The organism is Martelella lutilitoris (genome assembly GCF_005924265.1).
Taxonomy (GTDB): domain Bacteria; phylum Pseudomonadota; class Alphaproteobacteria; order Rhizobiales; family Rhizobiaceae; genus Martelella; species Martelella lutilitoris.
The window spans coordinates 339,812-395,252 of the sequence record NZ_VCLB01000006.1; the positions used below are offsets into that span (position 1 = coordinate 339,812).

The 55,441-nt window shown below is 60.9% G+C and carries 48 protein-coding genes, 1 tRNA gene and 5 pseudogenes (1 of these 54 only partly in view); 25 read left to right on the forward strand and 29 right to left on the reverse strand.

All coding sequences use genetic code 11. The features are described from left to right. The 4 genes from FF124_RS12705 to FF124_RS12720 all read left to right on the forward strand — a co-directional run. Window positions 1-511, forward strand: the end of a protein-coding gene (locus tag FF124_RS12705; protein ID WP_138748862.1) for a bifunctional metallophosphatase/5'-nucleotidase. Its footprint begins 1,103 nt before the window's first position; the window shows 511 of its 1,614 coding nt (coding positions 1,104-1,614); the start codon falls outside the window, past its left edge; the stop codon is at window positions 509-511. A gap of 176 nt (window positions 512-687) precedes the next feature. Then, a complete protein-coding gene (hemH, locus tag FF124_RS12710) occupies window positions 688-1,725 on the forward strand; it encodes a ferrochelatase (protein ID WP_187326919.1) in 1,038 nt (345 codons plus the stop codon). A gap of 98 nt (window positions 1,726-1,823) precedes the next feature. Next, entirely contained in the window at window positions 1,824-2,819 is a 996-nt protein-coding gene (locus tag FF124_RS12715; RefSeq protein ID WP_138748863.1) for an SPFH domain-containing protein, read from the forward strand. 15 nt (window positions 2,820-2,834) lie between these two features. Continuing rightward, a complete protein-coding gene (locus FF124_RS12720; RefSeq protein WP_425462533.1) occupies window positions 2,835-3,299 on the forward strand; it encodes an NfeD family protein in 465 nt (154 codons plus the stop codon). 6 nt (window positions 3,300-3,305) lie between these two features. On the opposite strand, the gene FF124_RS12725 is transcribed toward FF124_RS12720, so the two are convergent. The 8 genes from FF124_RS12725 to gltB all read right to left on the reverse strand — a co-directional run bounded on the left by FF124_RS12725 (window position 3,306) and on the right by gltB (window position 13,602). Beyond that, the gene (locus tag FF124_RS12725; protein ID WP_138748865.1) at window positions 3,306-4,301 is read right to left on the reverse strand and encodes a KpsF/GutQ family sugar-phosphate isomerase; all 996 of its coding nucleotides are present in this window, start codon (window positions 4,299-4,301) and stop codon (window positions 3,306-3,308) included. 74 nt (window positions 4,302-4,375) lie between these two features. Continuing rightward, the gene (locus tag FF124_RS12730) at window positions 4,376-5,203 is read right to left on the reverse strand and encodes an alpha/beta hydrolase family protein (protein WP_138748866.1); all 828 of its coding nucleotides are present in this window, start codon (window positions 5,201-5,203) and stop codon (window positions 4,376-4,378) included. An 83-nt stretch (window positions 5,204-5,286) separates the two neighbouring features. Next, a complete protein-coding gene (gene galU, locus FF124_RS12735; RefSeq protein WP_138748867.1) occupies window positions 5,287-6,174 on the reverse strand; it encodes a UTP--glucose-1-phosphate uridylyltransferase GalU in 888 nt (295 codons plus the stop codon). Between the two features lie 160 nt (window positions 6,175-6,334). After that, window positions 6,335-7,789 carry a glutamate synthase subunit beta gene (locus tag FF124_RS12740; RefSeq protein ID WP_138748868.1) on the reverse strand — a complete coding sequence of 485 codons (1,455 nt, stop codon included), beginning with the start codon at window positions 7,787-7,789 and terminating at the stop codon, window positions 6,335-6,337. 13 nt (window positions 7,790-7,802) lie between these two features. Next, window positions 7,803-8,126 (reverse strand): heavy metal-binding domain-containing protein, encoded by a 324-nt coding sequence (locus tag FF124_RS12745; RefSeq protein WP_138748869.1) that lies wholly within the window; start codon window positions 8,124-8,126, stop codon window positions 7,803-7,805. 69 nt (window positions 8,127-8,195) lie between these two features. Further along, window positions 8,196-8,597 carry a type II toxin-antitoxin system VapC family toxin gene (locus tag FF124_RS12750; protein ID WP_138748870.1) on the reverse strand — a complete coding sequence of 134 codons (402 nt, stop codon included), beginning with the start codon at window positions 8,595-8,597 and terminating at the stop codon, window positions 8,196-8,198. 3 nt (window positions 8,598-8,600) lie between these two features. After that, window positions 8,601-8,825 (reverse strand): antitoxin, encoded by a 225-nt coding sequence (locus FF124_RS12755; protein WP_246072403.1) that lies wholly within the window; start codon window positions 8,823-8,825, stop codon window positions 8,601-8,603. 100 nt (window positions 8,826-8,925) lie between these two features. Then, window positions 8,926-13,602 carry a glutamate synthase large subunit gene (gltB, locus tag FF124_RS12760; RefSeq protein ID WP_246072416.1) on the reverse strand — a complete coding sequence of 1,559 codons (4,677 nt, stop codon included), beginning with the start codon at window positions 13,600-13,602 and terminating at the stop codon, window positions 8,926-8,928. Window positions 13,603-14,246: 644 nt separating this feature from the next. On the opposite strand from gltB, the gene FF124_RS12765 reads away from it, so the two are divergent. From FF124_RS12765 to FF124_RS12785, 5 genes are all read left to right on the forward strand, one after another. After that, complete coding sequence (locus FF124_RS12765; protein WP_138748873.1) at window positions 14,247-15,317, forward strand: threonine aldolase family protein; 1,071 nt, start codon at window positions 14,247-14,249, stop codon at window positions 15,315-15,317. Window positions 15,318-15,463: 146 nt separating this feature from the next. Then, complete coding sequence (locus tag FF124_RS12770) at window positions 15,464-15,763, forward strand: BufA1 family periplasmic bufferin-type metallophore (protein WP_138748874.1); 300 nt, start codon at window positions 15,464-15,466, stop codon at window positions 15,761-15,763. Between the two features lie 73 nt (window positions 15,764-15,836). After that, a complete protein-coding gene (bufB, locus tag FF124_RS12775) occupies window positions 15,837-16,730 on the forward strand; it encodes an MNIO family bufferin maturase (protein WP_138748875.1) in 894 nt (297 codons plus the stop codon). Next, window positions 16,723-17,508, forward strand: coding sequence for an HvfC/BufC N-terminal domain-containing protein (locus tag FF124_RS12780; protein ID WP_138748876.1), 786 nt, complete (start codon window positions 16,723-16,725; stop codon window positions 17,506-17,508). Before bufB ends, FF124_RS12780 begins: the two co-directional genes overlap by 8 nt. 5 nt (window positions 17,509-17,513) lie before the next feature. Further along, window positions 17,514-18,089 carry a DoxX family protein gene (locus tag FF124_RS12785; RefSeq protein WP_138748877.1) on the forward strand — a complete coding sequence of 192 codons (576 nt, stop codon included), beginning with the start codon at window positions 17,514-17,516 and terminating at the stop codon, window positions 18,087-18,089. Between the two features lie 55 nt (window positions 18,090-18,144). On the opposite strand, the gene FF124_RS12790 is transcribed toward FF124_RS12785, so the two are convergent. Next, window positions 18,145-18,627, reverse strand: a complete 483-nt coding sequence (locus FF124_RS12790; RefSeq protein WP_138748919.1) for an Hsp20 family protein — start codon at window positions 18,625-18,627, stop codon at window positions 18,145-18,147. A 497-nt stretch (window positions 18,628-19,124) separates the two neighbouring features. Between FF124_RS12790 and FF124_RS12795 the strand changes: the two genes are divergently transcribed. Then, window positions 19,125-20,030, forward strand: coding sequence for an alpha/beta fold hydrolase (locus FF124_RS12795; RefSeq protein ID WP_187326920.1), 906 nt, complete (start codon window positions 19,125-19,127; stop codon window positions 20,028-20,030). A 47-nt stretch (window positions 20,031-20,077) separates the two neighbouring features. On the opposite strand, the gene hisN is transcribed toward FF124_RS12795, so the two are convergent. After that, complete coding sequence (hisN, locus tag FF124_RS12800; RefSeq protein WP_138748879.1) at window positions 20,078-20,854, reverse strand: histidinol-phosphatase; 777 nt, start codon at window positions 20,852-20,854, stop codon at window positions 20,078-20,080. 366 nt (window positions 20,855-21,220) lie between these two features. Beyond that, complete coding sequence (locus FF124_RS12805; RefSeq protein ID WP_138748880.1) at window positions 21,221-22,135, reverse strand: N-formylglutamate amidohydrolase; 915 nt, start codon at window positions 22,133-22,135, stop codon at window positions 21,221-21,223. A 149-nt stretch (window positions 22,136-22,284) separates the two neighbouring features. On the opposite strand from FF124_RS12805, the gene cpdR reads away from it, so the two are divergent. From cpdR to FF124_RS12820, 3 genes are all read left to right on the forward strand, one after another. After that, a complete protein-coding gene (gene cpdR / locus FF124_RS12810; RefSeq protein ID WP_138748881.1) occupies window positions 22,285-22,647 on the forward strand; it encodes a cell cycle two-component system response regulator CpdR in 363 nt (120 codons plus the stop codon). Between the two features lie 94 nt (window positions 22,648-22,741). After that, window positions 22,742-22,816, forward strand: a tRNA-Val gene (locus FF124_RS12815). Window positions 22,817-23,263: 447 nt separating this feature from the next. Further along, window positions 23,264-24,571 carry a GGDEF domain-containing protein gene (locus FF124_RS12820; RefSeq protein WP_187326921.1) on the forward strand — a complete coding sequence of 436 codons (1,308 nt, stop codon included), beginning with the start codon at window positions 23,264-23,266 and terminating at the stop codon, window positions 24,569-24,571. Between the two features lie 286 nt (window positions 24,572-24,857). On the opposite strand, the pseudogene FF124_RS12825 reads toward FF124_RS12820, so the two are convergent. From FF124_RS12825 to FF124_RS12830, 3 genes and pseudogenes are all read right to left on the reverse strand, one after another. Then, window positions 24,858-24,990 (reverse strand): annotated as a pseudogene (locus tag FF124_RS12825) (IS66 family transposase zinc-finger binding domain-containing protein); the annotation flags it as partial. Continuing rightward, a pseudogene (locus FF124_RS20575) lies at window positions 24,954-25,290 on the reverse strand (IS3 family transposase); the annotation flags it as partial. The pseudogenes FF124_RS20575 and FF124_RS12825, both read right to left, overlap by 37 nt. Before the next feature lie 211 nt (window positions 25,291-25,501). After that, window positions 25,502-25,873, reverse strand: coding sequence for an IS5 family transposase (locus FF124_RS12830; RefSeq protein WP_138748920.1), 372 nt, complete (start codon window positions 25,871-25,873; stop codon window positions 25,502-25,504). A 77-nt stretch (window positions 25,874-25,950) separates the two neighbouring features. On the opposite strand from FF124_RS12830, the gene FF124_RS20675 reads away from it, so the two are divergent. Further along, window positions 25,951-26,208, forward strand: coding sequence for a hypothetical protein (locus FF124_RS20675; RefSeq protein WP_210237462.1), 258 nt, complete (start codon window positions 25,951-25,953; stop codon window positions 26,206-26,208). Between the two features lie 235 nt (window positions 26,209-26,443). Here FF124_RS20675 and FF124_RS12840 read toward each other — a convergent pair whose 3' ends face one another. From FF124_RS12840 to FF124_RS12860, 5 genes are all read right to left on the reverse strand, one after another. Next, on the reverse strand, window positions 26,444-27,175 hold the full coding sequence (locus FF124_RS12840) for a sulfite exporter TauE/SafE family protein (RefSeq protein WP_138748883.1): 732 nt from the start codon (window positions 27,173-27,175) through the stop codon (window positions 26,444-26,446). A gap of 3 nt (window positions 27,176-27,178) precedes the next feature. Continuing rightward, window positions 27,179-29,308, reverse strand: coding sequence for an acetate--CoA ligase family protein (locus FF124_RS12845; RefSeq protein ID WP_138748884.1), 2,130 nt, complete (start codon window positions 29,306-29,308; stop codon window positions 27,179-27,181). Window positions 29,309-29,318: 10 nt separating this feature from the next. Continuing rightward, window positions 29,319-30,536, reverse strand: coding sequence for an acyl-CoA dehydrogenase (locus FF124_RS12850; protein WP_246072407.1), 1,218 nt, complete (start codon window positions 30,534-30,536; stop codon window positions 29,319-29,321). A 51-nt stretch (window positions 30,537-30,587) separates the two neighbouring features. Continuing rightward, complete coding sequence (locus FF124_RS12855; protein WP_138748885.1) at window positions 30,588-31,382, reverse strand: enoyl-CoA hydratase/isomerase family protein; 795 nt, start codon at window positions 31,380-31,382, stop codon at window positions 30,588-30,590. Between the two features lie 207 nt (window positions 31,383-31,589). Then, on the reverse strand, window positions 31,590-32,495 hold the full coding sequence (locus tag FF124_RS12860; protein WP_138748886.1) for a LysR family transcriptional regulator: 906 nt from the start codon (window positions 32,493-32,495) through the stop codon (window positions 31,590-31,592). 146 nt (window positions 32,496-32,641) lie between these two features. Between FF124_RS12860 and FF124_RS12865 the strand changes: the two genes are divergently transcribed. From FF124_RS12865 to FF124_RS12880, 4 genes are all read left to right on the forward strand, one after another. Beyond that, window positions 32,642-33,850 (forward strand): thiolase family protein, encoded by a 1,209-nt coding sequence (locus tag FF124_RS12865; RefSeq protein ID WP_138748887.1) that lies wholly within the window; start codon window positions 32,642-32,644, stop codon window positions 33,848-33,850. 3 nt (window positions 33,851-33,853) lie between these two features. Then, on the forward strand, window positions 33,854-34,270 hold the full coding sequence (locus tag FF124_RS12870; RefSeq protein ID WP_138748888.1) for a Zn-ribbon domain-containing OB-fold protein: 417 nt from the start codon (window positions 33,854-33,856) through the stop codon (window positions 34,268-34,270). 77 nt (window positions 34,271-34,347) lie between these two features. Continuing rightward, window positions 34,348-35,370: a TAXI family TRAP transporter solute-binding subunit gene (locus FF124_RS12875; RefSeq protein ID WP_138748889.1), complete on the forward strand. Its 1,023-nt coding sequence runs from the start codon at window positions 34,348-34,350 to the stop codon at window positions 35,368-35,370. Window positions 35,371-35,570: 200 nt separating this feature from the next. After that, on the forward strand, window positions 35,571-37,472 hold the full coding sequence (locus tag FF124_RS12880; RefSeq protein WP_138748890.1) for a TRAP transporter permease: 1,902 nt from the start codon (window positions 35,571-35,573) through the stop codon (window positions 37,470-37,472). 254 nt (window positions 37,473-37,726) lie between these two features. On the opposite strand, the pseudogene FF124_RS12885 reads toward FF124_RS12880, so the two are convergent. The 3 genes and pseudogenes from FF124_RS12885 to FF124_RS12895 form a co-directional block, all read right to left on the reverse strand. Further along, window positions 37,727-37,939, reverse strand: a pseudogene (locus FF124_RS12885) (IS3 family transposase); the annotation flags it as partial. Between the two features lie 374 nt (window positions 37,940-38,313). After that, window positions 38,314-38,772, reverse strand: a complete 459-nt coding sequence (locus FF124_RS12890) for a pyridoxamine 5'-phosphate oxidase family protein (RefSeq protein WP_138748891.1) — start codon at window positions 38,770-38,772, stop codon at window positions 38,314-38,316. A gap of 207 nt (window positions 38,773-38,979) precedes the next feature. After that, window positions 38,980-40,059, reverse strand: coding sequence for an oxygenase MpaB family protein (locus FF124_RS12895; RefSeq protein WP_138748892.1), 1,080 nt, complete (start codon window positions 40,057-40,059; stop codon window positions 38,980-38,982). A gap of 159 nt (window positions 40,060-40,218) precedes the next feature. On the opposite strand from FF124_RS12895, the gene FF124_RS12900 reads away from it, so the two are divergent. After that, window positions 40,219-40,911, forward strand: coding sequence for a TetR/AcrR family transcriptional regulator C-terminal domain-containing protein (locus FF124_RS12900; protein ID WP_210237463.1), 693 nt, complete (start codon window positions 40,219-40,221; stop codon window positions 40,909-40,911). Window positions 40,912-41,007: 96 nt separating this feature from the next. Here FF124_RS12900 and FF124_RS12905 read toward each other — a convergent pair whose 3' ends face one another. Next, a complete protein-coding gene (locus FF124_RS12905; RefSeq protein WP_138748893.1) occupies window positions 41,008-41,574 on the reverse strand; it encodes a TetR/AcrR family transcriptional regulator in 567 nt (188 codons plus the stop codon). Window positions 41,575-41,759: 185 nt separating this feature from the next. Here FF124_RS12905 and FF124_RS12910 point away from each other — a divergent pair, with 185 nt between their 5' ends. The 3 genes from FF124_RS12910 to FF124_RS12920 all read left to right on the forward strand — a co-directional run bounded on the left by FF124_RS12910 (window position 41,760) and on the right by FF124_RS12920 (window position 45,989). Beyond that, window positions 41,760-43,979, forward strand: a complete 2,220-nt coding sequence (locus tag FF124_RS12910) for a beta-glucosidase family protein (RefSeq protein WP_138748894.1) — start codon at window positions 41,760-41,762, stop codon at window positions 43,977-43,979. Window positions 43,980-44,068: 89 nt separating this feature from the next. After that, the gene (locus tag FF124_RS12915) at window positions 44,069-45,343 is read left to right on the forward strand and encodes an MFS transporter (RefSeq protein WP_138748895.1); all 1,275 of its coding nucleotides are present in this window, start codon (window positions 44,069-44,071) and stop codon (window positions 45,341-45,343) included. 280 nt (window positions 45,344-45,623) lie between these two features. Next, the gene (locus FF124_RS12920) at window positions 45,624-45,989 is read left to right on the forward strand and encodes a hypothetical protein (protein WP_138748896.1); all 366 of its coding nucleotides are present in this window, start codon (window positions 45,624-45,626) and stop codon (window positions 45,987-45,989) included. Window positions 45,990-46,035: 46 nt separating this feature from the next. Here FF124_RS12920 and FF124_RS12925 read toward each other — a convergent pair whose 3' ends face one another. From FF124_RS12925 to FF124_RS12940, 4 genes are all read right to left on the reverse strand, one after another. Then, complete coding sequence (locus FF124_RS12925) at window positions 46,036-47,115, reverse strand: ABC transporter ATP-binding protein (protein ID WP_138748897.1); 1,080 nt, start codon at window positions 47,113-47,115, stop codon at window positions 46,036-46,038. Window positions 47,116-47,120: 5 nt separating this feature from the next. After that, on the reverse strand, window positions 47,121-48,008 hold the full coding sequence (locus FF124_RS12930) for a carbohydrate ABC transporter permease (protein WP_210237464.1): 888 nt from the start codon (window positions 48,006-48,008) through the stop codon (window positions 47,121-47,123). Continuing rightward, a complete protein-coding gene (locus FF124_RS12935) occupies window positions 48,005-48,838 on the reverse strand; it encodes a carbohydrate ABC transporter permease (protein WP_138748924.1) in 834 nt (277 codons plus the stop codon). Before FF124_RS12935 ends, FF124_RS12930 begins: the two co-directional genes overlap by 4 nt. Before the next feature lie 137 nt (window positions 48,839-48,975). Next, complete coding sequence (locus FF124_RS12940; RefSeq protein WP_138748898.1) at window positions 48,976-50,214, reverse strand: ABC transporter substrate-binding protein; 1,239 nt, start codon at window positions 50,212-50,214, stop codon at window positions 48,976-48,978. 232 nt (window positions 50,215-50,446) lie between these two features. Here FF124_RS12940 and FF124_RS12945 point away from each other — a divergent pair, with 232 nt between their 5' ends. From FF124_RS12945 to FF124_RS20790, 3 genes and pseudogenes are all read left to right on the forward strand, one after another. Then, window positions 50,447-51,490, forward strand: a complete 1,044-nt coding sequence (locus tag FF124_RS12945) for a LacI family DNA-binding transcriptional regulator (protein WP_138748899.1) — start codon at window positions 50,447-50,449, stop codon at window positions 51,488-51,490. Beyond that, a complete protein-coding gene (locus tag FF124_RS12950; RefSeq protein WP_138748900.1) occupies window positions 51,487-53,853 on the forward strand; it encodes a GH36-type glycosyl hydrolase domain-containing protein in 2,367 nt (788 codons plus the stop codon). Before FF124_RS12945 ends, FF124_RS12950 begins: the two co-directional genes overlap by 4 nt. Window positions 53,854-53,970: 117 nt before the next feature. Next, window positions 53,971-54,132 (forward strand): annotated as a pseudogene (locus tag FF124_RS20790) (IS3 family transposase); the annotation flags it as partial. A gap of 110 nt (window positions 54,133-54,242) precedes the next feature. On the opposite strand, the gene FF124_RS12960 reads toward FF124_RS20790, so the two are convergent. Together FF124_RS12960 and FF124_RS12965 are read right to left on the reverse strand one after the other, a co-directional pair. Continuing rightward, window positions 54,243-54,773 (reverse strand): AAA family ATPase, encoded by a 531-nt coding sequence (locus FF124_RS12960; RefSeq protein WP_138748901.1) that lies wholly within the window; start codon window positions 54,771-54,773, stop codon window positions 54,243-54,245. 185 nt (window positions 54,774-54,958) lie between these two features. Then, window positions 54,959-55,270 (reverse strand): annotated as a pseudogene (locus FF124_RS12965) (transposase domain-containing protein); the annotation flags it as partial. Between the last annotated feature and the right edge of the window lie 171 nt (window positions 55,271-55,441).

The following is a 55,441-nucleotide window of genomic DNA, read 5'->3' on the forward strand; positions in this document are numbered from 1 at the left end:
GCGGGTTGCCGACCAGGGCATTACCATCGCCATCCAGAACGGCGGCGGCGTGCGCGCCTCGATCGATGAAGGCGTCGTCACCATGGGCGAAGTGCTGACCGTGCTTCCCTTCCAGAACACGATCGCCACCTTCCAGCTCAAGGGCTCCGACATTGTTGCCGCGCTGGAGAACGGCCTCTCCAAAATCGAGGAGGGCGCCGGGCGCTACCCGCAGGTCTCCGGGCTCAAATACACCTATGACGCCAGCAAGGAGCCGGGGAGCCGCGTGGTATCCGTTGAGGTCGAAACCGGCGAGGATGAGTTCGCCCCCATCGATCCCGACACGGTCTACGGCGTCGTCACCAACAACTATATGCGCGGCGGCGGCGACGGCTATGCGGTCTTCGCCGAAAAGGGCATGAACGCCTATGACTTCGGCCCGAACCTGGAAGAGGCCGTTGCCGAATATCTCGGCGAGAACAGCCCTTATACGCCCTATGTGGATGGCCGCATCACCAATGTCGCCAAATAAGGCTTCAATCTGAAAGCGCCCAGGCGGCCCGGCATTGTCGGGCCGTTTGCTTTTTCGCGAAGCGATGCAGCAATCTCGTGGTCTGGCGGGGCATGGGCTTCGTATCTATATAGGGCGAAAGGTCCGGCGCCATCTCGAAGAAATCGGACCCCATGAAACGGAACCGGGAAAGATCAATGTCTGAAATGCATGCCGCCTGGCCGGACAACCACCCAAGCGTCGCCTTCGGCAAGGTCGGCGTCCTGCTGGTCAATCTCGGAACGCCGGACGGCACCGACAAGAAGTCGATGCGCCGCTATCTGGAAGAGTTCCTGACCGACAAGCGGGTGATCGAATGGCCGAAGGCGCTCTGGTATCCGATCCTTTACGGCATCGTTCTCAATCGTCGCCCGGCGAAGGTGGGCGAGGCCTATGAGCTGATCTGGAACAAGGAACAGAATGAGAGCTTTCTGCGCACCTACACAAGGAGCCAGGCGGAAAAGCTCGCGGGACAGTACGCAGGCACCGAGAACCTGGTGATCGACTGGGCGATGCGCTACGGCCAGCCCTCGATCCCCGCCCGCATCGAGGCGCTGAAGGCGGCGGGCTGCGAACGCATTCTCCTCTTTCCGCTCTACCCGCAATATGCCGCCTCGACCACGGCCACGGTCAACGACAAGGCGTTCCAGACATTGCTCGACATGCGCTGGCAGCCGGCATTGCGCACCGTGCCCCCCTATCACGACGATCCGGTCTATATCGACGCGCTGGCGCAGTCGGTGACCGACCATCTGGAAACGCTCGACTGGGAACCGGAGATTATCATCGCCTCCTTCCACGGCATTCCGCAATCCTATTTCAAGAAGGGCGACCCCTATCACTGCCAGTGCCAGAAGACGGCGCGGCTCCTGCGCGAAAGGCTCGGCCTCTCGAAGGACAGGCTGATGATCACCTTCCAGTCCCGCTTCGGGCCGGAGGAATGGCTGCAACCCTATACGGACAAGACGGTCGAAGGCCTGCCGAAAAAGGGCGTGAAGCGGATCGCCGTGATCAATCCCGGCTTCGTCTCCGACTGTCTGGAAACGCTGGAAGAGATCGGCGAGCAGGCGCGCGAAAGCTTTCTCGAGCATGGCGGCGAGAAATTCACGCATATTCCCTGTCTCAACGATACGCCCCTCGGCATGCGGGTGATCGAACATGTGGTGAAGCGCGAGCTTCGCGGCTGGCTGGAATAGACCGGGCGCAGAGATGAAAAAGACACGCAAAGCGTGTTTCCCTATGATAAGAACAACAAGGCACCACCACCTTCGGCCGGTGCACGGGAGGAAATGACATGGCTGCACTGACCGGATTTTCCGTCACGATCATCATTCTGGCGATCCTGATCCTTCTGACGCTCTTTGCCGGCATCAAGACCGTGCCGCAGGGCTATGGCTACACGGTGGAGCGCTTCGGCCGCTATACCCGCACGCTGACACCCGGTCTCAACCTGATCATCCCCTTCATCGATCGCATCGGCAAGCGCATCAACATCATGGAGCAGGTGCTCGATGTGCCCGAACAGGAGGTGATCACCCGCGACAATGCCAGCGTCGAGGCAGACGCGGTCGCCTTCTACCAGATCCTCAATCCGGCAAGCGCGGCCTACCAGGTCGCCAATCTGGAAATGGCGATCCTCAACCTGACCATGACCAATATCCGCTCGGTCATGGGATCGATGGACCTCGACGAACTGCTCTCCAACCGCGATTCGATCAATGAGCGGCTTTTGCGCGTCGTCGACCTCGCCGTCGAACCCTGGGGCGTGAAGGTCACCCGTATCGAAATCAAGGACATTCGCCCGCCGACCGACCTCGTGGAGGCCATGGGCCGGCAGATGAAGGCCGAGCGCGAGAAACGCGCCCAGATCCTTGAAGCCGAGGGCAGCAAGACGGCGCAGATCCTGCGCTCGGAAGGCTCAAAACAGTCCGCCATTCTGGAAGCCGAGGGCGAGCGGGAAGCCGCCTTCCGCGAGGCGGAAGCGCGCGAGCGACTGGCGGAAGCCGAGGCGAATGCGACCCGCTCAGTGTCTCTGGCAATCGCCGAAGGCGATATTGCCGCGATCAACTACTTCGTCGCGCAGAAATACACCGAAGCCATGGCCTCGATCGGCACGGCGAAGAACGCCAAGATCGTGCTGATGCCGATGGAGGCATCATCGCTGATCGGTTCTCTCGGCGGTATCGGCGCGATTGCCAAGGAGGTCTTCGGCGCGGATGGCGACGGATCGAACGAGCCGACGGCGCGGCGCTCGACGCCTTCGGTGCGATCCGGCAACTCGGAAAGCTGACCGACGATGGAGCCGATGCTTGACTTCTTCACCGCTGCAGGCCCCTGGGGCTGGTTCATCGCCGGCCTTCTGTTGCTGGTCGCGGAGCTGATCCTGCCCGGCGTTTTTCTGATGTGGGTCGGCATCGCAGCCATCATCCTCGGCGCGCTCTCTCTCGCCTTCTGGCCCTTCGGGTTCTGGGGCTGGCAATTGCAGGTGCTGCTGTTTGCCGTCCTTTCCGTCATCGCCATTCTCGTGGGGCGAAAAATTCTGAAGAACCGGGAGACGACCTCGGACGAGCCGCTGCTCAACCAGCGCGCGGCAAGCCTTGTCGGCCGCACGGCCATCGTCATCGACGCCATTACCGACGGACGCGGACGCATCAAGCTCGATGATACGCTCTGGGTCGTGGAAGGGCCGGACCTGCCGGAAGGCGCCCATGTGCGCATCGTCTCCGGCGACGGTCGCAGGCTGACGGTCGCGCCGGTCGAAGCCCCGTGAGGCGCGTTAAGCCGCGCCGATCCTGAGAAAATCGTGGAAATGAACGATGCCGACCGGATGGTTGTCTTCGTCGACCACCATCAGCGCCGAGATATTGTGCTTGTGGATCAGCGCCAGCGCGCCCGAGACCATCATCGTTTGCCGAACCGTTTTCGGCCCGGCCGTCATCACGTCATCGACGGCGAGCGCGCTCATGTCGCGGGAAAGATTGCGCGCCAGGTCGCCATCAGTGACGATGCCGGCCAGACGCCCGTCATCATCGATGACGCCGACGCAGCCGAAACGGCGCTTGGAAAGCTCCATGATCGCTTCCGGCAGCGGCGTGCCTGTGCGCACCAGCGGGATTTCCTCGCCCACATGCATGATGTCGGCCACATGCGAAAGCAGCGCCCCGAGCTTGCCGCCCGGGTGATAGACCTTGAAATCAACGGCGGAGAAGCCACGCACCTCGAGAAGGGCAATCGCCAGCGCATCGCCGATTGCCAACTGCATGGTCGTCGAGGTCGTCGGCGCAAGTCCCAGCGGACAGGCCTCTTCCGCCTTCGGCAGAGAGAGTACGACATCAGCGGCAAGCGCCAGAGAGGATTGCTTCCCGGCCGTGATGGCGATCAGCGGGATGGCGAAGCGACGGGTATAGGCGACAAGCGCCGTCAGTTCGCTGCTTTCCCCGCTCCAGGACAGCGCGACGACCGCGTCCTTCTGGGCGATCATCCCCATGTCGCCGTGATTGGCCTCGGCCGGGTGCACGAAGAAGGCCGGCGTTCCGGTTGAGGCGAAGGTGGCGGCGATCTTGGTGCCGACATGGCCGCTCTTGCCGACGCCCGAGACGATCACATGGCCTTGCGTTTGCCTGAGCAAGGCGACGGCCTTTTCAAAGGGCTCGCCCAGCCCGTTTTCAAGCGCCTCGGCAAGCGCGTCGAGCCCCTTCTTCTCGAACGCCAGCGTTCTCAAGGCGGAAAGGGTCGCATCACCTGCGTCGGTCTTGTCAGTCGTCTCGTCCATGCACCGCTGTTAGCGCCTTTGGGTTTCGCAATCAATAGAACAATCGCCTTGGAGCTGGCAGCACGCAGCGCCCGTCATCCGGCCTCCGGCAGGCCGGCCTTTCGCCGCATCCAGTCGTGCGCCAGACCGGGCCAGGCGCCTTGCGTGCCGTCGAGCGACCGCAGGGCGAAGCCATGCGGCGCATCGGCAAAGACATGCAGGTCAACGTCGAGCTCCAGAGCGGAGGCCGTTTCTGCAAAATTGAGAGCATGCCGCAGCGGCACGGAGCGGTCATGCGCCGCATAGGCGAGAAACACCGGAATCTTTGGCAGGCCACGGGGGTGCTCGGCAAGCCCGATCGGCCAGTCGTCATAGAAATCCTGCTTTTCGACCGGCGGATAATCCGGCTTGCCGTGCGGGAACTTGTGGGCGCGGTGGTTGGCGTTGATCGGCGCATAGCAGATCAAGGCGCCAGCCGCTTTCAACCGGTGCGGCTGGCAGGCCATGACGCCAGCCAGATGCCCGCCGGAGGACAGGCCGAAATGGAAGAGCGGCAAGTTGCTTTGCGCACCGGCAAGGTAATCGAGCGCCAGCAATCCGTCTTCAAGCGCAATGTCCTTCCGATAGCGCCCGCCCTTGCCGTCATCAGCGCCCGGCAGCCGGTGAATGAGGAGATTGACCTCGATCCCGAGCCCGTTCAGCCAGGCGGCCACCTCCGGCCCCTCCTTGTCATAGACGATCTTAGTATATCCGCCCCCGGCATAGAGCAGCACGCGCGCGCGGGCTGCCTTCGCGCGCCAGACGTGAAGCTCCGGGCGGTGAACCGTGGTGAATTGCCGGTCAGGCCGCTCGCCCTCGAGCCGGTTTTCAGGGCCTTCGCCAAGCGCAATGATGACCGGTTCGGTTAAGTTTGGTGATGACATGTTCATACTTTCGGCACCAAAAAGGGCGACGCTCAAGCGCGCCGCCCGGTATAACTCGCAAGGCGTCGCAGCGCCCTTTCCGGCTATTTCAGCGCGGCGATCAGCGCCTTGAGCTCGTCCTCGACCTTCGGGCGGATGTCGTCGCGCTTCAGCGCCAGCGCCACATTGGCGATGATGAAGCCTTCCTTGGAGCCGCAGTCGAAGGTCTGGCCGTCAAACTTGTAGCCGTAGAAATCCTGCTGCTGCGCCAGTTTCAGCATGCCGTCGGTCAGTTGGATCTCGTTGCCGGCGCCGCGCTCAAGGGTTTCCAGAATCGGAAAGATCTCCGGCTGCAGGATGTAACGGCCGTTGATGAAGTAGTTGGAGGGCGCCGTCCCCTTCTCCGGCTTCTCGATCATCTCGGTGATCTTGAAGCCATTGCCAACAGCCTCGCCGACGCCAACGATACCGTATTTGTGCGCAAGCTCGGGATCGCATTCCTCGACGGAGACGACATTGCCGCCGGCGACATCATAGACTTCCATCATGCCCTTCAGGCAGGGCTTTTCGGCTTCCATCACCATGTCGGGCAGGATCAGCGCAAATGGTTCTGGCCCGACAATCTCGCGGGCGCACCACACGGCATGGCCAAGCCCGTGCGGTTCCTGCTGACGTGTGAAGGTCGCCGTGCCGGCAGCCGGCAGCATGTCTGCAAGCAGGCTCAGTTCGGCGTTCTTGTTTCGGGCCTTCAGCGTGCTTTCGAGCTCGTACTGGATATCGAAATAATCTTCGATGACGTGCTTGTTGCGGCCGGTGATGAAGACGAAATGATCGATCCCCGCCTCGATCGCCTCATCGACGACATACTGGACAATCGGCTTGTCGACGACCGGAAGCATCTCTTTCGGCACAACCTTTGTGGCGGGCAGGAACCGCGTTCCCAGACCTGCAACCGGCAGAACCGCCTTGCGAACCTTCTTATGCTGAACCAAGACCCTCTCCTCTGATGACTAAAATAAACAAAGTTTCACTCAAGTATGGAATAGGTCTAACAAGATGCAATAGAGAGGGCAATCCGACAACCGCCCCCATGCCGCATTTTCCGGCGGGGGCCGCGACGTCGCGCCGCAGCCCGCCATTTGTTCAGCGTTTTCAGCGCGGCAGCAGGGTCTCGCCCATCAGGGCAAGGTCGATCGAACGGGCCGCCTGGCGACCTTCGCGGATCGCCCAGACCACGAGCGACTGGCCGCGCCGGACGTCGCCTGCGGTCCAGAACCTGTCCACCGACGTCTTGTAGTCATCGTCATTGGCGACGACATTCACCGAACCGCGACGGTCGGTGTTGAGCGTGAGCCGGCCTTCAAGCTCGGCAAGCACGCCGGTCTTCAATGGACCGCGGAAGCCGATCGCGATAAAGGCGAGGTCAGCCTTGATGACAAACTCCGTGCCGGCGATCGGCTGACGCTTCTCGTCCACATGGCAGCATTTCACGCCGGTGAGGATCCCGTCCTCTCCAACGAATTCCAGCGTCGCCACCTGGAATTCGCGCACCGCGCCCTCGGCCTGGGAGGAGGAGGTGCGCATCTTGGTGGCCCAGAACGGCCAGACGGCAAGCTTGTCTTCCTTTTCCGGCGGCTGCGGGCGGATATCGAGCTGGGTCACCTTGACAGCGCCCTGACGGAAGGCCGTGCCCACGCAGTCAGACGCGGTGTCGCCGCCGCCGACAACGACGACATGCTTGCCGCCGGCGAGGATAGGCTCGGACGGCCATCCGGTGCTGTCGATGTTCTCGCGTCCGACGCGCTTGTTCTGCTGCACCAGGAAGGGCATGGCATCGTAAACGCCGTGCAGATCGCCGCCGCCAATGCCGGAAGCGCGCGGCGTTTCGGAGCCGCCGCAGTAAAGCACGGCGTCATATTCGGCGAGCAGATCGTCGACCTTCACATCGACACCGACATTGACGCCGCAGCGGAATTCGACCCCCTCCCCGCGCATCTGTTCAACACGGCGATCGATGAAGTTCTTCTCCATCTTGAAGTCGGGAATACCGTAACGCAGCAGGCCGCCGGGCTTCGTCTCGCGCTCGAACACCACAACATCATGGCCAGCCCGGCCGAGCTGCTGGGCAGCCGACATGCCGGCGGGTCCAGAACCGATCACGGCAACCTTCTTGCCGGTCTTGGTCGTTGCCGGACGCGGCACGATGTAGCCCAGTTCATAGGCCTTGTCGGCGATCGCCTGTTCGATCGTCTTGATCGAGACCGGGATGTCCTCGAGGTTCAGCGTGCAGGCCTCCTCGCAAGGCGCCGGGCACACGCGACCGGTGAACTCCGGAAAATTGTTGGTCGAATGCAGGTTGGCAATCGCCTCTTTCCAGTTGCCGCTATAGACCAGATCGTTCCAGTCCGGGATCTGGTTGTGGATCGGACAGCCTGTCGGACCATGGCAATAGGGAATGCCGCAATCCATGCAGCGTGCCGCCTGTTTCTGCACTTCCGGGTCCGACATCGGGATGGTGAATTCGCGGAAATGGCGAATGCGGTCGGAGGCCGGCTGATACTTCGCAACCTGCCGGTCGATTTCCATGAAACCTGTAACTTTACCCATGACTTTCCCTGAATTACTCGATGACGACAGCGGTGCCGGAGACCGATACCATCAGCATGGTTCCGCTGCCGGAAGTGATGTTTTCATAGTCGAGGTCAATCCCGACAATCGCATTGGCGCCGAGGCCTTGGGCCATCTTCTCGGCCTCGGCAAAAGCCGTCTCGCGGGCCTCCGCGAGCGATTCCTCGTAGGCCGACGACCGCCCGCCGACGATATCGCGAAAGCTCGCACGGATATCCCGGAAGATATTGGCCCCGATGATCGCCTCTCCCGTCACCACGCCCTTGTATTCGACAATCTTGCGGCCCTCGACCGCCGGCGTTGTCGTCATCAGCATGTCCGATCCCTCACTCTTATGACCCGCGTCCTTGACCGCCGGAGCCTGTTGAAGTGGTTCATTTGCCCTTCAGGCCGTTTCCCAGTTCTCGACCTTCAGGCCGGGAACCCGCGCAAATTCTCTCTCGTTCGCCGTCACCACCACCGCGTCGAGCGCCAGCGCGTGGGCGGCAATCAGCATGTCCATCTGACCGATCGCCGTGCCGGCCCTTTCCAGCGCCAGCCGCAGTTCGGCATATTTCCACTCTGCCGGGCTTTCCCATGGCCGGACATCCAGACTGCCAACCAGCGTCTCGACATCCCTTTTGAGCCGCTTAGAGCCCCTTCTCATATATCCGAACCGAAGCTCGGCCACCACGACGATACTGGTACACAGCGCGTCGGCATCTTCCTCGAACAATCTCCGGCCAACGGGTCCGTCCGGGAATTTCAGCGCATGCGATATCGCGTTTGTATCCAGCAGATACCTCATTTTCTAAAGATCAACGTCCCGCGGCGGCAGGTCTTCGATCTCCGGCAACCATTCCTCTTCAGGAAGTGGCGGCTGCGCGCGAAGCCACGCGATAACCTCCCGCGGCGTCATCTTCTTTTCCACCGGTTCGATCGTGATCAGCCCGTTGTGCTCCTGTCTGATGATGACCTCGTCGCCCTCCAGTTCGAAATCGCTCGGGATCCGGACGGCGCGGCTGCGGCCATTCATGAAAATGCGGGATCTCTTTTCCTTGATAGTTCGGTCCGACATCCCAACCTCCATGCGTGTGATATGACAGTGTCATATCACACGCATTTCGTGGCAACAATCACTCCGCCGCGACACCCATGCGCATGCGCTCCATCTCTTCCAGCGCACGACGGTATTCGACCGGCATGACCTTGCGGAACATCGGCCGGTAATGGGCCCAGTCATCCAGGATCGCTTTGGCGCGGGTGGAACCCGTGCAGAGCAGATGGTTGGTGATGAGACGCACCAGACGCTCCTCGTCATGGCGGGTCATGTCGCCGGAAACGTCGACGCGGCCCTTGTGCATGAGATCGCCGCCATGGTGATGCAGCTTCTCCAGCATGTCGTCTTCTTCCGGCACCGGCTCCAGCATGACCATGGCCATGTTGCAGCGATCGGCAAAGCCGCCATCCTCGTCGAGAACATAGGCCACGCCGCCCGACATGCCGGCCGCGAAGTTGCGGCCCGTCGGGCCGAGCACGACGACAAGACCGCCGGTCATGTATTCGCAGCCATGGTCGCCAACGCCCTCGACAACGGCAATCGCGCCGGAGTTTCTAACGGCGAAGCGTTCCCCGGCAACGCCGCGGAAGTAACACTCGCCGGATGTTGCGCCGTAAAGCACCGTATTGCCGACGATGATCGATTCCTCCGGCACGATCGGCGAGTTCTCCGGCGGACGGATGATGATCTTGCCGCCCGAAAGCCCCTTGCCGACATAGTCGTTGCCGTCACCGATCAGGTCAAAGGTCACGCCGCTTGCCAGGAACGCGCCGAAGGACTGTCCGGCCGTGCCGGTGAGCGTCACGGAGATCGTGTCCTCCTTCAGACCCTTTTCGTTCCAGCGCTTGGCGACCTCGCCCGAGAGCATGGCGCCGGCGGAGCGGTCGACATTCTTGATCTCGACGTCGAAGGCGACCTTTTCCTTGTTCTCGAGCGCCGGCATGGCCTTTTCGATCAGCTTGCGGTCAAGAATATCGTCGATCGGATGCTTCTGACGTTCGGTCCAGAAGGTTGCTTCCTTGGGTGCTGCCACCTTGTGGAAGATCTTCGAGAAATCGAGCCCCTTCGACTTCCAGTGTGCGATCGCCTCGTCCTTGTCGAGCAGTTCGACCGAACCGATGACGTCGTTGAGGCTTGTGAAGCCGAGGGCCGCCAGCATCTCGCGCAGTTCCTCGGCAACGAAGAAGAAGTAGTTGACCACATGTTCCGGCAGCCCCTTGAAGCGCTTCCTCAGGACCGGGTCCTGGGTGGCGACGCCGACCGGGCAGGTATTCAGGTGGCACTTGCGCATCATGATGCAGCCGGCCGCGATCAGCGGCGCGGTGGAAAAGCCGAACTCATCGGCGCCGAGCATGGCGCCGATCAGCACGTCGCGGCCCGTCTTCAACCCGCCGTCGACCTGCAGCGCGATGCGCGAACGGAGCCCGTTCAGCACCAGCGTCTGCTGGGTTTCGGCAAGGCCGATCTCCCACGGGCTGCCGGCATGCTTCAGCGAGGTCAGCGGCGAAGCACCGGTGCCGCCGTCGAAACCGGAAATGGTGATGTGGTCGGCGCGCGCCTTGGCGACGCCGGCGGCAACCGTGCCAACGCCCACTTCGGAGACCAGCTTGACCGAGACATCGGCCGTCGGGTTGACGTTCTTCAGGTCGTAGATCAGCTGCGCCAGATCCTCGATCGAATAGATGTCATGGTGCGGCGGCGGCGAGATCAGGCCCACGCCCGGCGTCGAATGACGGGTCTTGGCGATCGTCGCATCGACCTTGTGGCCGGGAAGCTGGCCGCCTTCGCCGGGCTTGGCGCCCTGGGCCACCTTGATCTGCAGCAGATCCGCATTGACCAGATATTCGGTCGTCACACCGAAACGGCCCGACGCAATCTGCTTGATCGCGGAGCGCTCCTTCGGATAGGAGCCGTCGGGCAGCTTCAGATAGCGGTCGCTCTCTTCACCGCCCTCGCCCGTGTTCGACTTGCCGCCGATCTGGTTCATGGCGATCGCAAGCGTGGTGTGCGCCTCGCGCGAGATCGAGCCGAAGGACATGGCGCCGGTGGAGAACCGCTTGACGATTTCGGTCGCCGGTTCGACCTCTTCGAGCGGCACCGGCTTGCGGCCGATCTCCTCGGCATTCTTGATCCGGAACAGCCCGCGAATGGTGTTCATCCGAAGCGTCGTCGCGTTTTCCATCTTGGCGAAGGCGTCGTAGCGGTCTCGCGCATTGCCGCGCACGGCGTGCTGAAGCTCGGCGACGGCATCCGGCGTCCAGGCATGGGCCTCGCCGCGCATGCGGTAGGCATATTCGCCGCCGATGTCGAGCGTGGAGGCCAGCACCGGATCCTTGCCGAAAGCGGCGCGGTGGCGTGCGACGGTCTCTTCGGCGACTTCCGTGAGGCCAACACCCTCTATCATCGAGGCCGTACCGAAGAAGAAGCGTTCGACGAATTCCGACGACAGGCCGATGGCGTCGAAGATCTGCGCGCCGCAATAGGACTGGTAGGTCGAAATGCCCATCTTGGACATAACCTTCAGCATGCCCTTTCCGATCGCCTTGATATAGCGATAGATCACCTCGCCGGCGTCGACCTCCTCGGGGAACATTCCCTTGGCATGCATGTCGGCAAGCGTGTCGAAGGCGAGATAGGGGTTGATGGCTTCCGCGCCATAGCCGGCGAGACAGCAGAAGTGATGCACTTCGCGCGGCTCGCCCGATTCGACCACGAGGCCGACCGAGGTCCTGAGCCCCTTGCGGATCAGGTGATGGTGAACGGCAGCCGTTGCCAGAAGCGCGGGGATCGCGATCCGATCCGGGCCGATCTGGCGGTCGGAGAGCACGATGATGTTGTAGCCGCCCTTGACGGCGGCTTCAGCGCGCTCGCACAGCCGGTCGATCATCTCCGGCATGCCGGCTTCGCCCTGCTCTGCGCCATAGGTGATGTCAAGCGTCTTGGTGTCGAACCGGTCTTCGGTATGGCCGATAGAACGGATCTTTTCCAGGTCGCCATTGGTCAGGATCGGCTGGCGCACTTCCAGGCGCTTCTCGCGCGAGGCGCCCTCATGGTCGAGAATGTTCGGACGCGGGCCGATGAAGGAGACGAGGCTCATCACCAGTTCCTCGCGGATCGGGTCGATCGGCGGGTTGGTGACCTGGGCGAAGTTCTGCTTGAAATAGGTATAGAGCAGCTTCGACTTGTCCGACATCGCCGAAATCGGCGTATCGGTGCCCATCGAGCCGATGGCTTCCTGGCCGGTCGTTGCCATGGGCGACATCAGGATCTTCGTGTCTTCCTGCGTGTAGCCGAAGGCCTGCTGGCGGTCGAGCAGCGACACGTCGCGTCTGAGCGCGCGCGGTTCAACCGGCTTCAGTTCTTCGAGGATGAGCTGGGTGCGGTCGAGCCAGTCCTGATAGGGATGCATGCCGGCCAGTTCGGACTTGATCTCGTCGTCGGAGATGATCCGGCCCTTTTCCATGTCGATCAGAAGCATGCGACCGGGCTGCAGACGCCACTTGGCCACGATGTTTTCTTCTTCGACCGGCAGGACGCCGGCTTCAGACGCCATGATGATCCGGTCATCCTTGGTGATCAGGTAGCGCGCCGGACGCAGTCCGTTACGGTCAAGCGTGGCGCCGATCTGGCGGCCGTCGGTAAAGGCAACGGCGGCCGGGCCGTCCCACGGCTCCATCAGGGCTGCGTGATATTCGTAGAACGCTCTCGTCTGCGGGCCCATCGACATGTTGCCGGCCCAGGCTTCCGGGATCAGCATCATCACGGCATGGGCCATGGAATAGCCGCCCTGCACCAGGAATTCGAGCGCATTGTCGAAACAGGCCGTATCGGACTGGCCCTCATAGGAGATCGGCCAGAGCTTGGAGATATCATCACCGAAGAGCGGCGAGGACACGGAGGCCTGACGGGCGGCCATCCAGTTCACATTGCCCCTGAGCGTGTTGATCTCGCCGTTATGGGCGACCATGCGATAGGGATGCGACAGCTTCCAGGACGGGAAGGTGTTGGTCGAAAAGCGCTGGTGCACGAGGGCAACGGCGGATTCGAAGCGCGGGTCGGAGAGGTCCTTGTAATAGGCGCCGACCTGATAGGCGAGGAACATGCCCTTGTAGACGATGGTCGAGGACGACATCGAGACGATGTAGAAATCTTCCGCAGCACCTTCCGATTCGGAAAAGATCGTGTTCGAGATCACCTTGCGCAGGATGAACAGACGGCGTTCGAAATCCTGCTGCGTATCGGCGCGCGCGCCGGCGCCGATGAAGACCTGCAGGTGATAGGGCTCGGTCGCGGCGATATCCTCCGCCTTCGACAGCGAGGAATTGTCGACCGGCACTTCGCGGAAGCCGAGGAAACGCTGGCCCTCGTCGGCGATCACCTTCTGGATGATGTCCTTGTAGTGTGCGATGCGTTCCGGATCGCGCGGCATGAAGAAATAGCCGACGGCATATTCGCCGACCTTCGGCAGCACGATGCCTTCCTTGGCCATTTCCTCACGGAAGAAGCGATCCGGGATCTGCATCAGCATGCCGGCGCCGTCGCCCATCAGCGGGTCGGCGCCGACGGCGCCGCGATGGGTGAGGTTTTCGAGAATGAACAAGCCGTCCTTGACGATCTGATGCGACTTCTCGCCCTTCATATGGGCGATGAAGCCGACGCCGCAGGCGTCGTGCTCATTCCTCGGATCATAGAGCCCCTGACGTTTGTTGCGACGACCGTCGGCAGCTTTATTGGCGGCAGGCGTCACGGTCATTTGCGTGAGCGGGGCACCACTGAGCGCGGATGGCGTCATCTTCGTCATACAAGATCTCCTTAAAACCTGCCGGACTGCAGGCGAAACCGGATCATGGGTGCAGGCAAATGCGTGAAGGCGCTGATGCACCCTGCTGCCTGCGAACCTCTCTCTCATTTAAAACCGGGACGACCAAATCAACGGGCGCTCCAGCCGATGGCTCTTGTCGTGAGCGAGCCGGAGCGCGGCCTTCCGCTTGTCCGGTCATTATAGACCAAAAAGCGCGAACACGTCAGCCCCTTGCGATCGGCACACGACACAGCCGGACATAAAAATAGGACAGCATAACTGTCCTATCTGCAGTTCATGCCAGAAACCAGGCAAAGTCGCAAGCAAATAATGAAATCGCGCGCCCGAAGGCGAGAGAAAATTACGCCAAGAGGATCAGAAACGCAAGAAAGTTACTATTTTGCGCGTCCTTTCGAAAGACCTGAAAGAAAACGGCAATTTATAGGCAGATTCCACGTCACTGAAACCGAGAGGCGCAAGTTCCTGCGAAAACAGCACATGAAACCGGGCAACCGGGAATGCCCCTTTACAGGCGGCGGCCTTTTCCCTGATATCCCGCTAACCGCATTTCCAGAACGCTTTTGAGGTCTTTATCCATGTTTTTTGCTTCCGACAACTGGTCCGGCGCCCATCCCGCAATCGGCGAAGCGCTGATACGCGAGCAGTCGGGCTATGCCAATGCCTATGGCACAAGCCCGTTGGACCGGAAGATCGAGGCGCGTTTCAACGAGATCTTCGAACGCGAGGTCGCGGTCTTCTTCGTCGGCACCGGCACGGCGGCCAATTCGCTGGCGCTTTCCTCCGTCGGGCGACCGGGCGGCGTGGTCTTCTGCCACAAGGACGCCCATATCGCCAATGACGAGGGTGGCGCGCCGGAATATTTCACCGGCGGCGGCAGGCTTGCCACCGTTTCGGGCCCGGAAGGCAAGATGACGCCGTCGGAGCTGAGGCGCATCGCCGCGCGCTATCCGGCAGACTTCATCCATCATGGCCAGCCAATGGCGCTGTCACTGACGCAGTCGACGGAGGTCGGCACCGTCTACGGCCTTGACGAGATTGATGCGCTCACCGCCGTCGCAAAGGACGGCGGCCTTCCGGTTCACATGGACGGCGCGCGCTTTGCCAATGCGTTGGTGGCGCTCGACACGACGCCCGCGGAAATGACCTGGAAGCGCGGCGTTGACATCCTCTCCTTCGGCGGCACCAAGAACGGCTGCTGGTGCGCGGAGGCGATCGTGTTCATGAACCCGGACCAGGCGCGCGAAATGCCCTTCATCCGCAAGCGCGCCGCCCATCTCTTCTCCAAGACCCGCTTCATCTCGGCCCAGCTCGACGCCTATCTGACAAACGATCTCTGGCTCGACCTTGCCCGCCACTCAAACGCCATGGCCGAGCGGATGCGCATTGCCTTTCGCAAATCGGCAAAGGCGCGGCTTGCCTGGGAGACTCTATCGAACGAGGTTTTCATCATCCTGCCGAAGGCTTCGGCTGAAGCCGCGCGCAGGGCCGGCGCGCAGTTCTACGACTGGCTGACGCCGGCAGACCAGCCCGGGCTCGTCGCCGAGGGCGAGGTTCTGGCGCGCTGCGTGACGAGCTTCGCCACGACTGAGGCCGAGGTCGATCGTTTCGTCTCTTTTCTTGAGGCCGAGCCGCTCACAAAAGGGTAACGGCGCCTCACAGGCCGGTGACGCGGCGTGATGGCCGGGTGACGCTCCATTGATTTCCAAGTGAAGGCCGATTTTGCAAAACTCCTGCGTGCAAGAACAAGACTTGCACAACAATCGAACCCGTCTCGATCAATGAGGAGAATAGCATGTCGAAGACCAACAAGATCAGCGCTGCAACTCTGGCCGGCGCGCTCGCCGTGGCTGTCGGCAGCCTTGCGGCCACCGCCCCCGCCCAGGCCGCCAATGTCAAGTGCTACGGCGTTGCCATGGCCGGCCAGAACGATTGCGCCGCCGGACCGGGCACGACCTGCGCAGGCACGTCCAAGGTCGACTACCAGGGCAATGCCTGGAAATATGTGGCCGAAGGCTCCTGCACGGACATGAAGCTGCCGGGCGACCGCATGGGTTCGCTCAAGCCGCTCGATCGCGATCTGCCCGCAATGTGATTGCGCGTCAACGCCGCCGGTGCCCTCGGCGCGCCGGCGGTCTCGCGTCATCCTGTGAGTGGGAGGACTACACATGTCCAATGAAAAGACTGCCTTGCTTGCCCCGCGACAGATCCCGCAGCGTGCCGGCGCCGGCTTCAAGACCGCCCATGCCGACGCCATCCTGAACGATGACTACGAAATCGGCTTTCTCGAAGTCCATGCAGAAAATTATATGGGCGCCGGCGGCCATCCGCACCGCATCCTGACGCGCATGCGCCGGGACTTCCCCCTGTCCGTCCACGGCGTCGGCCTGTCGATCGGCTCGCCGCGCGGGATTGACCCGGGCCATCTGGAACGGCTGGCAGGCGTTGTCGAGCGCTATGAGCCGGGCCTCGTTTCCGAACACCTGGCCTGGTCGACCCATGACGACGCCTATTACAACGACCTTCTGCCGCTGCCTTATACCGAAGAGACGCTCGCCCATATCGCCAACCACATCGACCGGGTGCAGAACAGGCTCAAACGGCCGATCCTGCTGGAAAACCCGTCCACCTATGTGGCCTTTTCCGAAAGCACGATCCCCGAGACGATCTTCCTCGACGAGATTGCGCGCAAGAGCGGCTGCGGCCTGCTGCTCGACGTCAACAATGTCCATGTGTCAGCGACCAATAACGGCTTTGACGCCCTGTCATACCTGAAGAGCTTTCCGCTGGAGCGGGTCGGCGAAATCCATCTCGCCGGCCACGCAGAGGATGTTGACGATACGGGCGCACCGCTTCTGATCGACGCCCATGACCGGCCCGTCGACGACGCGGTATGGGCGCTTTATGCCTTCGTCATCCAGAAGACCGGCCCGCTGCCGACGCTGATCGAATGGGACAATGACGTGCCCGAATGGCCGATCCTGAAGCGCGAGGCGCAACTGGCCGAGGAGATCATGAACCGGGAAGGCGAGCGCTTCCTGCTCGGCAGCCGCCATGGCTGACCCTCGCTCCGCTGCCGCAACGCTCGAAGGCTTCGCCGCGGCCCTTCTCGGACCGCAGGCCGAAACCGCGCCGGCGGGCGTTGCCAATCCGTTCGGCGGATCGGCCGTCAAGCGCTTCGGCGTCTACCGCAACAATGTCGCTGTCGGGCTCAAAGGCGCGCTCGCGGATATATTCCCGGTAACGCGCGACCTCGTGGGGGAACGGTTCTTCTCGGCCATGGCTGGCGCATACATCGCGCACGAACCGCCGCGAACGCCTGTGATTGCCGAATACGGCCAAGGTTTTGCCGATTTCATCGCCACGTTCGAGCCTGCCGAACATCTGTTCTTCCTGCCCGATATTGCCCGTCTGGAGCGGGCCTGGCTCGACGCCTATCACGCGAGCGATGCGGAACCATTGTCACCCGAGATGCTCCAGACGCTTTCCCCGGACGACCTGATGGCAGCGACCCTCGTCGCGCACCCGGCCACCCGGCTGCAGCGCTTCGACAGCGCGGCGGTGAGCATTTGCCTGCGGGTTCGCAACGGAACCGGGCTCAAGGATTTCGATCCCTCACCGGCCGAGACCGCTCTGGTGACGCGGCCGCGTTACGACGTTTCCGTGCTTTCGCTGGACGACGGACAGTCTGTCTTCTTCAACAAACTGATCGACGGCAGGCCGATCGGCGAGGCGGCCGAGGCCGCGACGACGCTCGACGCCGCCTTTGAACTCGGCGCCGCCTTCTCGATCCTGATGACCTCGGGCGCCTTCATGCGCCTTTCGGCTGCAAGGGAGTAGTCACCATGCATTTCATCTGCACGATCGCGCGCCTACACGAGCGCATATTCAGCCGCCTCCAGGACTTTCTGGCGCCATGGTTTCCGGGACTCTTCGCCCGGCTGGTCTTTGCCTCAACCCTGTGGCTCTACTTCCTCAACTCGGCGCTCACCAAGGTTGAGCCGGGTCTTGCCGGCTTCTTCATGGTTCGCGACTCGGCCTACTACCAGATCGCCCTTCCGGCCGTTGAGGCCGCCGGCGGCAATGTTTCCGCAGTGCCCTTCCTGCCCTGGGGACTGATCGTCCATCTGGGAACCTATGCCGAATTCGCCCTGCCGCTGCTGATTATCCTCGGCCTTGCCACGCGGCTGAGCGCACTCGGCATGCTGGGCTTCATTGCGGTCCAGACATTGGTCGACATCACGGTGCACCAGGTCGGCGGCGAGACCATCGGCGCGCTGTTCGACCGCTTCCCCGACAGCGTGATCCTCGACCAGCGTCTTCTCTGGGCGGTTCCGCTGGTCATGCTGGTGATCTACGGACCCGGCAAGATTTCGCTGGACTACCTGGCCGCGCGAATCACAAGACGCTGGCACGAATGAAAAACGGCGCCCCGAGAGGCGCCGTCCTACAATTTTTACTAGTGGGGGTCTGCCGTCAGGCGGCATCCATCTCCACATTCTTCTGCGCCGAAATCGTTTTCGGCTCTCCGGATCGCGTTTCGATTGCAATTCGACGCGGTTTCATGGCCTCGGGAATGTTGCGAAGCAGCTCAACATAAAGTAGACCATTCTTCAGTGTTGCACCCTGGACTTCCATGTGGTCGGCGAGCTGGAAGCGACGTTCGAATGCACGTTTGGCGATACCGCGATAGAGGTATTCGCTGTTGCCTTCGTCATCTTCCTCGGCCTTCTCGCCTTTCACGGTCAACACGTTGGCATGGGCCTCGATGGAAAGCTCGCTTTCGCTGAAGCCGGCGACGGCCATGGAGATGCGATAGGCATTCTCGCCGGTGCGCTCGATATTATAGGGCGGATAGGCGGGCGCCTGTTCGGGCTGGCCCATCGTGTCGAGGAGATTGAAAAGTCGGTCAAAACCGACGGTAGAACGGTAGAGGGGCGAAAAATCGACGTTACGCATAATGTCCTCCTTTGAGCGACGTATGGTTGCGATGACACTTCCCGGCAATCCCGAAACCGGCGATTGCGGAAAACGGTTGCGGACCCAGTGATTGGCGTCCACGCCAGAGGATTTGGGAAAAGTCGACGACGATTTCAAGAGGGCCTGCGTCGGCAAAATGATCATCGCGCAATCGCGTTGGCGAGGTGCGCTGCAGCACTTTTGCACCACCCTCATCGCCACTATATTGAGAATGAACGCAATATGAATGCACTATTGAACTCACGTTCAGGCACAATGCGCCATTCAGCTTTTGCCGGGAACTACGGCGCACCCGTCCCGGCACCGTTGTCACTCTTGACCCAGTGATAGCGGTATCTTGGCCGGAGCCGAGATGCTTTTACCCCTGTTCAAGCGTCCGGTTCCGGTCCTTTTTCCCGTTCAAATCACCAACCGGCATTGCCTTCGCTCACCTGGCGCGTCATCACAGGCCGATGATGAGCGATGGGCGACAGGCAATGGACGCGAACCAGACAATCGGCATGATGCGCGCCTTCGACGGGGTCATGCTGCGTTACGGGCTGTTCCCTTGCGAAGACGCGTGCGCCACGGTGCTCATCGTCGCGGGCCGGGCAGAATTCATCGAGAAATATGCCGAGACCGTGGCCGATCTTCGCAGGGCCGGTTACGCGGCAGCCATCCTCGACCTGCGCGCCCAGGGGGGCTCCGAACGCCGCCTTGAGGACGGGAACATGGGCCATATCGAGCGGTTTTCGGACTATCCGCGCGACATTCTCGATTTCTTCCTGCAAAAGGTCGAGGGCAAAATGCCGGGACCCTGTTTCCTGCTTGGCCATTCGCTTGGCGGGCTGATCGCGCTTTCGGTTGCCGAACAGGCTCCCGGCCGATTTGCCGGCCTTGTGCTCTCGGCGCCCTTTGTCGGCATCCGCCACGACCGTTACCCGGCCTTTGTGGTCGGCGCCATGGCCTGGCTCTTCAGCCGAACGGGCCGGGCCAGGCAGCGCACTGCGCGGCCGCGCGGCCAACCGGCGCGGTTCGAGGACCAGCCCCATACATCAGACCGCGCCCGCTACGAACGCAATATCGCGGCGGCTGAAACCGATCCGCCCTACCTGCTGGGGCCGGTGACATTCGGCTGGCTTTCGGCCTGCCTCGGCGCGATCCGTCGGCTCACCCGTCCAAAGGCGCTTGCCGTGATCGACTGTCCGTCGCTTGTGCTCTCTGCCGGCCGCGACGCGCTGATCCCGGCCAATTCCCAGGCGCGGCTTGCCGCAAGGCTTGGCGCGCGCCACCTCGTCCTGCCCTCATCCGGGCACGAGATCCTTCAGGAGGTCGATTCCGTGCGCCGCCCTGCCCTTGAGGCGATCCTCGGCTTCTTCGATGAATGCCTGGCTTCGCGCTGAGAAAGCCTTAGCGCGTCCGGTCGGACGCACAAAGGACGCACGATGCGCTAAGCGGCGCTCAGTTCGGCAAGGGCCGCCTGATGCAACGCCGGCGTCGCCGCGGCGATGATTTCGCCACCCAGTTCCGGCCGTTCGCCCGTCCATGTGGTGATCACGCCGCCGGCACTTTCGATGATCGCGATCAGCGCACCGACATCATAGGGCTTCAGGTCGCTCTCGACGACAAGATCGGCAAAGCCCGAAGCCAGTAGACAATAGGCATAGCAATCGATGCCGTAGCGGGCGAGACGGACCTTCCGCTCCAGCCGATCGTAACGCGAAAGCGCGGCCGCGCCCATGATCCTCGGCGAGGTGGTGAACAGCACCGCATCGTCCAGAGTGCGGCAATCGCGGGTTTTCAGCCTTCGCGGCCCGCCGGGTCCGGAAAAGACGCCTCCCTGCGGATCGGCAAAGAACCGCTCGCCGGTAAAAGGCTGGTCCATCAGCCCCATCACCGCCCGGCCGTTCCGGTAAAGTCCGATCAGCGTGCCCCAGACCGGCACGCCGGAAATGAAGGCCCGCGTGCCGTCAATCGGATCGATCACCCAGACATACTCGCGATCAAGCCCGCTTGCGCCATGCTCCTCGCCCAGGATGCCATGATCCGGATAGGTCTCCTCGATCAGTCGCCGGATGGCACTCTCGGCGGCCCGGTCGCCCTCCGTAACCGGGTCGAAGCCGCCGCTCAGCTTGTTGTCGACATCAAGGCCGGAGCGAAAGCGCGGCAATGTCTCGGCAGCGGCGGCATCGGCAAGCCTTGTGAAGAAGGCATGATCGGGAAGCATGGCATATCCTGTGGCAAGACAAGAGGGTGTACTGCCGGTTTCTAGAGTTTTTCCGAGACGAAGGGAATCACGCCTGGCGATAAAATGCGCCGGACCGCCAAACATTCGCTCTCGCCGGGAAGATCCGCCCGCCCTTGCGGCAATGGCAAATAAAAAACAGGCAATACGCGTAAAAATTAGACAATAGTCTCCATTGCGCAATTTTCAGGCAAATCAACTTGACAGTCATCGCATTGTCATCTATTGTCTCAAGTACAGTCTTTCGACTGTGAATACCCTCCTTGGGTGTTTCCTCCCTAGACTTAACCGCGCCCCGAGCGCGGTTTTTTTTGACTGCCGCCCCCGGATCCAAATGCACGGACTGCTTCACTCTGCGGCAAGACCGGCACTGTCTTCTCCATCGGCGAGAAAAGCCGCAAATTCCTGGATGAACAGCGTCAAGGCCTGTTTCAGCGCAATGAATTCCGGCTTTTTCACATAGCTCTGCTCGTCCGCGTAAAGCCTGCGCGAAACCTCGATCTGGATCGCATGGCAATCGGCGCCGGGGCGGCCGTAGTGCTCGGTAATGAAGCCGCCCGCATAAGGCTTGTTATAGGCGGTGACAAAGCCCATCCGCTCGAGGATCGAGATCGCCGCATAGGCGATGTCGCTGGAGGCGCTGGTGGAGAACCGGTCGCCGATGACGATATCGGGCTTGCGGCGGTGTCCGCCGACGGTCACGCCGCCGGGCATGGAATGACAGTCGATCAGCACAGCACGGCCGAACTGGCGCTTTGTCTCCTGCATCAGCTGCTTGAGGCTTTGGTGATAGGGACGGTAGATTTCCTCGATCCGTCTGAGCCCCGCGTCCGCATCGATCGGCCTGTCATAGATCGGCATGTTCTCCGCGACGATGCGCGGAATGGTGCCGAGACCGCCGGCGACGCGTATCGAGGTCGTGTTGACATGGGACGGCAGGGCGCCGGAAAACATGCGCGGGTCGAGCTCGAAGGGTTCGCGGTTGACGTCGAGGAAGGCGCGCGGAAAGAAGGCCCGTTGCAAAGGCGCGCCGAAGGCCGGCGCCATGGCGAACAGTTCATCAACGAAAAGATCTTCCGAGCGCCTGATCTCACGCGCGTCAAGCCGGGTCTCGGCCAGAAACGCCGCGCTGTAGACCCGGCCGGAATGGGGCGAGTTGAAAACCAGCGGCAGCAGTTGTCGCTCGGGGCGGATCACCTCGAAATGGCGCGCCTCGCCATCAAAACTGTCGTCTTTTCCGCCGGTCACTGTCACGTCCTTCATACAGCAGATTTACGCGGTCCGGCCCGCCCTGCCAAGGCCGTGGCCCGCGCAAGGCAAAGTTTGAGACCCTCTTTATTGCTTGTTTACGACATAGGGTCTATCAGACCGGTAAACGAGAAAGCCCCAAATGCGCCGATATGGTTGAGCCGATGGTACTGAAAATTCTTCTGGCGGAAGATGACGACGACATGCGCCGTTTCCTGGTGAAAGCGCTGGAAAAGGCCGGCTACCAGGTTGCCGCCTTTGACAATGGTGCCAGCGCCTATGACCGGCTGCGCGAAGAGCCCTTCTCGCTGCTTCTGACCGACATCGTCATGCCCGAGATGGATGGCATCGAGCTCGCCCGCCGGGCAACCGAGCTCGACCCCGATCTCAAGGTGATCTTCATCACCGGCTTTGCCGCCGTCGCGCTCAATGCCGATTCGGCAGCGCCCAAGGACGCCAAGGTGCTGTCCAAGCCCTTTCACCTGCGCGACCTGGTCGACGAGGTGGAAAAGGTTCTCGGCGCATAGGCCGGGCCGCAAGAGGGAAAGCGAAAGCCGACAAAAAAGCTTCAAAAACCAGTTGACGCGACCGCCAAAGTTTGGAATACACCGCGCCACGGATGGGCGTGTAGCTCAGCGGGAGAGCACTACGTTGACATCGTAGGGGTCACAAGTTCGATCCTTGTCACGCCCACCATCCCGTTTTCATGAAAGGCTTTCGACCGTGTCGGAGGCCTTTTTTGTTTTGGGGGCCGTCTGACAGGCGGCATCTTTGTTTTGTCGCAAGTCTCAGCGATCGCCCTGCCTCTTCCGGTCGACCAGCGCGCAAATGTCGCCTTTGGCGCTACGACGAAAGAAGAAAACAACTTGCGGATGGTTGAACCTTTTGGCGCGGCAGCGTTTTAGTGCAACCGGGAACCGAGAAGACGCATTCCGTCCGGCGTTCGCGGAGGCTTGAACCGAAACGACGCCCGGCTCGCTCATTAAAGATTCTTCCGGCCCGGTCAAGACGCCCAGAACCATGATACGCTTGCGGCGGAGCGAGCCCGGAGGGCCCGCATCGTCGGGCCAGAGCCGGCTCAGACCCGGCGAGCCCTTGCGCGTCGACCTCACGACTGAGAATAGAGATCTGGAGACGAAGCACATGGACGACCAATTCGAGACCGGAGCAGCAAGGCGATGGCTCCAGAGCCTCTCGCTCAGGGCCTGGCTCGTCTTCGGCTTTCTGCTCGCCCTGTTGCCGGTGCTTGTCTTCTCGGTGGTCTGGTACACGCAATATCGCCAGCAGGTGGCCGAGCCCTTCCGCCATGTGCTGCACACCCAGCACCGGGTCCTCGTCTCGCTCGAACGAATCCAGTCCAATCTCTGGGACATCGCCGCTTCGGTCAACGATTACGCCAATGAGGGCGACGAGCATTACCGCAGCGCTTTCGAGGCGGCGGAGCGCGACATCGCGACCCATCTGCGCGATCTCGAGCAGACCACCGGCGCCTACCCGGCCTTTGCCCCGATCCTTAAGGGCGTGGAGCAGCAATGGGCGCAGCTGCTCGAGGTTGCCGCCCGCGTCGAACCTTCGGGCGGCAATGTCGATCCGACGCTGAAGCGCTTTGAAAGCGTGATCGCGGAGACCGGCAAGCGGGTCGAGGATATCGCCGAGACCATGCGGCTGATGAACGAGGAGAGCCATGCGCGCGCCCTTGAGGTGATGCGACGCCTGGAGATTTTCGCCATCATCGCCGGCCTCCTCGCCGTTCTCTTCGCAACAGCCGGCATCTTCATCATCGACCAGGCGCTGATCCGCAGTACCGACAAGCTGGTCGAAGGCGCAATGCGGGTCGCCGACGGCAAGCGCGACCGCGAGATCGATGTGCGCGTGCCGCCGGAGCTTGCCTCCGTCGCCCAGGCTTTCAACGCTATGCTGAAGCAGATTGTCCTGCAGGAGGAAAGGCTTGCCGCCGCCGCGCGCGCCGACGGGCTGACCGGGCTCGACAACCGCCGCGAATTCGACCGCGCGCTCGACGCCCACATCCAGACCGCGCGCGAGACCAACCAGCCCTTTGCCCTGCTTCTGATCGATGTCGACCACTTCAAGGCCTTCAACGACACACATGGCCATCTGGCCGGCGACGACGTGTTGCGCCAGGTGGCCGCGGTTCTGGCGCGAAGCGCCCGCTCCGCGGATCGCGCCTACCGCTATGGCGGCGAGGAGTTCGTGATGATCATGCCGGGACTGCGCGCCTACGAGGCCGCGGCGCTCGCAGAGCGCATCCGCAAGGCGATCGCCGAACACGTCATGATCCTGCCGAACGGCAGTGAGAATCATCTCACGGTCAGCATCGGAATCTCCGTCTTCAACCCGCAGGCCAGCCAGCCGGATATCGTTGATTTGGCGGACAAGGCGCTCTACACGGCAAAGACCGAGGGGCGCAACCGGGTGAAGCTCACCGCTTAGCGCATCGGCCCGAAAATCGGAATCGGTTTTCGGAAAGCACGATGCGCAGATTCAATAGGTTAGAGCGTCCCTTGAGCGTCTGAATGGTCAACCTCCTGAAAGCTCACAGCGGTTTTGTACCGCCACGGTGTGCCGATTGGCGCGATCTGAGATCGGCATGTCATGGAAGAACGATGAGGCGTTTCTCACGAATGGCGAGGCTGGCGTGGGGGCAACGACGATGACCCGATGAGGTCAAGGCTCGCATTGTTTCGGAAAGCCCGCAGCCCGGCGTTACGATCAGCCGTGCCGGAGCCTGAACGACACCGTTCGTGCAGATACGGCACGCTTTTCTTGGGACGGCGGGTCACGATGACACGGAATTGAGCTGGGATCACATCCAGTCTTTCCGACACATCCTCGCCGATCCAATGCAGGCAAGCGCTTCCTCGTCTGCTTCGATGCAGAAGGCTGCTTTCATTGTGAACGAAAGCCGCCATGAGAGCGCCCGGACGCTGGACCAGTCCACAACGGCGCAGGAGTAGGGATAGATTTTGTGCCCAGTTGCCGGTTTCGGCGTGATCGGGCGACATTGGCTCGCCTCAATCCCCATCTTCTTCATCAGCGCGGCGATTTGCAACCGCCCAGTTTGCCAGCCCTTCGCCTCCCAAAAACGCTTGCAACATCCTGCTTTCTGCAAATGGGTCATCGAAACGCAGTTTGCCAATTCGACGCATCAGAAGCCGGATCGGCGTCGAAAATTCAACTGTTGAACCGGAACGAACCACGCCCCGCGGAGGCTGCCAACGGGGTTTGACAGATAACGCTGGTTGCGGGGGCAGGATTTGGACACTGTTTTGCTCCAACCCGATACATCGCTCGGCACCGCTCGTCAGAAATATGACATCATCTGCAAACGTGGATGGCATAAGGGCTAGGACGAATCGACATTCACCGGATCCAGATGGTGATTGCAGCAAGGTGAGCAAATCCCTCGAAGTGACGCCTTCGCCTGTCATATCGCGCGGCGAAACGTCGGCAGTGCTTGAGCCGATTGAAGCAATGTTCGATGCTGTTGCGATGTCGGTAGGCTTCCGTGTCGTGGGGAATGATCATCTTGCGTGAACGGTTCGAGGGGATGACCGCCTCGGCCTTCATGTCGGCAATCGTCTCACGCACGGCATTGCTGTCATAGGCTTTATCAGCAAGAACAGTGGAGGCGGACTGCCCTTCCAAAAGAGCTTCGGCCTGGGTGCAGTCGCCAACCTGTCCGGCGGTGACGATGAGGCGTACCGGGCGACCGAGCGTGGTCGGCCAGCATATGGATCTTGGTGGTCAGTCCGCCTCGGGAACGCCCCTACGCCTGATCCTTTGCCCCCTTTTCCGCTTGCCGCCCGCTGATGGGCGCGGACGATGGTACCGTCGATCATCAGATACTGGTTGTCGCGGTCGGCAACAAGACATCGAACACCCGCGCCCAAACGCCAGCGTGGCACCAGCGGCTGAAGTGTTCTGGTGCCGCGCATCCGGGTGAAGAAGTCGGCTTCCATATTGCACTCCACCTCCACCGACAGGGATGGCGCCATATCCATGTCGATGGTCTTCTGGATCGGCGGCATGCCGCGGCGCACCTGCATTTCGATCGGAACGGACAGTGAAATATGCACCCCGACATCGCGCGCTCACGCCCAGGCGGCATCGGACATGCCGGTCAAATGGATCAAGAGATGCTTGTCGGTGTCGCGCGGGATCAGCTTATCCAGTGTCTCACGCATGCCGAGCGAGCCGACGATTGAAGGTCGACCCGTCGCGATACTTGTCGAAGCAAACCGCTGACAGTCGCTGCCGTTCAGGCATCAATGAGCGTGACGCATTGTCCTTTCCCGGCCGGCGTCAGCCGATGACAAGGCCGAGCCCCGCTGCTGCGAGAACGCTCCAGATGGCGTAGAGCACCTTGATGCGGGAAACGCGGCCGCCGAGCAGGCTGCCGAAGGCCAACCCGCAAAGCATGGCGGGAAGGCACCAGATGATCAGGTGCAGGGTTTCCGTCCGCGCATAGTAGCCCGTGCTTAAGAACCATGAGAACCGGCAAACGCCGATACTCAGGATGAACAGGCTGATCGATGCCCTGAACGTCCTGTGATCCGGCAAACGCCGCGTGAGATAGACAGAATAGATCGGACCGCCGGTACCGAACAGTGCGGTAAAAATACCGCCGGACAGACCTGCAGGGATTGCCCAGCGGCTCGATACGGGACCGCCGGCCGCCCGCCTGAGAAAGTTCCAGCCGGAATAGGCAATCAGGAAAACGCCGAGCGTCAGCCGCAAGGCGCGCTCCGGCGCATAGTGGAAGACCATAAGCCCGAGCACGATACCGACCGCGCAAAAGGGCGCAAGCCGGGCCAGTTCAGCAAAGTCCGCCGATTTTCGGCCACGCACGCCGACGAGGAAGCCGGCCAGAATATCGAGCACCTGCATCACCGGCGAAGCGGTGGTGATCGGCATAAAGAAGGCGAGTAACGGCAGCGCGGTGATGGTTGAACCGAAACCCGTCAGCCCGTAGACGGCATAGCCGAGAAAGATGACCGGCGCCGCCAGAAGGAACGCATCCGGTTGCTCGAGCATGGCTCAGCGACTGGATGCTTCAGGCGGCGCGTCGTTCAGGATCATCACGCAGTCCACCACGCGCGGCCCGCTCTTGCCGACAAGCACGGGGTTGAGATCCAGTTCAAGAAGACGCGGCGCCATCGCATCCGCCCATTGAGACAGCTTCGCCAGCAGTTCGGCGATCTCGTCGCGGTCGACGGCCGGCTTGCCGCGCACGCCGTCGAGGATCGCGCCCATCCGCAGTTCCGAAAGCATGAGGGCGGCCTCATGGCGGTCAAAGGGTGCCTTGCGGAAGGTGACATCCTTCAGCACCTCCACGAGCACGCCGCCAAGACCGACCATGACGATCATGCCGAAAACCGGATCGCGGCTCACGCCGACGACGAGTTCGACATGACCTTGCGACATCTCCTGAACAAGGATGCCGGAAAGGCGGGCCTTCGGCATGTTCTCCTTCGCCCGCGACACCAGTGCCCGGTACCCCTCTCGGATCGCGGCTTCGCTGTCGACGCCGAGAATGAGGCCTCCCATGTCCGACTTGTGCAGGATATCGGGTGATTCGACCTTCAGAGCGACAGCGCCGCCATTCCCGCGCCACAGGGCGACGGCAGCATCCTCGTCTCCGGCAAGCGCGACGTTGGCCATCGGAATGCCGGCGGCGGCAAGGAGAGCGGATGCCTCGACCGTCGGCTGGACGCCGCTTGGGGCCGTGGGCATGGGCGGCGAGAGGCGTGACTTTTCCGGGCCGACGTCGGCTTTCCGCTTGCTTTGCCCGTAGCGCGCGAGTGCTGCTGCGGCCTCGACCGCCCGTTCTCCGGCGGAAAACACCGGAATGCCGAGCGCTCCCAACCCCTTCACTGCCGTCTCTGGCGCGGCGACCCAGCAGACCAGGAACGGTTTTTCCGTGCTGTCCCTGATCTCGGCGAATATCTTCAACAGCGCGTCGACATGGCCGGTCATGAGTTGCAGCCAGACGATTGCGACATCAATTGCGGGATCGTCGAGCATGGCAACGACAGATTCACTCAAGAGTTCCGGCCGGGCAACAAACTGACCGGTCACATCGACCGGATTTCCGGCAGCGCCGAAGGCCGGCATTACCGATGCGAGTTTTGCTTGGGTTTGTGTGCCGAGATGGGGAACGGAAAGCCCGACCTCCTCCGCGCGATCCGCCATCATCACGCCGGCGCCGCCCGATTGCGTGGCGATGCCGAGCCCGTTTCCGCCGGCGCGGCGCGGCTGGCAGAATACCTCCATCATGTCCAGCATCTGCTCCTCGTTGCGCGCGCGAAGGATGCCATATTGCCGGGCCACCGCATCGAAAACCGCATCGGAGACCGCCAGCGCCCCGGTGTGCGAGGCGGCGGCGCGCGCGCCGGATTCCATTCGCCCGACCTTGGTCAGAATGAGCGGTTTGCCGAGTGCGCGACAGTTCTGCGCAAGCTTCACCAGCGCCTCGCCATCGGAAATTCCCTCAAGGTAACCGGCGGCGACCTTGACGCGCGGATCCTCGACGACCGCCATCATCAACTCGGCAAAGTCGAGGTCGGCCTGGTTCCCGGTGTTGACGAAGTAGCCAAGACCCAGCCCGCGCCTGCGCGCCAGCGCCGCGATCGCCGTGCCGAAAGCGCCGGACTGGGTGACGAAGGCGACCGGGCCCGCCCCGGTCTCGCCGTCCGCATACTGGCTGAACGTGGCATAGACGTTTTCAAAGGCGTTGATGAAGCCGAGGCAGTTGGGACCGAGCAGGATCACGCGGGCCGCTTTCGCCGTGTCCGCGAGTTCCCGTTCAAGCGCCTTGCCGTCCGGCCCCATCTCGCCGAAGCCGGAACTGAAGATGACCGCTGCGCGGGTGCCTTTCCTCCCCAGTTGCAGAACGCAATCGCAGACGAGCGCCGCCGGCAACGCGATGATCGCCAGATCGGCGGCATGCGGAAGCGAGGCGATATCGGGATAACAGGCAAGCCCCGCGATCTCACGGTATTTCGGGTTTACCGGAAGGATCTCGCCGCCATAGCCCTTCTCGATCAGGTGTTTGAGCGGACGCCCGTTGACCTTGGAGAAATCGGCCGAAGCGCCGATGACGGCGACTGACCGCGGGTTGACGAGCTGTCGGATGACCGCCGCGCGGTCGGGGTTCATGAACGTCATGGTACTGACCCTAAAATGCCGGAATGTCGGTCTGCGCGCGCCCGAGAACGAGCGCGTGAATGTCGTGGGTGCCTTCGAGCGTGTTTACCGTTTCCAGGTTCATGAGGTGCCGAATAACGTGATACTCGTCGGAAATACCGTTGCCGCCGTGCATGTCGCGGGCCTGGCGCGCGATCTCCAGGGCCTTGCCGGCATTGTTTCGCTTCAGCAGCGAGACCATTTCCGGGCTGGCCTTGCCCTCGTCGCGCATCCGGCTGAGATGCAGACAGGAGACCAGGGCGAGCGTGATTTCGCTCTGCATGTCGGCCAGCTTCTTCTGGATGAGCTGGTTGGCGGCCAGCGGTCTGCCGAACTGCCGGCGCTCAAGCGCATAGTCGCGTGCGGCATGCCAGCAGAATTCGGCGGCCCCGACAGCCCCCCAGCAGATGCCGAAGCGGGCATTGTTGAGGCAGCTAAACGGCGCGCCGAAACCACGGGCCCCCGGAAGCCGGTTTTCATCGGGCACGAAAACATCATCCATGTGGATCTGGCCGGTCGGAGAGGCGCGAACCGAGAACTTGCCCTCTATCTTGCTCGTTGCCAGCCCCTCCATGCCGCGCTCGAGAATGAATCCGAGCAACGCGCCCTCATCGTCCTTGGCCCAGACCACCATGACATCGGCGATCGGCGCATGGGTGATCCAGGTCTTCGACCCCGTCAGCCGGAAGCCGCCATCCACCTTGCGCGCGCGGGACTGCATGCCCGAGGGATCGGAGCCGTGATCGGGCTCGGTCAGGCCGAAACATCCAAGCTTTTCCGCACGCGCCATCGCCGGCAGGAAGGTTTCGCGCTGGTGCTTTGATCCGTAGAGATAGATCGGGAGCATGCTGAGCGTGCTCTGCACGCCGAGCGCCGAGCGATAACTTGTGTCGACGCGCTCGAATTCGCGCGCAATCAGCCCATAGGCGACATAGCTGATCCCGGCGCAGCCAAAACCATCGATGGTCGCGCCGAGGAAGCCGAGTTCGGCCATTTCGGCCATGACCTCGATATCGAAGCGTTCGTGACGGTTTGCCTCCAAAATCCGGGGCATCAGGCGTTCCTGCGCATAGTCGCGGGCCGCGTCGCGGATCATGATCTCCTCGGAGGTGAGCAGGTCCTCAATCCGGAACGGATCCTCCCAGTCAAATCGGGCCCCCTTCATGCGCGCGCGATCAAGCACATCCGCCGGCGGTTGGTGATACGTCATCTGTTTCCCCCTCCTTCTTCTCGCACTGCTGGCCCGTCCTCCAGTCCCGCCTCAAAACCTGTCGCTTTCCGGCTGCGGGCCGAATTGCGGTTCCCGTTTTTCGAGAAACGCCGCCACGCCCTCCTTCTTGCCAGCAGAGGCAAGGCAGATCTGGAACCAGCGGTGCTCGTAATCGATGGCGTGATCAACGGTCATGTCGGCGCTGCGGGAGACGGTATCAATGACCGCGCGCACCGAAACAGGCGCCAGTTTTGACAGGCGATCGGCCAGCGCCTCAATCGCGCCGTCGAAAGCATCCCCATCCACGACCCAATCGAGGATACCGAAACGCTCGGCTTCAGAAGCATCGATCCGTTCGCCCAGCAGGATCATCCGCATGGCGCGACCGCGTCCGACAAGGCGGGTCAGCCGGGCCGTGCCGCCATTAGCAGGCAGGATTCCGATTCTCGTCTCCGGCAACCCCACAACTGCGTTGGCAGACGCGATGCGCAAATGGCAGGCAAGCGCCAGTTCCAGCCCGCCGCCGAGCGCAAACCCGTCAATCGCGGCGACTGTCGGAAAAGGAGCGGTTTCAAGTTTGCGGGCAAGCAGGCGGCGGGCGCCGAAATCGATTTCGCTCCACTGCGTTCGCTTCTGCATTTCGCGGAGATCGGCGCCTGCGGCAAAGGCTTTTCCGCCGGCGCCGCGCACAACGAGAACCCGGGTGTCCGCAGAAAGCCGAGAGACTGCATCAAGCGCCTCCGAGATCAGATGATTGTTGAGCGCGTTCAGCACATCGGGCCGGTTGAAGGTCAGATATGCCTTGGGACCGTCCTGCCGGAATCTGATTGTCTCATACTCTGCCATATGCCTGCCTTTGGAAACTGGCCCGGATCACCGGCACGTTCATAAAACCACCCGATAATCTGTCATCTTGACGCTCCGGTTCCCGACAGACCGTCAACGGGAATTTCACCGGCGCTCAAAGCAGCTATCAGGTCGAGGTAAAAACAGTCCAATTTATTTTGGGCAGAATGATTATTCACAAATTGAATAATACTGGCATCACACGCCTTAAAGCGACTCACATAGCGCGATCAGGTGATTGCGCAGCCACCGATGCGCCGGGTCTGTTTTGAACGTATCGTGCCAGATCAGGAAAACAGGAAATTTCGGCGTTCGGACCGGCGGCGTATAGGTCTTCAGGCGAAAATGATCGGCATAGATATAGGCCATGCGACGCGGAAGCGTTGCCAGAAGGTTGGAACGCTGCACCACGGTCGGCATCGAAAGAAAATGCGGGACCGTCAGGGCAATCTTCCGTTTCAGTCCGCGCTTGTCGAGCGCCAGATCGATCATCGGACGGGATTTGCGCCGCGGCGTGATGACCGCATGCTGGAGCGCAAGATAGGTCTCCAGGGAAAGCTGCTCGCCGATCGCCGGATGATCGATCCGCGAGAGCGTGACGAGGTCTTCCGTCAGCACGCACCGGCTTTCAAAGCCGTCTCCGCGCAGGGCGAAATAATCGAGCGCGAGATCGACCGTACCCTCCCTCAGCTCCCGGGTCAGCGACGAACTCAATTCAGGGCGGATCTGGATGTGAATGCCGGGCGCGGCCTCGGCAAGCCAGTCGATGAAACGCGGGATCAGGACGGTCTCGCCATAATCCTCGACCGCGATCACGAATTCCCGGCTGGACTGGGAGTGATCGAAAGTCTCGTCGCTGCGAAACCCGCGTTCCAGCAGCTCCAGCGCCTGGCTTATGGGATCGCGCAGCGACTTGGCGCGGGCTGTCGGCACCATGCCGCTGCCCTCCCGCTTGAAAAGCGGATCTTCCAACGCATGCCTCAGTCGCGCCAAGGCATTGGAAACGGCAGGCTGGGACAGGTTGAGCCGCAATGCCGCCCGCGAGATGCTGCGCTCCGAATAGATCGCGTCGAAGATGAGTAGCAGGTTGAGATCCATCGATCGAAGATTCATCACGCCTCTCAGTGGCAATACCAGAATATTCACAAGATCAATATTTTCTATCATCTATAGAAACTAGACAAATACAAGCCGCCTGCGCACCCTGACGCCTGAAATACGGGCTGCCTGCAAAAAGGGCAGACCTGGGAGGAGACAAAATGCGCGGAAAAGTGGCTATCGTCGGCTATGGCAGAACGCCATACAGCCGGGTGAAACCCGGCGAGCAGGTTTATACGGTTGATGAGTATATCGCCTGGGCGGCGGAACTGGCGCTGGAAAGTGCCGGCATGTCGAAATCCGATTTCGATGGCCAGGGCCTCGGCGTTTCGCACGCCGAAGTCGCTCACACCGTGAACTGGTCGGCGGCAACGGCGGAAAACCTTGGGATCAGTCCCAACGCCCTGATCCGCGGCGACCAGGGCGGCTGTTCGGCCACGTCGATGCTGATCCGCGCCGCTGCACTGATCGATGCCGGCGTCATCGACCGGGCGTTGATTGTCGGTGCCGACACGCCGCTTTCCATGCCCTCGATCGCACCCGGACTGCCGCTTTCGCCGGAACGCACGCGCGGTGTCTTCTGGGATTTTCAGGGGCCGTTCGGGGTGATGGGGGCCACGGCCCAGTTCGCCCTCGTGCTGCGTCGTTACATGCATGAACATGAGGTGACTCCCGAGCAGCTCGGCAAGGTCGCGGTTTCAAACCGCTATCATGCCTCGCTTAATCCGGGCGCCATCTACCGCAAGCCTTATACGCTTGATGACTATCTCGGCTCACGCATGCTTTCCGACCCGATCAGACTCTTCGACTGCGTGCCGATCGTCAATGGCGGCCTGGCCTTCATCGTGACGTCGGCCGAAACAGCAAGATCGATCACCGACAGGCCCGTCCACGTTCTGGGTTTCGGAGAGACCAACAATTTCTACGCCGGTTCGAAAGTGTTTCCCGATGTGACGGTGACCGGATTTTCGCAATCGGCACCGCGCGCCATGGAGATGGCCGGGGTGACGCATGACGACATCGACTTCCTGCAGCCCTATGACGATTACCCCTTCATTTCGATGATGACGATCGAGGATTGGGGCTTCTGCAAGAAGGGTGAAGGCGGCCGTTTCATTGAGGAACACGATCTTCATTTCGACGGAGACTTCCCGCTCTCCACAGACGGCGGCCAGCTCTCCGGCGGTCAACCGGGCGGCGCCAATGGCGGTTTCATGCCGCTGGTCGAGGGCGTGGCCCAGCTTCGCGGAGAAGCCGACGGACGCCAGGTCAGGGATGCAACGGTCGGCGCGGTCTGCGGTTTCGGCGGCATACCCTACGGCCGCCCCGGCCGCAGTTGCATCTCAGTCATTCTCGGATCGGAGGCCTGAACCATGAACGCTTTGCCGAAAAAGCCACTGCCCGAGATTTCCGACCTGACGCGCCCGTTTTGGACGGCGGCGCGCGAGGGGCGGCTCGTCATGCAGAAATGTCCGCGCTGCGGCACGGTTAATTTCCAGCCAAAACCATGGTGCATCGAATGTGGAGAACGCGCACTGGAGTGGGCTAAAATGCCATCCGAGGGCACCGTCTACTCCTACACGATCTCGCATTCCGTCGCCATGAACTATCTCGGCTGGCAGGAGGAGCTGCCGGTGGTGATGTGCCTCATCGACATTGATGACGGCGCCAGAATGTATGCCCAACTCACCGATATTGTCGCGGAGGACGTACATGTCGGAATGCGGGTACGGGTCTATTTCGAGGAGATCAGCAAGGAGGCGGGTATCCCGAAATTCAGGCCGGCATAAAAGACTGGGCGACGGTCCGGACGCCTTCGGCAATCGCCATCCGGACGGGGGAATGAAACTCTGGGAGGAGAACAGTTATGCACAAGTCAGCCAATGCCAAAGTCCGCGGGATCACTGCGGCGGTTTTCGCCTGCGGGCTACTGTCTTTCGGCGCCGGCGCTGCATCGGCGCAGGACCAGACCGACATCAGCCTGATCAGCGCCCCCTTCGGGACGGGATCCTATGTCATGGGATCGGCGCTTGAGGAGATTTCGAAGAAGAACGGCAACGGCGTTCGGATTACCCACACCGAAAGCCCCGGCTTTGTCTTCAACATCAAGAAGCTCGACGCTGAACCTGACCTGAAGGCCAGCACGATCGTGGGCTCCGGCGGCGGCGTCCTGGGGCTTGCAGAAGCCGGCGATACGCCCTTCGACAAGGCCTATGAACCCCTCAAGCTGATCGCCAACTACAATCTGAACTCGAGCTGGCTTGCCACGCTCGATCCCGACATCAAGACCATTGAGGACCTGAAAGGCAAGAAGATCGCCGTCGGCCGCCGGGCACAGATCAACTGGGCGATCCAACCGGTGGCGATCTTGAAGGATGGCTACGGCTTTACCGATGACGATATCGACATCGAGTATGTCGGAACGCAGGAGGCGGTGAATGCCCTTCTCGACGGCACGGCGGATGCCGCCGTTGTCGGCGGATATATCGATCCGGTAAGCGACCGTGTGATGATGAGTCCGCAGACCATTGAATTCCTCGCCTCCGGGCGCAAGCCGCATCACCTGCAATGGGGCGCTGAACAGGTCGCCAAGGCCCGCGATGCCGGCATCAGCATGGCCAACGCGACAATCCCGGCCGGCGCCGATCCGTCGATTACCGAACCGATGGAGGGTTTTGCCGACAGCGTTGCCTGGATGGTCGCACCCGAATTTCCCGATGAGGAAGCCTATCAGGTGACCAAACTCATTCTGGAGAATATCGACCAGTTCGGCGAATACCAGGCCACCGGCAAGCTGATGTCGCCCGAAGGCATGATCTATGGCTGGGACGTGGAGGATATCCACCCCGGCGCCCTTCGTGCCTATCGCGAGGCTGGCCTGATCAAATAACCGGCTGCGTCACGGGAAAGGGCGACCGATCATCCGGAACGCGTCGCCTTTTCCCACGCTGAGGCAAGGATGAACACCCGCCCCTGGAGCCTTTGGCGTTTCTGGAAACGCAAGAGCGCTCTCACTGTTTGTTTGATGCATTCTCGCGAATGCCAGGCGGCCTGGCCTGACCGCGAAATGCTCTATTGGAGCCCGACGTCATGCGGTTGAGATTATTGGACGGAGCCCTCGTCCTCTCCGGACTGGCCATGTTCGGCTACCAGATGTTGACAACCCAGTATCTTTTCCTGGGGTCCTACGAGCATCAGGCCGTGCATCTCGCCTTCATCTTCCTGCTTCTGTTTCTTTATCAGGCGCGCCAGTCGAAGGCGCGGATCGGCATGGTGCTCAATCTCACCCTCGCAGCACTCGGCGTTGCCGCGTCCGGCTATGTTCTTGCCAATATGGTCCACCTGGAAGAAGTGTTCGGATTTCCCGATCCCATGGACGTCGCCGTCGGTGTCGTTCTGATCGGCCTTGTGGTGATTGCCACCCGCGCCGCATGGGGCTGGACGCTTCCGATCGTCGCTGCGATTTTCGTGGCCTATTTTCTGTGGGGTGACGGGCTGCCCGGCCACCTCTACCACCGTCCGTTCAATTTCGACTATGTCGTTTCCTATCTCAGCATCGGTCTATCGGGCATTTTCGGCCAGTTTCTGGGCATATCCGCAAATCAGGTCTTCCTGTTCGTGGTCTTCGGCTCGCTGCTCGGCATCATCAAGGTGAATGATTTCTTCCTGGAAGCCGGAAAGATCGCCGGCAAGGCCTTTCGCGGCGGGCCGGGCCAGACGGCTGTGGTCTCGAGCGGCTTTATCGGCATGATCTCGGGCGCCGCCGTTGCCAATGTCGCCGTCACCGGCGCCTTTACCATTCCCTACATGAAACAGGTCGGCTACAAGCCGCAGCATGCCGGCGCCATCGAGGCTGCCGCATCTACGGGCGGCCAGCTCATGCCGCCGGTCATGGGGGCCGCGGCCTTTTTGATGGCGTCGTTCCTGGGCGTTTCCTACGATGCGGTGATGCTCGCCGGCATCCTGCCCGCTGTCCTTTATTTCTGGGGTGTGATGCTCGGGGTGCAGTTCCTCGCCGTCCGCTTCGACATCAAGGCACCGCTCGAGCGCGTCGACTACCGAAAGCTCATGCGCCGGCTGCCGCTGTTCGGCCTGCCGCTTGCCGTTCTGATCACATTGCTGATCATGCAGTACAGTCCGGCAAAATCGGCCTTCTGGGCGATCCTCCTGGCCATTGGTCTGTCCTATATCGATCCACAGACGCGCCCGCGCCCGATGGAACTTGTCAAGAGCATTGCCGGCGGTGCGCTGATCGGGGCGCAGATCGGGATTTCGCTCGCGATCGTGGGCATGATTGCCCAGACCTTGATCACAACCGGCCTCGGCAACAAGATCGCGGGTCTCGTCGAGATCCTGAGCGCAGGCAATCTGTTGATCGGGCTCGCCCTGACCATGGTCGTCTCGATCATTCTGGGATGCGGCGTGCCGACGAGCGCTGCCTATACGCTAGTCGCTATCGTGGTGATCCCGTCGGTCATCAAGATGGGCGTAGATCCGATGGCTGCTCACTTCTTCTCGTTCTATTTTGCGGTAATCTCATCCCTGACGCCGCCCGTGGCGCTTGCAGCACTGGCCGGGGCGGGAATTGCCGGAGCGCCCTATTTCAAGACGGCGCTCTCGGCCGCCAAGCTCGCAATCTCCGGTTTCATCATTCCCTTTCTGATCATCTTCAACCCGCTTTTGACCTTCAACCCGGTCAACTGGGTCTGGGGACTCGGCACGGTCATCGCCGTGCCTCTCGGCATGACCGCGCTGACGGCGGCCATTTATGGCTGCGGGCTCACGGTATTTTCCCTTCGCGAACGGATCCTCGCTTCAGCCGCCGCCGCCCTCATGCTGGGCTATTCGGGTTTCCGTCATGTTGACGGCCTGCCGCTCGAATATCCGATGCTGGCACTCGGGGCATTTGCCTTCATCGCGGTTCTGGTCTCCCAGATCCGCACAAGCCGGGCGAACAGCCAGCCGGCCGCACTCCGGTTCCAGAACGGATGATCGCCGCTATCCTCGAAACGTCCTGATCTGAACCCAGTATCCTCCGGGCTTTCAGGGCTCAGGTCAAAACCCGAAGATCACTCGAAGCCGTCCGGTCGCCGGCTGCGGCGGAGATCCGGCTCCCAATTTCTGTCAACCGGTCCCGAAAAGCCAAGTGAGCCTGCCCTCCGTAAAATGCATTGGGAGATATATAGGCGGCGATGGCTTCTGACCTGTGCATAGCCCCGCGTTTCATAGACACCCTCGGTTTAGATTTAGCGCTGTCGTTCGAACTCTACGGGCGACAGCATGCCGTTGCGGGCGTGTTTGCGTTTAGGGTTGTAGAACATCTCGATGCAATCGAACACATCTCTTCTGGCGTCTTCGCGTGAGTGATAGACCTGTCGACGTATTCGTTCTCGCTTCAGTAGATTGAAGAAGCTCTCGACGACCGCATTGTCGTGGCAGTTTCCCCGGCGGCTTACCGAAATCGGCCTGCGCATGGCCTGACGGATGAGAAAGCGGAACGAAGACGTCCTGGCAGCGCTGTTCCCGCTCGCGAGTTGAGATTTACAGCCTGTCGGGAAAGATCGGTGTAACAAACGGATTTTTGATACTTTTTCATCGGGAGACAAGGCGCCCTCAGCCGGATTCGCTAGACGAAACGACACGGGCGCGCATGGCGCGACGATCTTCGGCGCCTGCCAGGCCCTCAGCACCAACCTCACGGCCTGCATCTCGCCCAACGGATCGGGATCGGGCGGCGGCTTTTCGGGTGGCGCATTCTCCGGCGGTGGCGGCTGGTAAATCAAGCCGCCACCGAAAACGTCGCAAGTGAGGTCGTGCAGGCCTTGATAATAGACTAAAAGCGGACCTCGAAATGGTCCCCCATATCGGGTTCCTCGTCTTTCACCTTGGCCTTTGCGATCTGGATGGCAAACCCGATCGCACCCTTGGTGGCCCAGACTTCGGCGAAGTCCGGCGTGAACCGGATCAGCCGGATGTCGGGATCGTCGATGCCGTCGAACCAGCTCGAAGCAATCGGGTTCCAGAGCTCCTCAAGCTTTTCCCGGTCCTGGACCACCTCGGAGCGACCTTCCACGCGGGCGTGCATCTCGCCATTGCCCGTGACAATCAGCGAGCTCTCGCTTTCGCCTGCCTCAATCGCCTTCACCAGCTCGGTGCCCTTCGCGGTGATGAACCAGATCACCCCTTCCTTGTCGTCGGGGTAGGGCGACATCGGCACATGGCGGGCCGATCCAATGCCCAGCATCGCGGCGCGGACATCGTCCATTTCTTTCCAGAATTCGGATTTTGACATTGTTTTCTCCTTTGGGGAGTAAACGTATTCCGCCTTAAAAAGTTGCCAGACGATTTTTATGTCGCGGACTTCTTCGCGATGTTGAGGATCTTCGACTGCGTGATTTTTTCATATCATCAATGCCGAACTCCCGGCCAATGCCAGATTGTTTCGCTCCGCCATAGGGCGTGTCGAGGTGCTTGTCGACCCGGACCGGTCCGAAGAAGCTCAGCGTCGCTTGGCTTCGGCGTGGATCTTGCGGGCGTCGTTGACCAGTTCCACCGCGTCGGGGCCCCACATCATGCGCAGGAAATAGCGCTCGAACGGCGGCTGCTGCACCAGCCAGACCAGCGGAAGAAGCGCCACCCTTGCGGCCAGGACCTTCTTTTCCTGGCGCGGGGTCAGGCCGCTGTTCTTGCGCGTCTTGCCGGAGACGGCGGCCATTGCAAGCATCTTGAATAGACCCTCCTGGAAGAACAGCTGGAACTTCACCTTCCGCTGCGAGGGATGAGCGTTCTTCTTGATCGACTCCATCCACAGCGTGTGGAAGTTCTCGCCCGTTGCCGGAATGGTCGCCAGCGTCTTGGTGACGCCGAACAGATCGTCGTATTTCGCATAAAGCTTTTTCAGGTCCGCCATCGATTTCGGCAGCTCTTCCTCGTCATGCGGAAACAGCTTGCAGTACTCGCTGACCTCCGCGATGTAGCGGTCCCGGCGTTCCGGCGTGAGCCGTCCGGTGCGCCTGAACCCCTTGAAGCCGAGGCGTTCGTAGACCCAGAGCATCGAGTGCATCTCGGTCAGTGCCGCCCACATGGAATCCCGCGGCGAGTTGGCCTGATAGCCGCCGAGTTCCGGATGGCCGACATCGATGACGTCGCCCGCGACCTTCTCGTGAACGCGGATGAGGTGCTGGGCGACGCGCGTGGCGGTATCCCTGTCGCCAAGCCACATCGGCGCGTGGATGCCGGAGTTTCTCTGGCCGCGATCGAAGACGTCGAACAGGGTCAGTTCACCGCGATGCGCCTTCTTCGAGATCGGGTCCCAGTCGCGGACGCCGGCCACGACCGGCTTGTAGGTCAGCTGCAGGATGAACTGCGCCGGTGACTGAAAGACGATCACCGCCGGGTGGAGAAGCACGTCCCAGGCGACCGAGCCGGGGCCGAAGACACCCCGGGCCGCCGGTTCTTCCGCTTTCTTCGCAACGGTGGGGATGCCGTGGCGCCGCCAGCGCTTCGCGCTGCCGCGCAGGCGCTCGCGGCTCACCAGCAGGTTGGGATTTGTCACTGTTGTTTGATCGGTGGTGGTCATATCTTCCTCCTAACATTCCCGGCCGGGAATAAAGGTAATCCTCACACTTGAGTTTTGTCAATATGATTCTTCCGGGGTATGCGCAGCGCCCTTGCGGTATTGAAAAGCGTGCGGGATAAGGGCCATCACCAACGTGCAATACGAACGGGCAAGACAGGCATGACGGCAGCGGGGAAAGACGAGGGCGGACGGCGGAAACGGCGTCCGGGAAAAAGGGCGGGTCTTGACGTCGATCAGATCATTGCGGCGGCCAAAACGCTTCCGCTGGAGGCGCTTTCCATGCAGTCGCTCGCCGATGTGCTGAAGGTGGACCGAAAGGCGCTGCACTATCACGTCAAGGATCGCCAGTCGTTGTTCGAGCTTCTCGCGCGTCACACCTTTTCCGAACGCCTGATGCAGACCCGGGTGCGCGAAGCCGCGGACTGGAAGGACGCGTGCCGGATTTACGCGCGCGATCTGGCGGACAGTGCTGCAGGGCTTGCCGAGCTGGTGGATTATCTCTGGTTCGGCGACCTGATGAACGATCTGCCGCTGGAACCCGTCGAAACCATGTTCAGGCATCTCAACGAGGGGGGCTTCACCGACGAAGACGCCATCCGCCTGATGACGGTGCTCTCCACGCTTTGCCTCGGACATGCGCGCGACCTGGCACAGGCGCAAAAGGAAGTCGCCCGGACGCGAAGCCAACTTTTGAAATCCGCCCTCGGGGCGCAGACGGATCACAGCTTTCCCAACCTCGAGCGCATCGCCTCCCGCGGTGTTGATACCTACAGCGCCGACCAGCTTGCCTTCAGCATCGCGCTCATTATCGCGGGCGCGGAGGATAGACTGCGCACCGCCGGGAGGCGCTGAGGGTGGATTTGGGGACGGCCCGGGGCCTTCCCGGAGGTCAACAGGTTCTATCGTTCACGGATAAGGCAGGCTTCGCTGCCTTCGTTGCCCGCTGGGTTAAAGAAACGCCCGTTCGAAAAAATTTTCCCATTCGGGGACAAGATCGACATCGTCGGGCGTTCTGAGCCAACGCAGTTGCAATCCATCCATGGCGGCGAGGATCTGGCGGGACATATGTATCGCTTCGTCATTTTCAGGCATCGCCCGCCGGAACAGGGAAAGCGCCATTGTCTCGCGGTCCTGGAAATAGGCATGGGCCGGATGCGACGGTTCGAGCGCCTCGGCATTGAGAACGCTGTAAAGCCGCACGATTTCGGGCTGTCCCGCATTGCGGGTGATCAGCGCCGTACACAGTTCCCGCAGTGAAACCGGCAATGGCGTGCGCTCGATATCGCCGCGCTCTATGCCGAGCAACCGCGCCAGAGCAACGAAATCGGCCTCGTCGCGATATTCCAGAACGGCGATCAGCAGCTTTGCCTTGCTGGAAAAATGATGCAGCACGCCGGCTTCCGTGATCCCGCACATGATGGCGACGTCTCTCAGCGTCACACCCCAGAAACCACGCTCGGCGATCAACACCGTCGCGGTCTCCAGAATCTGGATCCGGCGCTGCTGCACAGGCATTCGTTCGCGTGCATGTTTGGGCGGAGCGGCGGGACGACGGGACACGGCAAAGGCTTTCGGTGAGAATTGATTTGAACCCGGTTTAGCATAGCCCGAGACCTGAAGCGATCACCTCATTTTTCACTTTACTAAATACCTACTAAGTACTAGATAGTGAGCGTTCAACTTTTCTATGGGAGGAAAACATGAACGATCACAACACATCACTTGAGAATGAAACCTTTTCCGGCGCGGTCGAAATCGTCCGCAACGGAGGCGACGCAGAGGCTGAAGCGCGCAGGCTCTTTGGCCTTTTGACACCTGCGGAACAGCTATCCCTGCTCGACGGCGACCAGCCGTTCTGGGAAGGCATGCTCAGCCTGGCGACGGAAGGCTACAATATCTATCCCTATGTCATGGGGGCCGTGGACCGGCTGGGCATTCCGGGCCTGCGTTTTGCCGACGGTCCGCGTGGCTCGGTTCTCGGCCAGTCGACCTGCTTTCCCGTCTCCATGGCGCGCGGCGCCACCTGGGACGTGACGCTTGAAGAAAAGGTCGGGACGGTCATCGGTCGCGAGATCCGCGCGCTTGGCGCCAATTTCTTCGGCGGCGTCTGCATCAACCTGCCGCGTCATCCCGCCTGGGGACGCGTTCAGGAAACCTATTCCGACCAGTCGGTCATTCTCGGCGAAATGGGGGCGGCGCTCGCACGCGGCATTCAGGGCAACGCCATGGCCTGCGTGAAGCATTTTGCGCTCAACAGCATGGAAAATGCCCGCTTCTCGGTCGATGTCACGATCGATCAGAAGGACCTGCACGAAACCTTCCTGCCGCACTTCAAGCGCGTCATCGACGAAGGCGCCTTCGCGGTCATGAGTTCCTATAATTCGGTCAATGGCACATGGTCCGGCCAGAACGCCGATCTCCTGACGGCAACCCTGCGCGATACCTGGCATTTCGAGGGCGTGGTCATTACCGACTTCATCTGGGGCATGCGCGATGGCGGGCTGGCGCTCGCCGCGGGTCTCGATGTCGAAGCGCCTTTGTGCCAGCAGCGCGGCGCCCATCTGGAAGACGATCTGAAATCCGGCAAATGCGACTGGAGCCATGTCGAGCGCGCGGGGCTTCGCATTCTCGCAACGCAGTTGCGCCATTATGCAACGCGCGACCCGTCAGATCCGGACGAAAACCTCGTCGTCTCAAGCGATCATGTGGCACTCGCCCGTGAAGCGGCCGAACGCTCGATGGTGCTGTTGCGCAATGAGGCCGTTGACGGCGCACCGGTTCTGCCGCTCGCTCCGGAAAACCTGTCCTCTGTCGCGGTTGTCGGCCGGCTTTGCGACACCGCGAATACCGGCGACCATGGTTCGTCCGATGTGCGGGCCCCTTATGTCGTCACCCCGCTTGCCGGCATTGAAAAGGCGCTTGGCGGCTCGAACGTCACGCTGCGTTCCGATGGCAGCGGCGATGCCGCCCGTTCGGCGGCTCTGGCGGGCGATTGCGATGCCGCCATCGTCGTCGTCGGCTATACGTCAGCCGATGAAGGCGAGTTCGTCGACGGTTCGGTCGCATCGCGCGCGGATCTTCTCGCACTCTATCCCGGGCCGACATCCGATGCCGAGCGCAAGGACCGCGATGCTGTTTTGAAAGCCATGGGCGGCGGCGTCAGCGTTGTCGGCGGCGGCAATGCAGGCGGCGACCGGCATTCGCTGGAACTGCTTGCCGAAGATGTTGCGATGATCAAGGCCGTCGCCGCGGTGAACCCACGCACGATCGTGGTGATCGAAACGGCCGGCGCTGTCATCATCAAGGCGTGGAAGGAACTCGTGCCCGGCATCCTGCTCGGCTGGTATTCCGGCATGGAAGGCGGCAACGCCCTTGCGGACCTGATCTTCGGGCGCAAGAACCCGTCGGGTCGCCTGCCTTATCCGATCCCTGCCGACGCCAGCGATACGCCCTATTTCGACAAGGATGCCACGGCCATCACCTACGATCACTGGTACGGTCACAGGCTGATGCAGAAAAACGGCGTGGAGGCGGATTTCCCGCTCGGTTTCGGCCTGTCCTACACCACCTATGCGCTGAGTGACCTCGATGCCGCGCTGGTCGGTGAAGGGGCTTTGCGCGCGACCGTTTCGGTTTCCAATACCGGAAACATGGATGGCCACCAGGTCGTGCAGCTTTATGGCACGCGCCTTGAGGGCGACCGTGCCGGAGAGCGTGAGCTTCTGGGCTTCACGGTCGTCTTCGTTGAAGCGGGCAAGACGCAGAAGGCCGAGATCGAAGCGTCACTGCAACCGCTCAACCGATGGGATGAAAAGGCGCGCACATTCGTCCAGCCTGCCGGCTCCGTCCGGCTCGAGGCGGCATTCTGCTGGGGCGACCCCGAAGCCCTGTCAACCACCATCAATGTCAAGGGCGCCTGAACGCCGTTCAGCGCCATTGTCCGGCCCGCCGCCGGGTGCGTCTCTCTTTCCCGGCCTGGCGGCGTGGTTGACCCTTTCGGAGTTTACCCATGACCAACCTGTCACAAGCACAAAATGAGGCTGCATGGTCGGCAACGATCAGCGACCGGCAGCAGCCAAAGATCCCCTATCGCCTCGGCGCCGCGCTTTGCGCCGGCGTCCTCCTCTGGCTCGGCCCGTATTATGGCACCGCGACCGTGCTGCTGCCCGCGCGCGTCGCGGTCATCGATCCGGCCAACAAGGCCAATATCGTCGCCATGCTCTCGGTTTCGGCCATGATTGTCGCAACCGTCGCCAATATCCTGATCGGCGCGTTCTCCGATCTGACCCGTTCCGTCCTGGGCCGCAGAACGCCGTGGCTGATCGTCGGTTCGGTCGGCTCGGCAGCAACGCTTCTCATCATGGGACGCACGGAGAGCGTCGCGCTGCTTCTCTTCGAGTGGTGCGTGTTCCAGGTCTTCCTGAATGCAATCGTCGCGCCGCTTCTGGCCGTTATCTCAGATCGCATCGCACCGGCCCATCGCGGTACGATCTCGTCGATCTATGCCTTCGGCTTCACCCTTGGCATCTATGGCGGCCAGTTCATCAATGCCCGCTTTCTGGGGGACGTCACCTTCGGCTTCAACATGATGGCGATTGCCATTCTGCTTTCCGGGCCGGTCGCCGCGCTGCTGATGCGGGAGCGCTCCAGCAAGCCGATGCCAAAGCGCCAGTTCAGCCGTGAGATGGTGCTCGACAATTTCAGCGTTCCGCGCCGCAATGCCCGCGACTACTATCTCGCCCTGTTCGGCAAGCTGACGATCATGACGGCCACCTTCGCCATTCAGGGCTACCAGCTCTACATTCTGACGGACTATCTGAAAATCACTGAGGACGATGTCGGGCGCCAGCTCGGCACGATCTCGATCATCCTGATGATCACCGCGCTGGCGATGGCCGTGGTCGCCGGGCCGGTCTCCGACAGGATGGGCAGCCGAAAGGTCCCCGTCATGCTGGCCGGCCTTCTGGTCGCAATCGGCGCATTGGTGCCGTTCTTCTCGGTTCAGCCGTGGACGATGCTCGTCTATGCGCTGATCTCGGGTCTCGGCAGCGGCATTTTCAACTCCGTCGATCAGGCGCTGAATGTCGAAGTGCTCCCGAATGCGGAAACGGCGGCCAAGGATCTCGGCGTTCTCAACCTGGCCAATACCGGCGGCCAGGTGCTCGGCCCGGCGATTGCCGCCATGGCGATCTCGGTGGCCGGTTATCAGATGATCTTCCCGATGGTCGCCGTCGTCTCGGTCCTCGGCGTGATCATGATCGGCCTGATCCGGTCCGTTCGCTGAGCCGACGATATTCGCAGAAGAACGAGACCCATCCAACGGTTGGGTCTCGGCGCTGGATAGATCGGGTGCGGCCTGACCTGGGTCATCTGCCAGCCGCGGACGATCGTGATCCCCTTCGTGAGTAATTCGGACACGGCGATTTCGTCAGCGCTGGCTAAACGCATGAAAAGGTGATGAAACCGGCCTGGTACGCATCCGTTTCAGCGCTCTGAAAGAGAGAAGAGCATGATGATATGCATTTCAGCGTGTTGTCCAACCGGTCCGTCAAAAATGGCAGAAGATGAATGACGGTCTGCGGCTACGAGGCCGCAAGGCGGGCCTAGATACAATTAGTGGAACCCTGGTGCCCCGAAAGCTGCCAAGGCAAGCGCATCGGGCCGGGTTCGCGGATATCGTGAAAAAAGGCCACTCCGTCGCAAAGCATGATGTTTTCCATCAGCGCATGGCCACCGCTTCATTGCATGTGAGCACGAAAAGCGCTGGCGGGGAAATCTTTGCAGAGCATGAGCGAATCGTCACGGCGCTGAGAGCACAAACGACGCCTGACCTTGCCGAACGTCGCGAACTCCGCAATTACGAGCGGCCGAAGCCATGTCAGCCGCTCTATGGTGAAAGCGCAGGCTCGCAAAAGGCCCGTCCATTCTGACGGAGTTTAGCGCGTATACAGCGCAGCACCTGGGCACCGGAATGGGCTAAAGACGAGCGCCCGTATTTTCCTCGAAGAAGGATGCCTTTTTGACATCCGCCGTGACCGAAACCGGCTCGCCGACGTCACAGTGTTCTTCCTGGCTCAGCCGGTGCGAAAGCGTGATGCCATCGAAATCCGACCAGGCCAGAATATCGCTGCCCATCGGCTCAACGAGAGACACGGTTCCGCTCCATGCAGCCTCGCCCGCATGGGCGAGCCGCAAATGCTCAGGACGCAGTCCCAATGTCGCCTTCTGCCCGTCCTGGACCGGTTCAACGAAGGGATAAGCGCTGACATCGAGCGAAAAATTGCCCGACTTGAAGGCGATGCCGCCGTTCTCCGTGGCAAAAGCGCCGGCAATCTTGTTCATCGCCGGCGAACCGAGGAAGGTGCCGACAAATTCGTTGGCCGGCTTGTTATAGACATTGAGCGGCGTGTCGAGCTGCTGAATGATGCCGTCCTTCATCACCGCGATCCGGTCGGCAAGCGTCAATGCCTCGATCTGGTCGTGGGTCACGTAGATCATGGTTGAGCCGAGCGCCTTGTGCAATTTCTTGATTTCAAGACGCAACTCGGCGCGCAGCTTGGCGTCGAGGTTGGAAAGCGGCTCGTCGAACAGGAAGATGTCGGCGTCACGGACAAGCGCGCGGCCGATGGCGACGCGTTGCCGCTGACCGCCCGAAAGCGCCGACGGCTTGCGGTCGAGCAGATGGGTGATCTGCAGCAGTTCGGCCGCCCATTTCACCTTCTTTTCGATCTCGGCTTTCGGCACACCGGCAATCTTCAGGCCGAAGGACATGTTCCGCTCGACGCTCATCGTCGGATAGAGCGCATAGGACTGGAACACCATGCCGATGCCGCGGTCCTTGGGGTCGACCCAGGTTACGTCCTTGTCGTTGAAGTGGATCTTGCCGCCGCTGACATCGGTCAGCCCGCCAATGGCGTTCAAAAGCGTGGACTTGCCGCAGCCCGAGGGACCGAGCAGAACCAGAAACTCGCCATCCTTGATTTCAAGGTCGAGGCTTTTGACGACATGCACGCTGCCGTAGCGAATGTCGAGATTTTCAATGGCTACAGAACTCATGGGACTTATCCTTTCACGGCGCCGGAGGCGATGCCGCGCACGAACCAGCGGCCGGAAACCAGATAGACGACAAGCGGGACCAGCGAGGTCAGGATGGTTGCCGCCATGTTGACGTTGTAGGCGCGCTCGCCCGTGGTCGTGTTGACGATGTTGTTGAGCTGGACGGTCATCGGCAGGTTGTCTCTGCCGGCAAAGACCAGGCCGAGCAGAAAGTCGTTCCAGATCGCGGTGACCTGCATGATGACGGCAACGATTGTGATCGGAACCGACATCGGCAGGATGATCGCGAAGAAGATCTTCCAGAACCCGGCGCCGTCGATACGGGCCGCTTTGAACAGCTCCATCGGCAGGCCCATGTAATAGTTGCGGAACAGCAGCGTCATCACCGGCATGCCGAAGATGATGTGGGTCAGCACGATGCCCGGCAGCGAGCCATAGATGCCGGCCTGGGCATAAAAGCGCACCAGCGGATAAATGAACACCTGATAGGGAATGAACGAACCCATCAGCAGGCAGGCAAACAGCACATTCGCCCCCTTCACCCGCCAGAAAGACAGGGCGTAGCCGTTGACCGCGCCGAACAGGATCGAGAGGATGACGCTCGGGATCAGGATCTTGACCGAGTTGAAGAAGCCCACCTGAAGGCCGGTGCAGTCGAGACCGGTGCAGGCGCTCGTCCACGCCTTGATCCAGGCGTCGAGCGAAAAGTTCTGGGGCAGTGCAAAGATCAGCCCGAGACGGATTTCGTCCATGCTTTTGAACGACGTGACAAGCATCACATAGAGCGGCAGCAGGAAGAACAGCGCGACGAAAAACAAAAATCCGTAGACGCCGAAGCGTCCCCAGACGTGCTCGGCCTTGACCGGGCGTTTCGCGACGGATGGCGCAGTCATGATGCCCTCCCGTTCTTGCGGAAATACTGGGAATAGAGAACCGGCACCATGATCAGCAGAACGGTGATCAGCAGCACGGTCGAGGCGGCGGTGGCAAGGCCGATATTGGCGCGCTCGAACAGGTTATCCATGATGAATTTGGCCGGCACCTCACTCGCCGTTCCGGGTCCGCCATTGGTCATGGCCACGACGACGTCGTACATCTTGACGATCGAGATCGACAGCAGCACCAGCGATGTGATGATCATCGGCCGGAGCATGGGCAGAATGATGGAGAGGTAAACGCGCCATGGCGGAATACCGTCGATGCGGGTCGCCGACCAGATCTGGGTGTCGATGCCGCGAAGGCCAGCCAGGATCAGCGCCATGACCAGCCCGGAACCGTGCCAGACCGTTGCCAGAATGATCGCGTAGAGCACCTTGTCCGGGTTGACCGTCCAGTCGAGCACGAAATTCGGGAAGCCGAGGTCGCGCATGGTCGCCTGGATGCCGAGATCCGGATTGAGGATCCATTGCCAGATCAGGCCCGCGACAACGAAGGACATCGCATAGGGATAAAGGAAAACCGTCCTGAACAGGCTTTCCGCGCGTACATTCTGGTCGATGAAGATGGCCAGAAGCGTGCCAAGCACAAAGCAGATCAGCAGGAAAAAGAAGGCGATAATCGCCAGGTTTTCCAGAGACGTGATCCAGCGTGAGGTTTCAAAAAGCCTCGTATACTGGGCAAAGCCGACAAAGTCGTCCTTCGGCAGAAGCCGTGAGCTGGAAAACGAAAGCCGGACGGACCAGAGCATCGTTCCCAGATAGGCGAAGATGACGACGACGGCCATCGGCAGCAAGGCGATATAGGCAAACAGGTTGCGCCTGATATGCCGGGTGAAGGCGGCGGCGTGCAACGGAACCTCCCTTGAAAACGGGAAGGAGACATCGTGCCCCCTTCCCGCTTTGTTGTTCCCGATTGAATGGATCAGCCGTTGAGGGCCTGCTCGAAGCGATCGACAGCCTCATCGACAGACATGTCGGTGTTCCACAGTTCGGTCACGACATCCTGGACCGAGCCATAGATGTATTCGGCCATCATCTGCGAAGCGTCCGGCGCCTGACGGCTCGGATCCGACATGATTTCAAGACCAAGCTGGGCGCAGGCGTCGAGCTTGCTTTCGTCAACGTCGGAGCGGATCGGGATCGAGCCCTTGAGGTTGTTGAACGCGACCTGGGTTTCCGGATCCGTCATGACCTCGACGAGCAGGCGCTGTGCCTTGACCTGTTCGTCATCGTCTGTCTTGGGGAAGACGAAGACGTCGCCGCCGAGGACATAGGGAGAATCCGGACGAAGGCCGGGCAGGCAGCCATAGTCTGTGCCGATTTCCTTGCCGGCCTGCTTGAACTCACCCTTGGCCCAGTCGCCCATGACCTGGAAACCAGCTTCGTCATTGATCAGCATGGCGGTGGTGTCGTTCCAGTTCCGGCCCGGGGAAGCCGAATCGACATAGGGTTTCAGCGCGATGAAGGTTTCGATGACCTCGCGGAATTCCGGTGAATGAATGGCGCCTTCGTCCTTGTCGGCATAGACAGCCTCCCAGAGTTCGCCGCCGCCGACATTGGTCAGCATTGCCGAGAACAGGGAGTTTTCCTGCCAGCGCTGGCCGCCAAGCGCCAGCGGCGTGATGCCGGCTTCCTGAAGCTTGTCGAGTGCAGCGAAGAATTCGTCCATGCTTTCCGGTGGGTTTTCGATTCCCGCCGCGTTGAGCGCATCGATCGAGTACCAGATCCACAGCGGCATATGGATATTCACCGGCGCGGCATAGTATTTGCCGTCGATCTTCACGGCGTTGACGATCGGCTCGGGCAGGATCTGATCCCAGTTGTTCTCCGTCGCCACGGCATCAATATCGTTGAGCAGGCCTTCCTCGACGATCTCGTGATATTGCTGCGAGGTGTTGAACAGGGCGGCCGTGGAAGGATCGCCACCGATGATGCGGTTAATGGCGGCGCTGCGCGCGGCCGAACCGCCGGCAACGGCGCTGTCCTGCCAGTTGCCGCCGGCCTGATTGTAGGCGTCGGCAAAAACGCCGATTGCCGCGGATTCGCCGCCGGACGTCCACCAATGAATAACTTCGGCGTCAAGCGGCTCTTGCGCGTGCACAGCGCCGGCCATTGCCACAGTCAGCGCCAGAGCGGATGCGGCATTCTTCAAAATATACATGTGTCCTCCCCAAAAGGGTCATCTGAGGGACCATATGGTCCGGTCAAAAGCGATATCGATCTCAAAAGTGGGATCGGTTCCAAATACAATGGCAGGCACTTGATTTTGTCAATGGTTCCTGCAAAAAAAGATTCGCGCCTACCATTCGGGATGTTGTAATTGGCTGAAACACGTTGAATAATAATGCAATATGGCGAGGTGCTTCAGGTAACGGGCGGAGGGGAGTTCAGAAATGGCCACGGTGAAAGACGTCGCAAGATTGGCTGGCGTTGGATCGGGAACGGTCTCGCGCTACATTTCTGGAAACGGTTCCGTTTCCAAGAAATCGGCCGAGAAAATCGAGCGTGCCATCAAGCAGCTCAACTATCGTCCGAACAGCATGGCGCGGTCGCTGTCGTCACGCCGGTCCGATCTGATCGGTGTGTGGGTGCCCTCTCTCGAAGGGCCCTATTATCACATGATCATCCGTGCGGTTGAGCAGGAGCTGCGCCTTCACAACAAGCACATGATTCTTGCCAATGCCGAGGACGCCCGGTCCGATGCCGATCGTCGCGCCCACTTCGACTATCTGGTCAACCGCGATTGCGACGGTATTCTGATGTCCTGTTCGCTTCAGGGCACATTTGAGCTGGCGCGCACCTGCGAACACTTTGCCAATCTCGTGCTGCTCAACCATCAGGCCGATGCACTCGCCGGGCGGTGTTTCTTCATCGATCACGAACTGGGAGGCCGGCTGGCGGCGCGCCATCTTGTCGAGCTTGGCCACGAGAAGATCGCGGTGATCACCGGCCGGCTTTCAGCGCAGGACGCCCGTCAGCGCCACGATGGTTTCCTGGACGAAATGGCCAAGCTCGGCCGCTCGGTTCCGGAGGATTGCGTCGTCGAAGGTGCTTTCAGCTACGCCGCCGCCGAACGTCTGGTCAGCGCTTTTCTGGATATGAACCTCGATTTCACGGCCGTATTCTGCGGAAACGACAAGGTCGCCATGCTTTTGATTTCTGAACTGAACAATCGCGGCATTTCGGTGCCACGCGATGTTTCGGTTCTTGGTTATGACGATGTCGATTTCGCCGCCTATACCGCACCGCCTCTGAGCACCATCCACGCCCCGATCGACGAGATGGCCCGCTCGGCCTGCCGCCAACTGCTCAATCTCACCTACGACACCGACCTTCCCTTCCAGGAGCGGTTCGAGCCCTCGCTATGCGTCAGGCGCTCGACGGCTGCACTGGGTTTAGGGCCGAATGCAAACACCAACGCAACGAGAACAGGATGACTTCCTTTATCGAGAGCGGACGGCGCTTCCGTCTGAATGACCCAACACTGGCGCCCAACGCCGCAAGCTATCTCTGGAACCGCAAGATGATGATCCAGATGAGCGCACGCGGCTACGCCGTGAGCCAGTATATGGATCCCGAACCGCGCAAATACGCCCATGTTCCCACCATTGCCGCACAGACCTTCATGCAGCCGGAACAGGATTATTTCCCGCATCATCCCGGCCGGTTTTTCTATGTTCGAGACAATGACACCGGCGACCTGTTTTCGGCCCCTTACGAGCCGGTGCGTGCCAGGCTCGATCATTTCAGTTTCGAACCCGGCATTTCGGATATTCGCTGGGTGATCGAAAAAGATGGCGTGCGCGTTGAACTGCGGCTTGATCTCCCGGTCGCGGATGTCGCCGAAATCTGGTCGGTGCGGATCACCAACCTGACGGACGAGAAAAAGTCCCTTTCCCTCGTTCCGTTCTTTCCGGTCGGCTATTCGTCATGGATGAACCGCGGCGGCCATTTCGACGCCGATCTGAACGCCATCGTCTGCACCAGCGTGACGCCTTACCAGAAGGTGGAACAATACTTCAAAAACAAGCACCTGAAAGATATCACCTTTTTTGCCGCAGATCGAAAGCCCGACCATTTCGAGGTCGCACAGATTGCCTTCGAGGGCGAAGGCGGATTGCACAACCCGTCAGCCCTGCAGGATGGCGGGCATCTTGGGGGTGGAGACGCCAGCTACGAGAATCCGGCCGGCATCATGCAGTGGGATCTTTCTCTGGACGCCGGTGCGACCGAGGAATTTCGCTTTGTTTTCGGCCCGGCCTTCGACAAGGCCGAGATTGCGGCCCTGACGGAGAAGTATATCGAGGGCAGCCTTGAAACCGTCCGTCGGGACTATGACGACTACATTCGCGCCGGGCTCGGGTCGCTGGAAATCCACACACCCGACGATGACTTCGACCACTTCGTCAATTACTGGCTGCCGCGCCAGGTCTATTACCATGGCGACACCCATCGCCTGACCACCGATCCGCAGACCCGCAACTATCTGCAGGACGGACTCGGTATGATCTTCATCGCGCCGGAGCGGACGCGGGCTGCGATCCTCAGAACCGCCAGCCAGCAATTCTTCTCCGGCAAGGTGCCTGACGGGATTCTGCTGCGGCCCGATACCGAGCTGAAATATATCAATCAGATTCCGCATACCGATCATGCCGTCTGGCTGGTTATCGCCACCAAGGCCTATATCGACGAGACCGGTGACCGCGCAATTCTCGGTGAACGCGTCGCCTGGACCGACAGTGAAGAACAGGCAACGCTTTACGAACATGTGACGCGGGCGCTCCGTTTTCTCGCCGGCGAAGTCGATGAACGCAACCTGCCCTATATCGCCCAGGGGGACTGGTGCGACCCGATGAACATGGTCGGTTACAAGGGCAAGGGCGTTTCCGGTTGGCTGGCGGAAGCCGCAAGCTATGCGATGACGACTTGGGCCGGCATCTGCCGCACGGAAAACGACAACCACACCGCCGACTGGCTCGAGCAGGAATCCAAAAAGCTCAACGACAGCATCAATCGCTACCTCTGGGACGGAAAATGGTATGCCCGCGGCATCACCGATGATGGTATCGCCTTCGGCGTTCAGGCTGACACAGAAGGGCGGATCTATCTGAATGCCCAGAGCTGGGCCTTCCTGGCAGGCACAGCCGATCCGGAAAAACAGGCCAGCATGCTGCAAGCCATCGACAACCAGCTCGACACCCCCTATGGCGCCGCCATGTTCGCGCCCGCCTATGCGGCCATGCGCGATGATGTCGGCCGCGTAACCCAGAAATGGCCCGGCAACGGCGAAAACGGCGCGGTCTACAATCACGCAGCCGCCTTCTACGCCGCCTCGCTCTACCACATCAAAGAGAAGGAGCGCGGCTTTGCGGTGCTCTCCAAGATGCTGACGCGACCGGACACGCGGGACATCAAGACCCGGGGTCAACTGCCGCTCTATGTACCCAACTATTATCGCGGCGCCTACTATCAGCATCCGCGCACGGCCGGCCGCTCCAGCAATCTGTTCAACACCGGGACCGCCTCCTGGTACTACCGCTTGGTCATCGAGCAGCTATGCGGACTGCGCGGCGATGGCGACGGCGTGATCATCGATCCGCAGCCCCCGGGGGAGTGGGCGTCGTTCCGTTTCAGTCGGGTGTTCCGTGGTGCAACATTCGACGTCAGCATTGAAAAAGATGCTTCGTTGGCTAAGCCAACCATAACCGTCAACGCCGTTCTGCTTACGGAGAACAGACTGGAAGAGGTGGAACCCGGAAAAACCTACGCGGTCCTTGTTCGCCTCCCCGGCCAGTCGTGAAGCGATGGTTTTCGCAACAAAAGGCGCGCCATCGGACACGGCCTGGCCCTTGCCCCGTCGAACGAATCCATTTTTGAGGCAATCTCTGGCCCACTGAGAGGACCAGAGGTGGCAGTCAATGATCGCCGGTCGCTGGACTTCATGCCGGATCAGTTCAAGGCTGGCCGCAAGTTCCGGGTGCTGACCGTCGTCAATGACTGCGCCAGGGAATGCCTTGGCCTTGTCGCGGACAGATCGCTTTCCGGGCCGCGGGTTGCTCGTGAGCTGGACCAGATCATCCATGATGTGGCGTCGACGGGTCAGATCACACCTGAACGAGATTTTTCCGGCATGCAGTTTCGAGTGCGGTCAACCTTGATGCTAGGATTGAACCAAGGAGCGACAACGACTTAGCCGACGTCTCCACATCTCGATAGAATATTATCGACAACGGACGTAAGCGGTGCAGTGGCATCAATTGCCACCGCGTTCTTTGGAATGTCTTCTTTCGTGTGATGCAGCCGCTCAACCAATTCTCGTTCGGCTGGCTTTCCGCCAAACTCGTCTTCGGGCCGGTTCCCGAGTCGCCTCTTTAATGTCTTCAAGTCAACTTCGAGAACGAAAACGGTGTCAAACAGTTCGATAAACTGATGGAAATTTCTTGAGCCGCCGCAGAAGAAGGAGATGGCCTGGCTTCGTTCGGCCACCAAGGATCTGACTTTGTCGACATCCCAAATATGATGTTCGTGTCCAAATGCCACATCCAAATGGCTATGATTATGCGCAGAACTTTCCAGCGGCTCCCCCGTCTTGGGATTGCCTTGATATGCCAACTCGCGATCGCCGTGGATGACGTGGTAGCCACGCTTTTGCAGTTCGGTGGCAACCGAGGTCTTTCCAGTTCCGGAAACGCCTTCGATCAAATAGTTTCTGATACCCACTTTGCTTCCGTTCTCGGAACCTTCTGATCCGCAGCCATGTTTAAGTTTCCCTGTCGCCTTCGGCGCAGAGCAAATACGGTATACAAATCGCGCGCGACATTCAGATTTCCGTCGCTTTACAGTTCAAAGACGCTTTTTGGTGCAGAGGACCTGACCGTTTGAGTTCGTATTGAACCCATAGGTATCTATGGACTGCCCCGGCCAACTAGCACCGAATAATTCCACGGCAAGAGTTCATCGATCCGGCTCTGCTTGTGACCGTTGACGATAGCTGTGAGCGTGCTGGTCAGATAGGCTTGCGGAGCGACGGAATTGAGTTTGCAGGTCTCGATGAGAGAGGCGATTGCCGCCCAGTTTTCAGCTCCGGCTTCATGACCGGCGAAGAGAGCGTTTTTCCTGTTGAGCGCGATGGGTCTGATGGTTCGTTCGACGGTGTTGTTGTCGATCTCGATCCGCCCGTTGGTCAGGAACAGGCACAAGCCCTCCCAGGATTTGGCGATGTATTTCAGGGGCTCAGGTCACTACTGCATCTCGCGACGTGTGCATCGGTGCAAAGCAAAAACCCCGCCGGTGTGGCGGGGCTTTCGCAAGTAAAGTTGGTTGCGGGGGCAGGATTTGAACCTGCGGCCTTCAGGTTATGAGCCTGACGAGCTACCGGGCTGCTCCAC

Excerpts from the sequence above, each read along its gene's own strand:
- hemH (WP_187326919.1), top strand. The coding sequence starts at position 688 with ATGTCTGAAATGCATGCCGCCTGGCCGGACAACCACCCAAGCGTCGCC.
- FF124_RS12715 (WP_138748863.1), top strand. The coding sequence starts at position 1,824 with ATGGCTGCACTGACCGGATTTTCCGTCACGATCATCATTCTGGCGATC.
- FF124_RS12720 (WP_425462533.1), top strand. The coding sequence starts at position 2,835 with ATGCTTGACTTCTTCACCGCTGCAGGCCCCTGGGGCTGGTTCATCGCC.
- FF124_RS12725 (WP_138748865.1), bottom strand. The coding sequence starts at position 4,301 with ATGGACGAGACGACTGACAAGACCGACGCAGGTGATGCGACCCTTTCC.
- FF124_RS12730 (WP_138748866.1), bottom strand. The coding sequence starts at position 5,203 with ATGTCATCACCAAACTTAACCGAACCGGTCATCATTGCGCTTGGCGAA.
- FF124_RS12740 (WP_138748868.1), bottom strand. The coding sequence starts at position 7,789 with ATGGGTAAAGTTACAGGTTTCATGGAAATCGACCGGCAGGTTGCGAAG.
- FF124_RS12745 (WP_138748869.1), bottom strand. The coding sequence starts at position 8,126 with ATGCTGATGACGACAACGCCGGCGGTCGAGGGCCGCAAGATTGTCGAA.
- FF124_RS12750 (WP_138748870.1), bottom strand. The coding sequence starts at position 8,597 with ATGAGGTATCTGCTGGATACAAACGCGATATCGCATGCGCTGAAATTC.
- FF124_RS12755 (WP_246072403.1), bottom strand. The coding sequence starts at position 8,825 with ATGAATGGCCGCAGCCGCGCCGTCCGGATCCCGAGCGATTTCGAACTG.
- gltB (WP_246072416.1), bottom strand. The coding sequence starts at position 13,602 with ATGACCGTGACGCCTGCCGCCAATAAAGCTGCCGACGGTCGTCGCAAC.
- FF124_RS12765 (WP_138748873.1), top strand. The coding sequence starts at position 14,247 with ATGTTTTTTGCTTCCGACAACTGGTCCGGCGCCCATCCCGCAATCGGC.
- FF124_RS12770 (WP_138748874.1), top strand. The coding sequence starts at position 15,464 with ATGTCGAAGACCAACAAGATCAGCGCTGCAACTCTGGCCGGCGCGCTC.
- bufB (WP_138748875.1), top strand. The coding sequence starts at position 15,837 with ATGTCCAATGAAAAGACTGCCTTGCTTGCCCCGCGACAGATCCCGCAG.
- FF124_RS12780 (WP_138748876.1), top strand. The coding sequence starts at position 16,723 with ATGGCTGACCCTCGCTCCGCTGCCGCAACGCTCGAAGGCTTCGCCGCG.
- FF124_RS12785 (WP_138748877.1), top strand. The coding sequence starts at position 17,514 with ATGCATTTCATCTGCACGATCGCGCGCCTACACGAGCGCATATTCAGC.
- FF124_RS12790 (WP_138748919.1), bottom strand. The coding sequence starts at position 18,627 with ATGCGTAACGTCGATTTTTCGCCCCTCTACCGTTCTACCGTCGGTTTT.
- FF124_RS12795 (WP_187326920.1), top strand. The coding sequence starts at position 19,125 with ATGGACGCGAACCAGACAATCGGCATGATGCGCGCCTTCGACGGGGTC.
- hisN (WP_138748879.1), bottom strand. The coding sequence starts at position 20,854 with ATGCTTCCCGATCATGCCTTCTTCACAAGGCTTGCCGATGCCGCCGCT.
- FF124_RS12805 (WP_138748880.1), bottom strand. The coding sequence starts at position 22,135 with ATGAAGGACGTGACAGTGACCGGCGGAAAAGACGACAGTTTTGATGGC.
- cpdR (WP_138748881.1), top strand. The coding sequence starts at position 22,285 with ATGGTACTGAAAATTCTTCTGGCGGAAGATGACGACGACATGCGCCGT.
- FF124_RS12820 (WP_187326921.1), top strand. The coding sequence starts at position 23,264 with ATGGACGACCAATTCGAGACCGGAGCAGCAAGGCGATGGCTCCAGAGC.
- FF124_RS20675 (WP_210237462.1), top strand. The coding sequence starts at position 25,951 with ATGGGCGCGGACGATGGTACCGTCGATCATCAGATACTGGTTGTCGCG.
- FF124_RS12840 (WP_138748883.1), bottom strand. The coding sequence starts at position 27,175 with ATGCTCGAGCAACCGGATGCGTTCCTTCTGGCGGCGCCGGTCATCTTT.
- FF124_RS12845 (WP_138748884.1), bottom strand. The coding sequence starts at position 29,308 with ATGACGTTCATGAACCCCGACCGCGCGGCGGTCATCCGACAGCTCGTC.
- FF124_RS12850 (WP_246072407.1), bottom strand. The coding sequence starts at position 30,536 with ATGACGTATCACCAACCGCCGGCGGATGTGCTTGATCGCGCGCGCATG.
- FF124_RS12855 (WP_138748885.1), bottom strand. The coding sequence starts at position 31,382 with ATGGCAGAGTATGAGACAATCAGATTCCGGCAGGACGGTCCCAAGGCA.
- FF124_RS12860 (WP_138748886.1), bottom strand. The coding sequence starts at position 32,495 with ATGAATCTTCGATCGATGGATCTCAACCTGCTACTCATCTTCGACGCG.
- FF124_RS12865 (WP_138748887.1), top strand. The coding sequence starts at position 32,642 with ATGCGCGGAAAAGTGGCTATCGTCGGCTATGGCAGAACGCCATACAGC.
- FF124_RS12870 (WP_138748888.1), top strand. The coding sequence starts at position 33,854 with ATGAACGCTTTGCCGAAAAAGCCACTGCCCGAGATTTCCGACCTGACG.
- FF124_RS12875 (WP_138748889.1), top strand. The coding sequence starts at position 34,348 with ATGCACAAGTCAGCCAATGCCAAAGTCCGCGGGATCACTGCGGCGGTT.
- FF124_RS12880 (WP_138748890.1), top strand. The coding sequence starts at position 35,571 with ATGCGGTTGAGATTATTGGACGGAGCCCTCGTCCTCTCCGGACTGGCC.
- FF124_RS12890 (WP_138748891.1), bottom strand. The coding sequence starts at position 38,772 with ATGTCAAAATCCGAATTCTGGAAAGAAATGGACGATGTCCGCGCCGCG.
- FF124_RS12895 (WP_138748892.1), bottom strand. The coding sequence starts at position 40,059 with ATGACCACCACCGATCAAACAACAGTGACAAATCCCAACCTGCTGGTG.
- FF124_RS12900 (WP_210237463.1), top strand. The coding sequence starts at position 40,219 with ATGACGGCAGCGGGGAAAGACGAGGGCGGACGGCGGAAACGGCGTCCG.
- FF124_RS12905 (WP_138748893.1), bottom strand. The coding sequence starts at position 41,574 with ATGCCTGTGCAGCAGCGCCGGATCCAGATTCTGGAGACCGCGACGGTG.
- FF124_RS12910 (WP_138748894.1), top strand. The coding sequence starts at position 41,760 with ATGAACGATCACAACACATCACTTGAGAATGAAACCTTTTCCGGCGCG.
- FF124_RS12915 (WP_138748895.1), top strand. The coding sequence starts at position 44,069 with ATGACCAACCTGTCACAAGCACAAAATGAGGCTGCATGGTCGGCAACG.
- FF124_RS12920 (WP_138748896.1), top strand. The coding sequence starts at position 45,624 with ATGAATGACGGTCTGCGGCTACGAGGCCGCAAGGCGGGCCTAGATACA.
- FF124_RS12925 (WP_138748897.1), bottom strand. The coding sequence starts at position 47,115 with ATGAGTTCTGTAGCCATTGAAAATCTCGACATTCGCTACGGCAGCGTG.
- FF124_RS12930 (WP_210237464.1), bottom strand. The coding sequence starts at position 48,008 with ATGACTGCGCCATCCGTCGCGAAACGCCCGGTCAAGGCCGAGCACGTC.
- FF124_RS12935 (WP_138748924.1), bottom strand. The coding sequence starts at position 48,838 with ATGGCCGTCGTCGTCATCTTCGCCTATCTGGGAACGATGCTCTGGTCC.
- FF124_RS12940 (WP_138748898.1), bottom strand. The coding sequence starts at position 50,214 with ATGTATATTTTGAAGAATGCCGCATCCGCTCTGGCGCTGACTGTGGCA.
- FF124_RS12945 (WP_138748899.1), top strand. The coding sequence starts at position 50,447 with ATGGCCACGGTGAAAGACGTCGCAAGATTGGCTGGCGTTGGATCGGGA.
- FF124_RS12950 (WP_138748900.1), top strand. The coding sequence starts at position 51,487 with ATGACTTCCTTTATCGAGAGCGGACGGCGCTTCCGTCTGAATGACCCA.